This is a genomic window from Sorangium sp. So ce381 (assembly GCF_051473845.1).
In the GTDB taxonomy this organism is placed as follows: domain Bacteria; phylum Myxococcota_A; class Polyangia; order Polyangiales; family Polyangiaceae; genus Sorangium; species Sorangium atrum.
Map to the genome: position 1 here is coordinate 8230758 of NZ_CP150336.1, position 57141 is coordinate 8287898.

At 71.8% G+C, this 57141-nt stretch carries 44 protein-coding genes and 15 tRNA genes (1 of these 59 cut by a window edge); 27 read left to right on the forward strand and 32 right to left on the reverse strand.

Going from position 1 to position 57141, the window contains the following annotated elements; genetic code table 11:
• The first annotated feature begins 393 nt into the window (after positions 1 to 393).
• Positions 394 to 1590: a formylglycine-generating enzyme family protein gene (locus tag WMF29_RS30430; RefSeq protein WP_437323647.1), complete on the forward strand. Its 1197-nt coding sequence runs from the start codon at positions 394 to 396 to the stop codon at positions 1588 to 1590.
• Positions 1591 to 1599: 9 nt separating this feature from the next.
• On the opposite strand, the gene WMF29_RS30435 is transcribed toward WMF29_RS30430, so the two are convergent.
• Complete coding sequence (locus WMF29_RS30435) at positions 1600 to 1998, reverse strand: hypothetical protein (protein WP_437331183.1); 399 nt, start codon at positions 1996 to 1998, stop codon at positions 1600 to 1602.
• Positions 1999 to 2220: 222 nt separating this feature from the next.
• On the opposite strand from WMF29_RS30435, the gene WMF29_RS30440 reads away from it, so the two are divergent.
• From WMF29_RS30440 to WMF29_RS30455, 4 genes are all read left to right on the forward strand, one after another.
• On the forward strand, positions 2221 to 3813 hold the full coding sequence (locus WMF29_RS30440) for a DUF4215 domain-containing protein (RefSeq protein WP_437323648.1): 1593 nt from the start codon (positions 2221 to 2223) through the stop codon (positions 3811 to 3813).
• A gap of 36 nt (positions 3814 to 3849) precedes the next feature.
• The gene (locus WMF29_RS30445; RefSeq protein ID WP_437323649.1) at positions 3850 to 4923 is read left to right on the forward strand and encodes a hypothetical protein; all 1074 of its coding nucleotides are present in this window, start codon (positions 3850 to 3852) and stop codon (positions 4921 to 4923) included.
• Positions 4924 to 5603: 680 nt separating this feature from the next.
• Positions 5604 to 5975, forward strand: a complete 372-nt coding sequence (locus tag WMF29_RS30450; protein ID WP_437323650.1) for a hypothetical protein — start codon at positions 5604 to 5606, stop codon at positions 5973 to 5975.
• 11 nt (positions 5976 to 5986) lie between these two features.
• Entirely contained in the window at positions 5987 to 6562 is a 576-nt protein-coding gene (locus tag WMF29_RS30455) for an HPF/RaiA family ribosome-associated protein (protein ID WP_437323651.1), read from the forward strand.
• Positions 6563 to 6640: 78 nt separating this feature from the next.
• Here the strand turns inward: WMF29_RS30455 and WMF29_RS30460 are convergent, their stop codons facing one another.
• The 21 genes from WMF29_RS30460 to WMF29_RS30560 form a co-directional block, all read right to left on the reverse strand.
• Positions 6641 to 8854 (reverse strand): protein kinase domain-containing protein, encoded by a 2214-nt coding sequence (locus WMF29_RS30460; RefSeq protein WP_437323652.1) that lies wholly within the window; start codon positions 8852 to 8854, stop codon positions 6641 to 6643.
• Between the two features lie 113 nt (positions 8855 to 8967).
• Entirely contained in the window at positions 8968 to 9486 is a 519-nt protein-coding gene (locus WMF29_RS30465) for an HNH endonuclease (protein ID WP_437323653.1), read from the reverse strand.
• A gap of 60 nt (positions 9487 to 9546) precedes the next feature.
• A tRNA-Leu gene (locus tag WMF29_RS30470) sits at positions 9547 to 9619 on the reverse strand.
• A 4-nt stretch (positions 9620 to 9623) separates the two neighbouring features.
• Positions 9624 to 9705: transfer RNA gene (locus WMF29_RS30475), tRNA-Leu, on the reverse strand.
• A 15-nt stretch (positions 9706 to 9720) separates the two neighbouring features.
• Positions 9721 to 9794 (reverse strand) — tRNA-Pro (locus WMF29_RS30480).
• Between the two features lie 45 nt (positions 9795 to 9839).
• Positions 9840 to 9913: transfer RNA gene (locus WMF29_RS30485), tRNA-Pro, on the reverse strand.
• Between the two features lie 86 nt (positions 9914 to 9999).
• Positions 10000 to 10073 (reverse strand) — tRNA-Glu (locus WMF29_RS30490).
• Between the two features lie 81 nt (positions 10074 to 10154).
• Positions 10155 to 10228, reverse strand: a tRNA-Gly gene (locus tag WMF29_RS30495).
• Between the two features lie 182 nt (positions 10229 to 10410).
• A tRNA-Ala gene (locus WMF29_RS30500) sits at positions 10411 to 10482 on the reverse strand.
• A gap of 133 nt (positions 10483 to 10615) precedes the next feature.
• Positions 10616 to 10685, reverse strand: a tRNA-Trp gene (locus WMF29_RS30505).
• A 1-nt stretch (position 10686) separates the two neighbouring features.
• Positions 10687 to 10761, reverse strand: a tRNA-Asp gene (locus tag WMF29_RS30510).
• Positions 10762 to 10768: 7 nt separating this feature from the next.
• Positions 10769 to 10892: transfer RNA gene (locus WMF29_RS30515), tRNA-OTHER, on the reverse strand.
• A gap of 75 nt (positions 10893 to 10967) precedes the next feature.
• A tRNA-Arg gene (locus WMF29_RS30520) sits at positions 10968 to 11039 on the reverse strand.
• Positions 11040 to 11223: 184 nt separating this feature from the next.
• Entirely contained in the window at positions 11224 to 12903 is a 1680-nt protein-coding gene (locus tag WMF29_RS30525) for a TROVE domain-containing protein (protein ID WP_437323654.1), read from the reverse strand.
• A 98-nt stretch (positions 12904 to 13001) separates the two neighbouring features.
• Positions 13002 to 13076 (reverse strand) — tRNA-His (locus WMF29_RS30530).
• A 12-nt stretch (positions 13077 to 13088) separates the two neighbouring features.
• Positions 13089 to 13161 (reverse strand) — tRNA-Pro (locus WMF29_RS30535).
• Between the two features lie 99 nt (positions 13162 to 13260).
• Positions 13261 to 13332, reverse strand: a tRNA-Asn gene (locus WMF29_RS30540).
• A gap of 93 nt (positions 13333 to 13425) precedes the next feature.
• Positions 13426 to 13499, reverse strand: a tRNA-Lys gene (locus WMF29_RS30545).
• Between the two features lie 437 nt (positions 13500 to 13936).
• Entirely contained in the window at positions 13937 to 14113 is a 177-nt protein-coding gene (locus WMF29_RS30550) for a hypothetical protein (RefSeq protein ID WP_437323655.1), read from the reverse strand.
• A 295-nt stretch (positions 14114 to 14408) separates the two neighbouring features.
• Complete coding sequence (locus WMF29_RS30555) at positions 14409 to 15659, reverse strand: tetratricopeptide repeat protein (RefSeq protein ID WP_437323656.1); 1251 nt, start codon at positions 15657 to 15659, stop codon at positions 14409 to 14411.
• 92 nt (positions 15660 to 15751) lie between these two features.
• Entirely contained in the window at positions 15752 to 16819 is a 1068-nt protein-coding gene (locus tag WMF29_RS30560; RefSeq protein ID WP_437323657.1) for a protoporphyrinogen/coproporphyrinogen oxidase, read from the reverse strand.
• Between the two features lie 205 nt (positions 16820 to 17024).
• Here WMF29_RS30560 and WMF29_RS30565 point away from each other — a divergent pair, with 205 nt between their 5' ends.
• Positions 17025 to 18743, forward strand: coding sequence for an NAD-dependent malic enzyme (locus WMF29_RS30565; RefSeq protein WP_437331184.1), 1719 nt, complete (start codon positions 17025 to 17027; stop codon positions 18741 to 18743).
• Between the two features lie 49 nt (positions 18744 to 18792).
• On the opposite strand, the gene WMF29_RS30570 is transcribed toward WMF29_RS30565, so the two are convergent.
• From WMF29_RS30570 to WMF29_RS30580, 3 genes are all read right to left on the reverse strand, one after another.
• Entirely contained in the window at positions 18793 to 19206 is a 414-nt protein-coding gene (locus WMF29_RS30570) for a hypothetical protein (RefSeq protein WP_272094562.1), read from the reverse strand.
• A gap of 153 nt (positions 19207 to 19359) precedes the next feature.
• Positions 19360 to 20838 carry a hypothetical protein gene (locus WMF29_RS30575; RefSeq protein ID WP_437323658.1) on the reverse strand — a complete coding sequence of 493 codons (1479 nt, stop codon included), beginning with the start codon at positions 20836 to 20838 and terminating at the stop codon, positions 19360 to 19362.
• A 214-nt stretch (positions 20839 to 21052) separates the two neighbouring features.
• Entirely contained in the window at positions 21053 to 22714 is a 1662-nt protein-coding gene (locus tag WMF29_RS30580; protein WP_437323659.1) for a Ppx/GppA phosphatase family protein, read from the reverse strand.
• Between the two features lie 50 nt (positions 22715 to 22764).
• Here WMF29_RS30580 and WMF29_RS30585 point away from each other — a divergent pair, with 50 nt between their 5' ends.
• The 8 genes from WMF29_RS30585 to WMF29_RS30620 all read left to right on the forward strand — a co-directional run bounded on the left by WMF29_RS30585 (position 22765) and on the right by WMF29_RS30620 (position 31730).
• Positions 22765 to 23385, forward strand: coding sequence for a hypothetical protein (locus tag WMF29_RS30585; RefSeq protein WP_437323660.1), 621 nt, complete (start codon positions 22765 to 22767; stop codon positions 23383 to 23385).
• On the forward strand, positions 23382 to 23648 hold the full coding sequence (locus tag WMF29_RS30590; protein WP_437323661.1) for a hypothetical protein: 267 nt from the start codon (positions 23382 to 23384) through the stop codon (positions 23646 to 23648). Before WMF29_RS30585 ends, WMF29_RS30590 begins: the two co-directional genes overlap by 4 nt.
• A gap of 40 nt (positions 23649 to 23688) precedes the next feature.
• Positions 23689 to 23865, forward strand: a complete 177-nt coding sequence (locus WMF29_RS30595; protein ID WP_437323662.1) for a hypothetical protein — start codon at positions 23689 to 23691, stop codon at positions 23863 to 23865.
• A 445-nt stretch (positions 23866 to 24310) separates the two neighbouring features.
• Complete coding sequence (locus tag WMF29_RS30600; RefSeq protein ID WP_437323663.1) at positions 24311 to 26680, forward strand: hypothetical protein; 2370 nt, start codon at positions 24311 to 24313, stop codon at positions 26678 to 26680.
• A gap of 177 nt (positions 26681 to 26857) precedes the next feature.
• Positions 26858 to 28924 (forward strand): toxin-antitoxin system YwqK family antitoxin, encoded by a 2067-nt coding sequence (locus WMF29_RS30605; protein ID WP_437323664.1) that lies wholly within the window; start codon positions 26858 to 26860, stop codon positions 28922 to 28924.
• Positions 28925 to 29260: 336 nt separating this feature from the next.
• Positions 29261 to 30670 (forward strand): MBL fold metallo-hydrolase, encoded by a 1410-nt coding sequence (locus tag WMF29_RS30610; protein ID WP_437323665.1) that lies wholly within the window; start codon positions 29261 to 29263, stop codon positions 30668 to 30670.
• The gene (locus tag WMF29_RS30615) at positions 30667 to 31191 is read left to right on the forward strand and encodes a YeeE/YedE thiosulfate transporter family protein (protein ID WP_437323666.1); all 525 of its coding nucleotides are present in this window, start codon (positions 30667 to 30669) and stop codon (positions 31189 to 31191) included. The genes WMF29_RS30610 and WMF29_RS30615 overlap by 4 nt, the downstream gene beginning before the upstream one ends.
• A complete protein-coding gene (locus tag WMF29_RS30620; RefSeq protein WP_437323667.1) occupies positions 31188 to 31730 on the forward strand; it encodes a DUF6691 family protein in 543 nt (180 codons plus the stop codon). Before WMF29_RS30615 ends, WMF29_RS30620 begins: the two co-directional genes overlap by 4 nt.
• A gap of 60 nt (positions 31731 to 31790) precedes the next feature.
• Here WMF29_RS30620 and WMF29_RS30625 read toward each other — a convergent pair whose 3' ends face one another.
• Positions 31791 to 33011, reverse strand: coding sequence for a hypothetical protein (locus tag WMF29_RS30625; RefSeq protein WP_437323668.1), 1221 nt, complete (start codon positions 33009 to 33011; stop codon positions 31791 to 31793).
• Between the two features lie 66 nt (positions 33012 to 33077).
• On the reverse strand, positions 33078 to 34097 hold the full coding sequence (locus WMF29_RS30630) for a class I SAM-dependent methyltransferase (RefSeq protein WP_437323669.1): 1020 nt from the start codon (positions 34095 to 34097) through the stop codon (positions 33078 to 33080).
• Positions 34098 to 34250: 153 nt separating this feature from the next.
• Between WMF29_RS30630 and WMF29_RS30635 the strand changes: the two genes are divergently transcribed.
• From WMF29_RS30635 to WMF29_RS30645, 3 genes are all read left to right on the forward strand, one after another.
• The gene (locus WMF29_RS30635; protein WP_437323670.1) at positions 34251 to 35120 is read left to right on the forward strand and encodes a hypothetical protein; all 870 of its coding nucleotides are present in this window, start codon (positions 34251 to 34253) and stop codon (positions 35118 to 35120) included.
• A 272-nt stretch (positions 35121 to 35392) separates the two neighbouring features.
• A complete protein-coding gene (locus tag WMF29_RS30640; RefSeq protein WP_437323671.1) occupies positions 35393 to 35917 on the forward strand; it encodes an Lrp/AsnC family transcriptional regulator in 525 nt (174 codons plus the stop codon).
• Positions 35914 to 36930 carry an N-acetyltransferase family protein gene (locus WMF29_RS30645; protein WP_437323672.1) on the forward strand — a complete coding sequence of 339 codons (1017 nt, stop codon included), beginning with the start codon at positions 35914 to 35916 and terminating at the stop codon, positions 36928 to 36930. The genes WMF29_RS30640 and WMF29_RS30645 overlap by 4 nt, the downstream gene beginning before the upstream one ends.
• A gap of 105 nt (positions 36931 to 37035) precedes the next feature.
• Here the strand turns inward: WMF29_RS30645 and WMF29_RS30650 are convergent, their stop codons facing one another.
• A complete protein-coding gene (locus WMF29_RS30650; protein ID WP_437323673.1) occupies positions 37036 to 38655 on the reverse strand; it encodes an ABC-F family ATP-binding cassette domain-containing protein in 1620 nt (539 codons plus the stop codon).
• Between the two features lie 477 nt (positions 38656 to 39132).
• Between WMF29_RS30650 and WMF29_RS30655 the strand changes: the two genes are divergently transcribed.
• The 9 genes from WMF29_RS30655 to WMF29_RS30695 all read left to right on the forward strand — a co-directional run bounded on the left by WMF29_RS30655 (position 39133) and on the right by WMF29_RS30695 (position 52317).
• The gene (locus tag WMF29_RS30655; protein ID WP_437323674.1) at positions 39133 to 40710 is read left to right on the forward strand and encodes a protein kinase domain-containing protein; all 1578 of its coding nucleotides are present in this window, start codon (positions 39133 to 39135) and stop codon (positions 40708 to 40710) included.
• Between the two features lie 58 nt (positions 40711 to 40768).
• A complete protein-coding gene (locus tag WMF29_RS30660; protein ID WP_437323675.1) occupies positions 40769 to 41704 on the forward strand; it encodes a tetratricopeptide repeat protein in 936 nt (311 codons plus the stop codon).
• Positions 41705 to 41775: 71 nt separating this feature from the next.
• The gene (locus WMF29_RS30665; RefSeq protein WP_437323676.1) at positions 41776 to 43362 is read left to right on the forward strand and encodes a hypothetical protein; all 1587 of its coding nucleotides are present in this window, start codon (positions 41776 to 41778) and stop codon (positions 43360 to 43362) included.
• Between the two features lie 248 nt (positions 43363 to 43610).
• A complete protein-coding gene (locus WMF29_RS30670) occupies positions 43611 to 45275 on the forward strand; it encodes a hypothetical protein (protein WP_437323677.1) in 1665 nt (554 codons plus the stop codon).
• A 140-nt stretch (positions 45276 to 45415) separates the two neighbouring features.
• Entirely contained in the window at positions 45416 to 46192 is a 777-nt protein-coding gene (locus WMF29_RS30675; RefSeq protein WP_437323678.1) for a hypothetical protein, read from the forward strand.
• Between the two features lie 55 nt (positions 46193 to 46247).
• Complete coding sequence (locus WMF29_RS30680; RefSeq protein ID WP_437323679.1) at positions 46248 to 47915, forward strand: hypothetical protein; 1668 nt, start codon at positions 46248 to 46250, stop codon at positions 47913 to 47915.
• 72 nt (positions 47916 to 47987) lie between these two features.
• Complete coding sequence (locus WMF29_RS30685; RefSeq protein WP_437323680.1) at positions 47988 to 48602, forward strand: TetR/AcrR family transcriptional regulator; 615 nt, start codon at positions 47988 to 47990, stop codon at positions 48600 to 48602.
• On the forward strand, positions 48596 to 50329 hold the full coding sequence (locus tag WMF29_RS30690) for an ABC transporter ATP-binding protein (protein WP_437323681.1): 1734 nt from the start codon (positions 48596 to 48598) through the stop codon (positions 50327 to 50329). The genes WMF29_RS30685 and WMF29_RS30690 overlap by 7 nt, the downstream gene beginning before the upstream one ends.
• Positions 50326 to 52317: an ABC transporter ATP-binding protein gene (locus WMF29_RS30695; RefSeq protein WP_437323682.1), complete on the forward strand. Its 1992-nt coding sequence runs from the start codon at positions 50326 to 50328 to the stop codon at positions 52315 to 52317. Before WMF29_RS30690 ends, WMF29_RS30695 begins: the two co-directional genes overlap by 4 nt.
• 86 nt (positions 52318 to 52403) lie before the next feature.
• Here the strand turns inward: WMF29_RS30695 and WMF29_RS30700 are convergent, their stop codons facing one another.
• Together WMF29_RS30700 and WMF29_RS30705 are read right to left on the reverse strand one after the other, a co-directional pair.
• Positions 52404 to 52529 carry a hypothetical protein gene (locus tag WMF29_RS30700; RefSeq protein ID WP_437323683.1) on the reverse strand — a complete coding sequence of 42 codons (126 nt, stop codon included), beginning with the start codon at positions 52527 to 52529 and terminating at the stop codon, positions 52404 to 52406.
• Between the two features lie 53 nt (positions 52530 to 52582).
• Positions 52583 to 52990 carry a RidA family protein gene (locus WMF29_RS30705; RefSeq protein WP_437323684.1) on the reverse strand — a complete coding sequence of 136 codons (408 nt, stop codon included), beginning with the start codon at positions 52988 to 52990 and terminating at the stop codon, positions 52583 to 52585.
• Between the two features lie 134 nt (positions 52991 to 53124).
• Here WMF29_RS30705 and WMF29_RS30710 point away from each other — a divergent pair, with 134 nt between their 5' ends.
• Positions 53125 to 54066: a LysR family transcriptional regulator gene (locus WMF29_RS30710; RefSeq protein WP_437323685.1), complete on the forward strand. Its 942-nt coding sequence runs from the start codon at positions 53125 to 53127 to the stop codon at positions 54064 to 54066.
• Between the two features lie 33 nt (positions 54067 to 54099).
• Here the strand turns inward: WMF29_RS30710 and WMF29_RS30715 are convergent, their stop codons facing one another.
• Both WMF29_RS30715 and WMF29_RS30720 read right to left on the reverse strand, forming a co-directional pair.
• Complete coding sequence (locus WMF29_RS30715; protein WP_437323686.1) at positions 54100 to 55263, reverse strand: pyridoxal phosphate-dependent aminotransferase; 1164 nt, start codon at positions 55261 to 55263, stop codon at positions 54100 to 54102.
• 193 nt (positions 55264 to 55456) lie between these two features.
• On the reverse strand, positions 55457 to 57141 hold the 3' portion of the coding sequence (locus WMF29_RS30720) for a sodium-translocating pyrophosphatase (protein ID WP_437323687.1). 370 nt of this gene lie beyond the right edge of the window; 1685 of the gene's 2055 nt are visible here — the last part of the coding sequence; the start codon falls outside the window, past its right edge — the gene reads right to left on this strand; it ends in the stop codon at positions 55457 to 55459.

Sequence of the window (57141 nt, forward strand, 5' to 3'; positions counted from 1 at the left end):
CATGGAGAGAGGGTGCAGCCGAGGGCGTGGCGGAGCTCGACGACGAGATCGGGCGCACGCCGAACGAGACGCGGGTGCGATCCGCAAGCAGATCCGCGCCTGGTGGCAGGACGCCATGGATCCGCGCGGTCTGAACGGGATGAAACTGCGCACCGCCGAGGTTCGGCACATCGGCGCCAAATTCTGTCACAAATGTGAGAGATCCCTCAGCAGGGATGCTGCAGGTCGGCCGGAAGGGGCGGCCGTCGTCACGCCGACCCGCTCGTTCCAGAAGAGTGAAGAGCGTCGAGCGCGACCATACGGCTGGAGGCGGCGCAGCCGCGCGCGTCGCGGGGTAAGATCGCGGGCGCGCGCCGCGGTGGACAGCGCGGGGAGAGTGGCCAAAGAGGAGATATGAAGAGCAAGCGCACGCGTCGGTGGTGGTGGTGGGCGGCATCGGCCTTCATGGCAAGCGGCTGCACGGCGATACTGGGGCTGGACAAGGACTATCACCCGTTCGAAGGCGCAGGCGGCGACACCGTCTCCGGCGGAGGCGACGTAAGCTCGGGCGGCGGCGCCGGCAATGGCAGCGGCGGCGGCGCCGGAGAGTGCACGCGCGGCGACGCGCGGTGCTCGGACAACCGGCTGGAGCGGTGCAACGACCGCGGTCAGTGGGACGCCCCGGAGCCGTGTCCTGCGGAGGCGCCCGTGTGCAGCGGAGGGGCGTGCACGACGCCCCCGAGCTGCGAAGGGCTGCCATCGACGTGCGGGCCGGGTGAAAGCGAGAGCTGCTGCGCGAGCGCGGTGGTGCCCGGGGGGACCTTCGACCGCGGCAACGATGCTGCATATCCAGCGACGGTGAGCGACTTCCGGCTGGATCGCTTCGAGGTGACGGTGGGGAGGTTCCGGAAGTTCTTGGAGGCGTACCCCGGCAGCCAGCCCGCGGCCGACGCGGGAGCTCACCCGGGCATCCAGGGGAGCGGGTGGAACCCGGCCTGGAACAGCGAGCTGCCCCCGGACGCGGCGGCGCTGCGAGCAGCTGTGATGTGCAATCCGGACAACGCCGACATGCGGACGTGGACGGAGGAGGCGGGCGCCCAGGAGCACCTGCCGATGAACTGCGTGAGCTGGTATGTCGCCTTCGCGTTCTGCGCGTGGGACGGGGGCCGGTTCCCGACAGAAGCCGAGTGGAACTACGCGGCGGCCGGCGGGGACGAGCAGCGGCAGTATCCGTGGTCGAATCCGCCGGAGTCGACGACCGTCGACGCGAGCTACGCCTCCTACGATTGCAGGGAGAGCACGGCGCCCGGCTGCACATTCCAGAGCGACTTCAGCGACATCGTGCACGTCGGGTCCCGCTCGCCGAAGGGCGACGGGCGGTGGACGCAGGCGGATCTCGGCGGGAGCATGCGGGAGTGGATGATGGATGGGTACGGGACCTATCCGGCGGAATGCGTTGACTGCGCCAACCTGACGGACACCTCGAACCGGGTGGTCCGCGGCGGGAGCAGCTTCGGCACAGCGAGTTATCTGCTGACGTCCGAGCGGGTCAGCGTCGCGCCCTCGGCGCCCTATTACAGCCTCGGCGTGCGGTGCGCGAGGACGCCGTAGCGGCCACGCTCAGCCGAAGAAGTCGAACGCCGTCCCGGCGCCCCGTTCGCGCGCGGCGGCGTAGATGACGCGCGCCAGCGCGACGTCCTGGATCGCGAGCCCTGTCGAGTCGAACACGGTGATGACCGCTTCACCGCGCCCGCTCGACTTGCCCGCGACGACCTCGCCGAGCGTCCCCTGGATGTGCTCGCGGCGGAGGGCGCCCGCGTGCAGCGGCACGTTGACCTCACCGCTCTCCGTCGCCTGGTGCCAGTCGTCGATGATCACGCGCGCGTCCCGGAGGATGCCGGGATCGAGCTCCTGCTTGCCGGGCGCGTCGGCGCCCATCGCGTTGATGTGCGCCCCCGGACGGACCCACGCGCGCTGCACGACCGGCGCGCTGGCGGGCGTGGGCCAGTGGGCTCGCATGCTACGCACGCCGCCTCCGTGCGCTCTCTTTCCGCGAAACGGCCCGCTGTCCTGCGCGGATCGCGCATGACGAGCGCGGCAAACGCGGCGCGCCAACGAACACGGATGCCGTGAACCGGGGGTTGGCAGGCGAAGCCGTTGCACTGAAGATGGTCCGGCGCTGCGCCGTGGGGTGAAGTGCACCTCGCGTCTCGACAATCTCTCTTCTGGTGGAGCGGGTGGATGAACGTACGACTCGTTGCAGGTCTCTTTGTGCTCGCGCTCTCGACGACCGCTGGGTGCGGCGGCGATGACGGCGAACGTGGCGAAGGCGGCGCCGAGCCCACGGGCAGCGGCGCCGGTGCGTCGGACGCGACCGGCACGGGCGGCAGCGGTGGCGCCGAGCCTACGGGCACCGGCGGCAGCGGTGGCGCCCAGCCCACAGGCGCCGGCGGCGCCGAGCCCACGGGCACCGGCGGCGCGGGCGGCTCCGAGCCCACGGGCACCGGCGGCGCGGGTGGCTCCGAACCCACGGGCGCCGGCGGCTCCGGCGCAGGGAGCCCCGCGCCCTATGGAGCGGCGTGCACTCGCGATGCGGCCTGCCCCGAGGACTACTGCATCACCGAGCGCGAGTGGGGATGGCCGTCCGGGGCCTGTGCGGGCCAATGCGATCCCGCCGTGGGGGACTGTCCCAACGGCGGTCTCTGTGAAGATTTCGGCGAGGGCCTGGGGTTGTGCCTCCTTCGGTGCAGCGGGCCGGACGATTGTCGGGACGGCTACCGGTGCGGCGAGATCAGCGGCGAGCGCACCGCGTGCATCCCTGGGTGTACCGAGAACTCGCAGTGCGCGGCGCTCGGCGTGTGCGACACGCTCGACGGCCTCTGCAAGCTCGGCGAGACGGACTGCTCCGACGGCGAGGACGACGAGGGCGACGAGCGCGTCGACTGCGCGGACAGCGACTGCGCCGCGACTTGCCGCCCGCTCGTCGACGCCGCCTGCGCGGACGCGCCGCCGGCGACGACGACGACGATCGAGGGCGATACGTCGCTGGGCACGCGCGTGTTCGAAGGCACCTGCGGGGGCGTGGGGCCCGAGGAGGTCCACCTGTTCACGCCTCCCGCCGGGCAGTCGGGCACGCTCCGCGTCGTGCTCCAGTCGGGGAGGGATCACGTCCTCTACGCCCGCACGGCATGCGCGGACGGGTCCACCGAGCTCGCTTGCCAGGACAAGACCGCCCCCTCGGGTGCAGGGCCTGAAGAAGAGGTGATCGAGATCGTCGTGCGCAAGGACCAGGAGGTGCCGATCTTCGTCGACGCCGTCACGTCTGCTGGCGCGGGGCCGTACACGCTGGATCTCTTGTTCTCGCCGGCCATGTGCGGGGATGGCATCGTCAGCCCGCCCGAGGAGTGCGACGACGGCAACACCGTCAACGGCGACGGCTGCTCCGCCGAGTGTATCCTGGAGCTCGACGACATCTGCGCGGACGCGCCCGTGGCCGTCCTCGGCGAGAACCGGGGCGACACGGCGAGCGGGACGATGGTGTTCGAGGGCACCTGCACCAGGACCGGGATGCGGGAGGGGATCCACGCGTTCACGCCGCCGAGCGCCGGCAGGCTCAGGCTGGTGCTGTCCTCCGCGACCGACCAGGGCTTCTACGTGCGGACCGGCTGCACGGGCCGCCAGCTGACGTGCATCGAGGAGCAGATCGAAGGCCGCGACGAGAGGACCGATATCGCTGTCGACGGCGGCGTGCCGCTGTTCATCTTCGTCGAGCCGTACCGCTCGCGGGACGCCGGCCCCTACACGCTCAACCTCTCCTTCACGCCCGCCCGCTGAGCTCCCGCGCCTCGGAGCGTCCTCTCGCGGGGGCGGATGCGGTACGCTGCGCGCGTGCTCGCCGCCCCGCCTCCGCCTCAGCCACCTCGCCCCGCGCGCTGGCTCGCCGCCGCGTTGCTCGCCGTATGCGCGTGTCAGCCACCCTCGGCGCGGCCGGCCCGCGCCTCTCAGGACGCCGCCGCGCCGCCCCCTGGCGCTGCCGGCTCCGCGACGCCGGCGCCTCACGACGGCGCCCCGCCGCCGCAGCCCGCGCCGCCCCGCCGCGGCGGCAACGGGAAGCCGGCGCTGGTGGCCGCGGACGACGGCGCGGCGCTCGATAGCCGGTCTCCGGTGAGGCTCCCGCCGCCGCCGTTCGGCGCGGCGCTCTTCCGGCGCGCGCCTGCCGGAAGCTCCGCTGCGCCGCGCCTCGTGAAGGTCGCCGAGAAGAAGAACCAGATCACGGACGAGGCGGCATGGTTCACCACGAACGGCCTCGCGCTGCCCATGATCACGCCGGCGCCGAACGCGGACGCCGGCGGGGCGGGCGACACCTTCCCCTCCTTCGCTCCCGAGCGCTACCGCGATCAAGCGCTCGTCAAGGCGATCGGCCACGGGGACCACCTCGCGCTGTTCTACGGCCCGAACTTCGCCGAGGCGCGCTTCGTCGCGATCCTCGACGCGGCGCACACGATCGTCGCCTTCTTCGACTTCGAGAGCTTCCTCATGCCACCTGAGTTCGATCCCAAGGAAGCCGGCTTCGTGAAAGGCAGCATCGGCTGGGCCATGGTCGAGGACGGCGTGCTCTACATCTCGTCGGGGCACAGGACGTATGCAGCCTCGTCGAAGGGCAAAAACGCCTACCTGTCGGCCATCGAGCTCGCCTCGGGACAGCTCCTCTGGCAGAGCGCGCCGCTGGTCTGCAACGCCGAGAACTTCGCCTTGCATGGAGATCACCTCCTCTGCGGATACGGCTTCACGGCCGAGCCGGATTTCCTCTATGTCCTCGAGCGCGCCACCGGCAAGGTGGTCTCGAAGCTGCCGCTGAAGAGCGGCCCCGAGTTCCTTGTCGAGAAGGACGGCAAGCTCTTCGTCCGCACCTACGACACGGATTACGTCTTCGAGATCCGCTGAAGCAGCGCCCCGAGGCGCCGAGGAGCGAGCTCGAGACAAGGCCACGGCGAGCACGAGGGCGAGCTCGGCGCACGGCGCAGGGCGAGCCGAGCCGGAGGAGCGCGCGCCGGCGGCGCCGCGACGTTCGCGGCGTGAGCGCTCGCCCTCGTGCTCGCCGTCCTGTCGCTGCTCCTGCGCCGCACGACGACACAACGACGCACCGCGCGCACGTGCTCCCGAGCGGCACGGCGGGCGGGCCTTCGCGTCGCTCCGCGCTCCGGGAGGGGCCGTCGTGGCCGCCGCCCCTCGCGGCCCCCCCTGATGGCAGAGCTCGTCAGGAGCGGGCGGCATCGCTCCCGGACCCGACACGCGTGGAGCGCCGACGAGACCCGATGGAACGACGTGACGCGCGCCGCACGTCGCAAATTGCCCCAGGAAAGGACGCCCCGTCGCTTCGTGCCTCACCACCGCACCAGCCTGGAGATCCACGAGGGACGCAAGAAGTGGCTCCCTCCGCGCAGAGCCTGCGCCTCCGCGCACGCGCCTGGCGCGCTCGACCGTGAAGGAGCGCGCTGCACGGCCGTTGCGCGGCTGAGCGGCCGTGGCAGCGAACTTGCTACCTGATCACGCTGAGCACACGCGAAGTGTTCACGGTCCCAGGGCCAATCCCTCGGAGCCTGCGCCTCCGGCGAAGCAGACGCATGCCGACGATGCTACAGCGCGATTTGAAGCCGAGCCACGTGGGCGGGCAGGACATCGGGGGCGGGCCCTCCCCCCTGGATCCCGGCGTGAAGCGCGCGCCGGACATCGAGGAGCCGACGGGTCGGCTGCAGCGCTTCGCTTCGGCCGATCTCCGGGAGATCCCGGTCTTGCCTGAGGAGGCCCGGCTGCCGCACCACGCCATCGATCTAGCAGCCCTGGAGCGGCGCGTTCCGAACGACGGCGCAGAGAGCCACGAGGCGGGGGCGGCGCCCGGCGCCTGGACCGGAACTCCAAACCATGTGCTGGAATCAGCTGATGCGGATCAGCGACCCACAGCGACTGCAGTGACGCGTCCCCGCGACGCAGGATGAAAGGAGAGAGCATGCAAGTGGAGCTCACCTTCCGACACATCGGCAAAAGCCCCTCGCTCGAGGAGCTGATCCGGGAGCAAGCGAACAAGATCGAGCGCTTCAACGACCACATCAACAGCTGCGCGGTGGTGGTCGAGCGCGACCACGCGAGCATGGGCACGGGCGGAGAGTACCGCGTGCGCGTCGACCTCCACGTGGCCGGGAAGCACGAGATCGTGAGCGAGGAGCGGGCGGCGAGGAACCTGCTGCCGGCGGCGGTGCGCGACGTGTTCCAGCGCGCCGGTCGCCAGCTCAAGAAGCTCTCGGACGAGCAGCGCAGCGAGGTGAAGGCACACCCGGCGCAGGACACGGCCGGCGTCATCGCGAAGCTGTTCAACGACTACGGGTTCATCACGACGATCGATGGCCGGGAGATCTATTTCCACGAGCGAAGCATCGTATCGGCTCCGTTCTCCGATCTGAGGGTCGGCATGGGCGTCGCCTACACCGAGGAGGACGGCGACGAGGGGCCTCAGGCGAGCAGCGTGCGCGTCGTGGACGCCCGCGGCGGCAACCGTGGCCGCGAGGAGATACCTACGCTCAGCTAGCCGGAATGCGCAGGACGCGCGCGGGGCTCGCACACGCGGCGCGAGCCCCGCTTCCCCGGCTGTCCGCCGAGGCTGCGGCTATATCGTCGTATCGCGTCGCCACCGCCAGCGGGGCGCCGGCCGAGGCCTCGAGTCCACCGGGGGCTCGGCCGGCGGCGTCGCGATCTCCTCTCTCTCTTCCTTCGAAGGGGCCATGTCCCCGTCCGGAGGAGGCTCTGGCTGCGGCTGCGCCCTGGGCTGCCGCCGGGCGCACTCCTCGTTCTGCCTCTCCAGCGCGTCGATCTGCGCGGAGGCCTCGTCGAGCCTGCGCTCGAGCAAGCCCACGCGCGTGGACTCGCGCCTCAGCTCCGACAGGGCCGCCCTGAGCTCTTGCTCTCTCGATCGGAGGGCGGCCCTCACCCTCTCGCGCTCGTCCTCGGCCTGTCCGAGCCGCGCCGACAGGCGCTCGCGGTCGCCCTCGAGCCCGGCGATCTCGCGCTCCATGGCGCTCCTCGACTGCTCGTAGCGCTCGTCGGCCTCCGCCTTCGCGGCGGCCGCCGCCTGAGCCGCGCGCCTCGCGCGGAGCTCGGCGCTCTCGGCCAGGCGCTTCGCCTCGATCATCGACTCCCTGGCGGAATTGGCGCTCTTCGCGTCGTCGCTCGCCTTCATCGCGAGCGCGAGCGCCTCCTCGGTGGCGCGCTGCGCCTCGGTCATCTTCGCGAGGGCCTCCTGCGCGGAGCCGTTCGCGGCCGCCTCGAGGCGGCTGTGCTCCCGCGCGGCGCGCTCGGCGGCCTCGGCCGTCGCCCGCGCCCGCGTCGCGTGCACCCAGAACACCGTGGTCGTCGCGACCATGCCCATCAGGAAGACCACGCCGAGCGCAAGGAGCACCCTCGTGAGCCGCTCGCGTCGCGCCTCCGCGCCCAGGGCCGCGTCGAGGAAGCCGCGCTCCAGGCCCGAGAGGTCGTCTATGTCCCGGGCCCACGCGGACAGCTCGTGCAGCACCTTGCCGCGCGGCAGGAGCCTCGGGGCCCTGCCGCTCGCGACCCACCTCGAGAGCGCCTCGTCGAGCTCCTTCTTCGCCCGGCCGAGCCGGTGCAGCGCCGTCGCCACCTCCGCCATGCGCGGCCGCGCGTCGGGGTCGAACGACAGCACCCGGTGGACGAGGGCGACGAGATCGGGCGGCGTGGCGGCGCTCATCGGGGGCGGCCACGCGCCGCGCGGCGCGTCGGGCGTCTGCCCCTCGAGCAGCTCGTAGAGGATGACGCCGAGGGAGTAGACGTCCGCCTTGACGTCGACGCTCCCGGAGTGGCGCTCCTGCTCCGGCGCCATGTAGCTCCTCGTGCCGAGGCCCCACGCGCCTTCCTGCGTGAACGGCATCGTGGGCTGTCCCGCGCCCCCGCCGCTCGCGGGCCCGGCAGGCTCGACGGACACGCGCCCCGCTGCGGAGGAGACCACCCCGGGCGGGATCTCGACCGGCGCGGGGAGGACCTGGATCGCAGGCCTCTCGAGGCTCACGCGAGGAAGGCTCCGGAGCGCGTCGTCCTCGCGCGGGTCGCTCTCCTCTGGCGAGCGCCCTTCGTCCTCCCCTGTCGAGCGCGCGTCGCTCGCGGGACCGCTCGCGATCCCCGCCCAGCCGACGGCGCTCTCGGGGTCGGGCGCCATCCCCACCGTTGGCGCCGTCGGCGCCGAGAGCTCGGTGCGGAGCGCGGGCACGGACGCGGGCGCGAGGGAGCCGCTCGCCTCCAGCTCCAGCACCTCGGGGAGGCCGCCCCAGAGGACCTTCGCGATGCCGAAATCGAGGATCTTGACGCGGCTGCCCCCGGGGGCGAGCTCGTCGTCGATCACCATGATGTTCTCCGGCTTCAGATCGCGATGGACCACCTTGGACGCGTGGGCGGCGGCCATGGCCGACGCGATCTGGTAGCCGAGCCGCACGACCTGCCGCGGCCGATCCGCGGCCGGCACGGCCTGCACCCAGTCACGCAGCCCCCGCCCGTCCAGGTACTCCATCACGATGTAGGGCGAGCCGTCCTCGAGCTCGCCGGAGTCGAAGACACGGACGATGCCGGGGTGGTTGATGATGTTGACGGCGATCGCCTCCTGCCGGAAGCGAGCCACGACGTCCGGCCGGCGGGCGTAGTCCCCGAGCAGCACCTTGATCGCCGCCCGCGCCCGCGTCTTCGGGTGCCGCGCCCGGAAGACGCGCCCCATCCCGCCGCGGCCGAGCTCTCCCTCGATGAGCCAGCCCCGGAGGATCGCGGGGAACGGCGCGTGCTCGTCCTCCGCGCGGCCTTCGGCCTGCCGCGTCTCCATGCCTGGTCATCCTGCACCCGCGCGGCCGCCGGCGGAAGCCCCGACGCGCGCCGGCGCGCCCGACCCGCCGTCTGCACGACGGGCCGTGGACGCGCCGGCGCGAGGGGGTCAGCTCACCCCGAGCTCGCGCAGTAGCCTGCCCACAGCTCCGGGATGCGCCGCTCGCTCAGGCCCATGACGGGCGCCGGCGGCAGCCACTTCGGCTTCACCGGGGCGCGGAGCAGCTTCATGCCGGCCTGCTCCGGCGTACGCCCCCGCTTCGCCGAGTTGCACGCATAGCAGGAAGCGACGATGTTGTCCCAGACGGTCTTGCCACCCTGCACACGCGGGATGACGTGATCGTAGTTGAGCTCACGGGCCACCTTCTGCACGCCGCAGTACTGGCAGCGGAAGCCGTCGCGCAGGAGGACGTTGATCCTCGAGAACTTCACGCCGCGCTTCATCCCCAGCGTCGGCCGCTTCAGCCGCACCACAGCAGGCGCCTTGATGGAGAGCGACGGCGACCGGATGACGTCGTCGTACACCTCGATGACCTCCACCTTGCCCAGGAAGCTCATCGTGACGGCGGTCTGCCACGGGATGACCTTATGGGGCACCATCCATGGCGTCAAAAGCAGCGTCTGCGCGGTCATGGCCCACCTCTCTATCGTCTCTTTCTCTTCATGACGTCACTCCAGGTTAGACGCAATCGGTGCCCGGGGAGGGAGTCGAACCCCCAGATGGCTGGGTCTAAGCCAGCAGCGTTTGCCGTTTCGCCACCCGGGCAGGGTGTCACCGGTGGGACTCGAACCCACATACCCCGAAGGGCGCAGGATCTCAGCCTGCCACGTATGCCGTTCCGTCACGGTGACGTCTGCGCGACGCGGTCTGAGTGGGAGGATTCGAACCTCCACCCCCCGGCTCCCCGAGCCGGTGCTCTACCAGGTTGAGCCACACCCAGAGGGTCTTCGTCGCGCGTCGCGGCGGAGCTCTCGCCCCTCCGCGGTCTGGGTGGGGGGATTCGAACCCCCAGTCCCCGGCTCCCGAAGCCGGTGCTCTACCAGGTTGAGCCACACCCAGAAATCTATCATCAAGATGGAATTGGCAGGCTCGCTCGCTCGGGCGCGGGCTCCCGAAGGCGCACGCTGGCGAGCGGAGCGGCCCGGTGTCCCCAGCGGGATTCGAACCCGCGCCTCCGGAGCGAAAATCCGGCCGCCTGAGCCTCTAGCGAGATGGGGACAGGGTCACATGATGAGGAGAGCCGACCTGCGGCGGCCCCGGCGCCGCGATGTCGCGAGCGCCGAGCCCCGCGAGCCCTGACTGGAGCGGTGGAGGAGAATCGAACTCCCGTCGCGAGCCTGGCACGCTCGCACTCTACCGTTGAGCTACCACCGCGGGTTCATCGAAAAAAAAAGGAGGCGGGCCGCCGGGCGCCGCGCGCCCGCACATCGTGTATGGCCGCCGGACGGCGGCCCGCCTCGGCAACGAGACGAACGAACAGGCAAAGAGCGCCGTGGGGAGGCCCCAAGGGGGAAATGCCAAGCGGCATGGTAACCCACGAGCATTGGCCCGTCCGGTGGAGCGACGAGGGGTCGAACCTCGATCCCTGCCGTGCGAAGGCAGTGTTCTCCCGGTTGAACTATCACCCCGAGCCAGCGGTCCTGGCGTCAGATCTTCATCATCGAACATCCATCCCCTTGTCTCCCCACATCCTTTACCTCCTTGCCTATTGGACGATCACTCATCGATCTTCTTGGGATCATCGCGCTCCTTTCTTTGCAGCGGGGTGTGAAGGAATCGAACCTTCTCGCAGGAGTTTTGGAGGCTCCGCCGTCTCCATGACGCACACCCCGTGGCGCCCCCGAGGAGGATCGAACTCCCCTCACCTGATCGACAATCAGGCTGCCTCACCAGATGCATACGAGGGCAAACCAGCGCCGCCGACGGGATTCGAACCCGCGTCATCCAGATTAACGGTAACCGTCCTCCTTCGGCCCGGATCGGGCAAACGGGTGGAGAGCGGAATGTCAGGTGCTCTACCAGGCTGAGCTACGGCGGCAAGGTCGGGATCCGAGAACCGTCGTCCTTCGGCCCGGATCGGGCGAGAGAGCGGGCGACGGAGAGGGGATCCCGGCGCCCCCGGCGGGACTCGAACCCGCATCGACCGGCTTCGTAGGCCGGCCCCTATCCATTCGGGCTCGGGGGCTGTTGCTGAGAGCGGGACGCTGGAGTCGAACCACGAGAACTGTCCCTCTGAGGCCCGGGGGATCCCGGGCAAAGGGTGAAGGACAGGCGCCATCCATTCTGGCGGCGTCCCGCAAAAGGAGGGCGCTCGTGACGCGTCCTCGTCGGACGGACGGGCCGGCGGAGCCCGTCCGTCACGCTGCCTGTCACGAGACACCCCGGGTGAAATCCGCCATCACCTGGGGGGCCGCCCCGTCGAACCCCACGACATCGAGCATGCCTGGGTCCGTCGGATCGGCGATCGAGAAGCCGGTCGACGTCATTCCGACGACGATCAGCCGAGCCGGTCGGCCCATCGCCTGCCGGTATTCCCTGAGCGCCTGGAACGGGTGAACGCCGCCCGCCCAGGTCTCGTTGTCCGTGTAGACGACGAACGAGTCGACCTCTACCCGGTTCCGCTTCGCCCAGACCATCGGCAACGCGCAGTCGGTGCCGCCGAAGGGGAGGCCACCCACCGCGCGCAGCACGTCGTCGAGGCGCTGCTCCGGCGATATCGACAGCGGCGTGAGGCCGGAGACGCCCCCGCCCCACTTGCCGCCGTACCCGCCCGACGCCGCCGAGAAGCCGGCCACGCCGTACTCGCGCTCGATCCTCGCCGTCGCCATGGCCATGGCCGCGCTCGCCACGCGCGGCGTCAAGCCAGGGACGCCGGCGATGGATCCGCTGGTCATGGACCCGGAGATGTCGAGCGCCAGGAGGTGCTTCTTCCCCGTCGGCTCGACCGCCCGGAACGCGAGGTAGAACGCCTCGTTCAGCGCGTCGACGACCTCGCGGACCGGGGTCCACGAGAGCGCGTTGGCGCGCCGGCGAGCGCGCTCGCCGTGGCCCTGCTCATAGACCTTGAGGGCCGAGAGCACGGCGATGGGGTGGACCCGGGCCGCGCGCAGCCGCCCTGCGTCGGTGAGCTGTTGCGCCACCCTGCGGGACGCGTCGCTCATCGGCGAGAGCAGGCCGATCGCGGTCATCTTCCCCAGGTTCCGGAGCAGCGCTGTCTGAGGCATGTGCTCGAGCAGCGCCTCCCAGACCGCGGGGTCGTTCTTCCACTCGGTCAGGAGCATCTCGTGCGTGAAGCGATGCTGCCTGATCAGCGCGGTGACCTGCTTCCGGTTCGTCGCGGCGCGGAGCGACTCGAACGCGCGCACCGCGTCCGGCAGATCGGTCATGGGCAGCGACTTGCCGCGCGCCGATTCCTTGCCGAGCGCCTCGATGCCGCCGACGATCCAGCGGTAAAGGGCGTCGTGCTGCGGGCTCGGCGCGACCGGGTGCGCGAGCCGCAGGAGATCGCGGTGGCTGAAGCCGTCGCGCTGCTGGTACTTCATCGCCTGGTACGCGACCCTGTCGACGGGCTTGTCGTTGTACCAGGCGGCGACGGCGGACCGGAGGCCGCGCCCCCACTTGCGGAACCCCTGCACATCGCGGGCGAAGTGGAAGAGATCCGTCCCCGTGCGGCACACCTCGGGCAAGGCCGCGAGGGCGGCCTGCCGGGTCTCGAGCTTCGCGTCGGCGGCGGCGATCGCGAGCGCGAAGATCGCGGGCGCGTTCTTCGGCGCTCGTCCCGAGCCGCTGATGTCGACGATGCGCTGCACGGCGCGGGGCCCGTCCGCGGCGAGGCACGCCTCGACGGCGCGGGCGTTCTCCACCGTGAGCTTCCGCTCGGTCGCGTAGTAGGTTCCCCCCTCGGCGCCGAGGATCAGCCAGCGGTCGAGCCTCGCCCACTCGTCGAGGGCGAAGGCGAAGCCGCCGGCGCTGTTCTTCACCTGATCGGCACGGGCCTTCTGCCGCTGCGGGGTGACCAGCGCGGCGAAGTGCTTCAGATAATTGGCCATCACACCACCTCCGGCCCGGGCCCCGGGCAAAAGAGGACGGATAAAAGAGCGTGCTCGGGTTTATCTCCCAAAGATAACCGAGCACGTTCGACCCGTCCTGGGTGGGCGTACGGGGATCGAACCCGCCTCCGCAGGGTCACAACCTGCCCTCTTCACCAGAAGAGAAACACCCACGCAAACCATCGTCGGGATGGCCGGAATCGAACCGGCGGATCTCCTCACCCCAGATGAGGCGCCTTTCCACTAGGCTACATCCCGCAGCGCCTGCTCGAACGAGGCGCCGACGCGCCCCCGGCCGGCGGCGAGCCGGCGCCTCGCGTGAGCGAGGCGGGCCTGCCTCCCGCGATGGGGGCGCGGCTCCGGCGGGAGGAATCGAACCTCCAACCACCCGCTTAACAGGCGGGCGCTCTACCATTGAGCTACACCGGAACATGGAGGCGCAGCGCGCCTCCATCTACATCATCCTGGATTGTCACAGATCAGGTGCCCCGACGCCTGCGCTGCTGCGCTGGCGAGGACAGGTGGACCCGAGAGGAATCGAACCTCCAGCCGTCCGCTTAAGAGGCGGCTGCTCTATCCATTTGAGCTACGGGTCCGCGCGGAGGGCACACCTCCGCATGGCCTGCTGTGTCAGCAAGCCAATGCACGTCGGCCACTCCGCGAAACCATCACCCGGCGCCGTGAACGCGCCGCGGCTCTCATTGTCGAATAGAATGCTCCCAACGCATTCTCTGGCGCGCCCCCTTTCTCCAGGCGCAACTCCCCCTCCGCAGCGCGCGACGAGGCCGCGCGCTGCGCAAGACAACTCATTGCCTCGACTCGTCGGCAGCCGGCAATCCACAGCAGGCCGACAGCCCACAGTAGATCTCCAGCCCACCAACAGGCCGACAGCCCACAGCAGATCTACCGCCCACGAGCGGGCCGATAGCCGCGACGAGCTGACAGCTCACAAGCCCCCAGAACGCCGAAGGCCGCCTGGGTTTCCCGAGGCGGCCTTCGCGAACGTCGTCGATCGACGCGTGCTTAGCTGCCTCTAGGCGCTATTCTCCGGGTTACCGAGCTTCCGCGACGGGCGGAGGCTGCAAGGGTAGCCTGGATTATGCGCCAAATGTTCGCCACCCAGCAGGCGATCCCATGCCACGGCCGCATCGGGCGTTCCCGACTTGGACAGGATGGTGACGAGCTGCAGTTTGTCGCGGCGGCTGAACATGGCGAATCCTCGTGTTCCGACTAAGTACCCCTCTTGGAGGGGCTGCGCAACAGAAAAGTTCCTCGAGTCGATTCTTTTTTCGGTGCCTTCAACGCCTTCTACATTGGCGCTCCCCGGTCCGGGCGCAGTCGGGGCAATCGTCGGAGCAATCGAGCAATCACGCCATCTTCCCTTTGCCGGCGCCCGCCTTGGACCTGGATATGCCACGGGCATCAGGCGCGACCCGCGACGGCGCTCAGGCCCCCTGAGCCGGGAGCGACGGCAGGAGGCGCCCACACGCAGCGCACCTCGTGGCCTATTTCGTGCTGACGTTGGTGCCGGCGCCGGCGCCGACGTCGAGCCGGAATCGCTCGTCGCAACCGCCGCCCGAGACGACCAGCTGACCGCCCTGCACCTTCACGTTGGCCTCGCTCCCGGCCGGCCAGCGCAGCGCGACCATCGCCCGGCCGGTGCGCGCGTCATAGAACGTCCGCTCCCGGTAGCTCGCGCCGTCCCGGCAGCGCATCTCATCGTTGACCTCTCCGTCGAAGACCGCGCCCGCGCCGTCGAAGGTGCCCTCGACCACGAGCAACCCCCCCTCGACCGAGCCGCTCACGCTGCGTATCCCCTGGCAGTGCGCGGGCCAGCCCCCCGAATGACCGCCGTTCACGACCAGGAACCCGTCCGGCGTGCGGGGGAAGACCACATGGTTGCTGTGGTGCACGTACATCATGTAGTCGCGAGGGAAGACCCACGGCGGATCGCCGGCGCACGGGCTGTCCGCCCACCTCGAGTCGGGCTTGCACAGGCGCTCTCGCGCCGCGGCCTCGCTCGTCGCCTCACCGGGCATCTCCTCGGCGGTGCCGATCCGCGCGAGGAGCTCGCTCCACTCCTTCACGAGCTCGGCGCCCTCCAGGTCGGCCTTGCGGACCTCCACGGTGCACGTCGATCTGCCGGCGAGCTTGCCGCGCGTCGCCGCCGAGGGCTTGAGCAGGTGCGCGTTGGCGTAAGCGACCCGGGCGGCCTCGGCGTCGCCCGCCCCGTCGCGCAGCAGCCCGAGGTTGAACCATATCTGGGAACGGAGCTCGGGATCGCCCGCCCCCGCGAGCGCCGCGTTGAAATCGCCATCCGCCGCGTCGCGGTCGCCCGCGGTCAGGTGCGCGAAGCCTCGCTCCGCGAGCGCCCGCGCGTCGCTCGGGTCCGCGGCGATTGCCTCGGAGAACGCCTGGATGGCCGCCTTGAAGTCCTGCTTCTTGGTCGCGAGCCGGCCTCTCGCCAGCGCGGCCTTGTACGTGGCGAGGGCCTGCTTCTCCTTCTCGGTAAGCGGGCGCGCGCTCGGCGCGGGCAGAGCCGGCGACGCGGGCAACGCCGACGGCGCCGGCGGCGCAGCGCCGCTCGCCGACGGGACGGCGGCAGGTGAGCTCGCCGCGACGGGCGGCGCGCCCTCGGCGGTCGGCCGCGGCGGCTGGTCACGGCAGCCCGCGGCGACGCACGCCGCGATGAAGCCGAGCGCAAGGCGCCCCCCGACGTCGAGCGCGCAGCGATGGCTGGTGATTTCCGTGGTCATGGTGCGCATCCTCGCCCGTCCGGGTCGAGCCTGTCACCGCAGATCGATGCCGGCAGGCCGCGCTGCTCGCAGCGCCGGAGCGCGACGGCGCGCTACAGGGCCCCGACGCGCTCCGCGGCCGCCTCGGCGGAGCGCACGGCGGCGTCGATCCCGGAGCCGTGGAACGCGGAGCCGGCAAGGAGCACGCCGCTGCCCGCGAGCGCCTGCTCGGCCTCCCGGACCCGCGCCGCGTGCGCGGGGGTGGAGACCGGGAGGGCGCGCGACCAGCGCGAGACCCATGCGCGCTCCGAGGGCCCGCGCACGCGCAGCACGCGCGCGAGCGAGGCCTCGGCGCGCGCCGTCCAGGCCTCGTCGCCCATCTGCTCGAGGTCCGCCGGATCGGGGCGGAAGAAGAGGCGAAGCGTGACGTGGCCGGCGGGGGCGCGCTCGGCGAACTTCGAGGTCGTGAACGTGCACGCGCGGAAGCCGTGCGCCTGGTGCCCCGCGGCGACGACGAAGCCGGTGCCGTCGAGCGGGTGCTCGATCGCCGCGCGCGGGTACGCCAGCGAGACGGTCACGCTGGAGAGCGTCTCTGCGTCGCGGAGCGCCCGCCCCGCCTCGCCGAGCAGCGCGGCCGCGCCGGCGGCGTGGGTGGCGAGGACGACCGCGTCGGCGTCGATCTCGGCCCCTCCAGCGAGCGCGAGGCGGAAGCCGCCGGCCACCGGCGCGAGCGAGGCGACCGCTGCGGAGGTGCGCACGTCGACGCGCCCGGCGATCGCGAGCGCGAGCGTCTCGGTCAGCTGCGCCATCCCGAGGCGGAAGGTCCGGATCCCCTTGCCGAGCTCGTCGCGCGGCACCTGGAAGCCGAGGAACTCCGCCGCCTCGCCCGGCGCGAGCTCCCGCAGCGCGGCGCCGTCGAAGCCGAACGACCGGTGCGTCTCCTGGCCGACGAGATCGCCGGCGATGCCGAGCGCGCTCGCCAGCCCAGGGACGGCCTCGCTCCGCGCGATGAACCCCTCGGCGCCGAGCTCGATGACGAAGCCAGAGGCCCGCTCCGTCCAGAGCTGCCCGCCGATCCGCGGAGCCGCCTCGACGAGCGTCACCTGGTCGCCCGCCATAGCTCGCCGGAACGCAACGATACACCCGGCCAGACCGCCTCCAATGATGGCAATGCGTCGCATCGCGCCTCTATACCACGAGGCGATAGCAATGTGAGAAACACTGCATCCGGCGAGCAGGGTCCGCCCGGGCTCGCCCGCCGGCGATAACACTGTGAGAAACACTCCATTCACCGAGCGGGAACCACCCGAGCTCGCCCGCTTACGCGCTCAAGCGCTCAAGGAAGGCTCGCCGGCGCGCGCCCATCGGTCTAGGATGCCTCCCATGGTGAGGATATCAAAGTATTTCGACGTCAAGAAAGACGCCTATGGCCGCGAGTACATGGAGGTATACTTCGATGGAATCGCCCTCCTCAGGCTCGTCATGACCAACAAGGGGACGGCCTTCACGCCGGAAGAGCGCGTGAACCTCGGGCTCGACGGGCTGCTCCCGCCGCAGGTCAACACCATGGATCAGCAGCTCGCCCGCGTCTATGGTGGGTTTCGCCGCGAGCCGACGCCGATCGCCAAGTATCAGTATCTGCGGGCGCTCCAGGAGCGCAACGAGATCCTCTACTATGCGCTGCTCAATCGCCACCTCGGCGAGATGCTGCCCATCGTCTACACGCCGACCGTGGGCGAGGCCGTGCAGCAGTTCAACTTCCTCTATCAGAGCGCGCGCGGCGTCTCGTTCTCTCCCGCGAACATCGATCGCGCCCAGCGCGTGCTCGCGAGCTTCCCGTGGGAGGACGTGCGCATGATCGTGGCGACCGACTCCTCCGCGATCCTCGGCATCGGCGACCAGGGTTATGGCGGGCTCGCCATCCCGATCGGCAAGCTCGCGCTCTACACCGCGGGCGGCGGCGTGAGCCCGTTCCACACGATGCCCGTGGTCCTCGACGTGGGGACCGACCGGGCCGATCTCATCGAGGACCCGTTCTACCTCGGTGTTCGCCAGCGCCGCCTGCGCGGCGACGCGTACTTCGACTTCTTCGACAGGTTCGTCGACGCCGTGAAGAGCAGCTGCCCCCGCGCCGTCATCCAGTGGGAGGACCTCTCCAAGGAGGCCGCCTTCTCCGTGCTGGACCGGTACCGGAAGGTGATCCCCTCCTTCAACGACGATATCCAGGGGACAGGGGCAGTCACCCTCGCGGGCGTGGTCGCCGCGTGCAGGCTTCGCGGCGAGCGGCTCAGGGATCAATCGGTGGTGATCCACGGCGCAGGCGCTGGCGGCGTCGGCGTCGCCTGGGCCATCTGCCAGGGGATGCTCCGCGAGGGGCTCACCGAGGACGAGGCGCTCGCCCGCATCTTCGTCCTCGACTCCAAGGGCCTCCTCGCGAAGGACCGCCCGATGGAGGAGTACAAGCGCAAGTTCGCGCAGGATCCGGGGAAGATCGCCGCGTGGAAGAAGGCCGGGGCCGTGCCGACGCTGCTCGAGACCCTCGAGAACACGCGCGCGACCGTGCTCCTCGGGCTGTCCGGGCAGCCCCGCTCATTCAGCGAGCCCGTGATCAAGGCGATGGCCGGCAACACCCCGCGGCCGGTCATCTTCGCCCTCTCCAACCCGACGAGCGCCTGCGAGGCGCTCCCCGAGGAGATCCTCGCCCTGACCGAGGGCCGCGCGCTCGTCGCGACCGGCAGCCCGTTCCCGCCCGTGGAGCTCGACGGCAAGACCATCCCCATCGGCCAGGGCAACAACGCCTTCATCTTCCCGGGGCTCGGGTTCGGATCCATTCTGTCCGACGCGCGCGAGATCACGGACGGCATGGTGCTCGCGGCGGCCTACGCGCTCGTCGACTACACGGCGGAGAAGCACCTCGATAAGGGGCTCATCTACCCGCCCGTGGAGGAGCTCCAGGAGGTCTCCACGCGCGTCGCCGTCGCGGTCATCCGGGCGGCGTTCGAGGACGGCGTCGCGAGGAGCAAGAAGGTCGACCCCGGGAACGTCGAAGCCTATGTGAAGGCGCGGTTCTGGCAGCCGAAGTACCTGCCGTTCGTGCGCGGCTAGGGCCTGCCCCGGAGCGCGCCCCCGCGCGGCGCGGGCGGTGCGCTCCGCCTCAGCCGAGCTGCGACAGGAACTTCCGGAGCTGCTGCGCCTCCACCATCGTCATCACCGGGACGAGCCAGGCCTCGAGCGAGGTCGTGTCGCGAAACGCCTTTCGGCTCGAGTTGTGCGCGTCCCGGATGAGCCGCTCGACCTGGAGCCCCAGGATCGCGTTCGACACCGGCAGCAGGTAGGCCGTCCGGTGCACCGTGGCGTTCTGGACCCGCATCATCTCCAGGAATTTCTCCGCGCTCTCGGGCGCGAGCACGTCGACCTGGAGCAGCTCGATGCAGACGACAGCGCCGTGCCGGTTCTGGGTCACGATGCCCTGGATCCGGGCGATGCACGCGTCGACCTCGCCAGTCGGGAGCGGTGATGCAAGCCTCACCTCGATGAGACGACCGGCCCTGTTGTCAACGGAGTACATGCGCGAAATTCACCCTACCGTAGACGTCCAGACCAGAGCGCGTCAATGAACGGCGTTTCCGCGCGGCACGGCGCCGTACGCGCGCACACGCCATCGACGGTTTTTGTCAGCGCCCTCATCAAGCACCACAGAAAAAACCGTCTGCGACGGCGCTCATGCGTCGGACGAGAAGATCACCTTCCCGGCGCGCGCCTCTTCCTCGGAGGCCGCCTCCCGCTCGGCTTCGAGGGCCTTGGCCTCGGTCTCCAGATCGGGAAAGCGGTACCGGATCCCCTCGCCTGCCTCGAGGTCGACGTCGCCCCCGAGGGCGACCACCTCGCGGGTGATCTCCTCTGACCGCGGCGGCTCCCCCGCCGCCTCCTGCCACGCCCGCTGGAGCACCGCCTCCGTGATCGGCTCCCGGCTGTGCTGCGCGCCGACGCGGGTAAGGATCGCACGTAGCATGGCCCGCCGGCCGTTCCGCCGGGCGAGCCTCCGCTGCTTCAGCGGGCGCAGGAGCGCCCGGCCGAGCGGCAGCGCGAAGAGCGCGAGCGAGAAGACGAGCGGCACCACCCCGAGCGCGACCGCCGTCCCCGTGGCGGGCAGCTCCGTCATCGGGACGCCCCGCGCCAGGAGCCCGAGGTTGTCCAAAGTAAGGTGGGCCCCGAGCGCGTAGAGGCTCATCAGCAGGTTGAACCCGTTGAGCGCCACGATGAGCGCGTTCATCCCCGGCCCGTTCCCGGTCAGCGGAGGCAGCTCCTCGCGCTTCGCCCAGACCGGCGCGGGCGCCCTCACGGGCGCCTCCGCCGCCGTCCGCCGGATCGCCTCGAACCGGTAGACGATGCCCCCCTCCTCCGACACGTCGACCGCGCCGTCGTAGTCGAGCATCAGCCGCGCCATCAGCGGATCCGCCTCGTCGCGCGAGAGCCCCGTCACGCGCATCACGTCGGCGAGCCCGATCCGGCCCCGCTGCGCGCGGATCTCGGCCAGGATGAGCTTCTCGGCCTCGAGCGGATCGCGCGGCGCGGGCGTCGGGCCGAAGAAGAACCGGTTCACCTTCTCGTAGAAGGGCGTCTCGTCGCGCCGCTGCCCGAACGCCCCGCGGCGTCCATACGACGAGGACCACGCCGGCTCGGCCGTCCACACGAACGGCGAGAACGGGTGGAACGTCCAGAAGATCGCGTCGAGGACCAGACGAAAGAGGAAGTAGCCCGCGAACGATCCGGAGAAGTCGTCGTGGTCGCGCGAGTCGCTGTTCGAGCGGGCGAACAGCCGGGCGATCAGGATCCCGACGAAGATCACGACGTACGCGATCAGTACGATCGCGATCCACGCCCGCACGACGAAGCGGGCCACGCCGGCGGCGGCCCGGAGGACGGCCTGGAGCGCGCGCGTGAGGCGCGTGCGGGTCTCCCACGGCTTGGTGAAGCCGTACGGGAAGCGGAAGAGCAGCTCCCCTTCGGACGTCGCCTTGAGGTGCCCGCGGTGCTCGCTGACGAGCAGGTGCAGGCCGCTCTCCGCGTCGCGCAGCGGCAGGCCGCTCTTCGCCGACGCGTCGGCGAGCGTCAGATCGCCCGTGTGCCCGCGCAGGGCGGACCTCAGGATGCCGGCGGCGCGGCGGGCCTCCATCAGCTTCGGAGATTTCAGCGTCAACGGTCGCTCGCCCTTGTTCTACGGCGGCGCAGCCGCGCCCGTCGGTACGGCATCGCCGCGCTCGTCCACGGGGGCAGAACCTCCCCCGTGCCGAGGTTCATGGTGGCCCGCACGGCTCCACGCAAAGGCCACGGCGACTTTTTCGGGCGTCGACCCCGCCCGCGCTCGCAGCGGCGCCTCGCGTCAGCCGCCGCGAGCGCGGTGGTGCCTCGCATCAGCCTCCCGCGTTCGCGGCCGAAGGCGGGCGCGATCTCGGCGTGGCGTCGACCATCCGCACCTCCAGGCCGAGCGCGTCGCGCAGCATCCCCGCCTTCGCGACGACCGTCCACTCCTCGAGCGCCCGATCCTCCGCGCCCTGCACCTCGATCACCAGCGTGTCGCCCTCGATGCGGCCGGTCACCTCCGCGACCTTGGCCCGGTGCTCGCGATCGAGCGCGTCGGCGATGCGGAGGATCGACGCCATCGACTTCACCTTGGCGCGCGCGTCCCGCGAGAGCGCGCGGAAGTTGTCGTGATCCATGCTGGGCGGCGACTTCCTGTGGTAGCGCGCGATGTTCGCGACGATCGCGCGCTCCTCCGGGGTCAGGCCCATGAGGTCGCTGTGGACGATGACGTAATAGCTGTGCTTGTGGTGCCCCTCGTAGCGGACGAAGTCGCCGATGTCGTGGAGCAGGGCCGCCGCGCGCAAGAGGATCCGGTCGCGCTGGCCGAGGCGGTGGCGCGGCGCGAGGTCGTCGAACAGCCGCTCGGCGAAGCGGGCCACGAGCGCGCCGTGCTTCTCGTCGAAGTGGTAGCGGCGGCCGAGCCGGACGCAGGCGTCGCTGACCGCGGCGGCCTCGCCGCGGAAGTCGGGCCCGAGGAAGTGGGCGTGGGCGAGATCGACGAGCACGCCCTCCTTGAGCCCGACCCCGGGAGCGACGATGACCCGCTGCGCGAACGCCCGGGCGATTCGGCCCAGGATCGTCGCCGCGGGGACGATGGTGTCGGCGCGGTCCGGGCGCAGGCCGTAGATCTGCGCGCGTTCCTCGGGCGTCTTGGACGCCATCTCGTCGAGCAGGCGGGACATCGCGGGCACGTCGATCGCCCGCCCCTCCGGGGGCGCGCCCGGCGCGGGGCAGAGATCCGCCAGCGTCTCGATGTTGCCGCCCGTGCCGACGAGCAGATCGATCCCCGAGCCCGACCCCTCGCCGAGCAGCTCCACGATCTCGCGCGTGGCCTCGACCATGACGCGATCGACGTACTCCTCGACGAGCCGCCGGTGCCCCGCGTCGACCGGGCGGCGATCCTCGAGGAAGGCCTCGACCATCCGCACCGTCCCCACGGGGAGCGAGCGCGAGAAGACGGCACCGCGGCCGCGGAGCAGCGTGAGCTCGGTGGAGCCGCCGCCGATGTCGACGAGGAGCGCGGTCCGCTCGCCGAGCGCGACGCGCTCACGGACGGCGAGCTGGACCAGGCGCGCCTCCTCGACCCCCTCGATGACCTCGATATGGACGCCGGCCTCGCGCGCGGCGCGCTCGACGAAGAGGTCGCCGTTCTGGGCCTCGCGCGCGGCGCTCGTCGCCACCGCGCGGTAGCGGTCGACCTTGGCCGCATCCATCGCCGTGCGGAAGCGCCGGAGCGCCTCGCAGGCGGCGCCGATGACCCCCGACTCGAGCCGGCCCTTCGTGAACACGTCGTGCCCGAGACGCACCGACGCGCGATCCGCATGGACATCGCGGAACGGGTGGAAGCGCGGCGCGTCGGGCGCGCCGGTCGCGGCCCCGGCGAGCGCCGGATCCCAGCCGGCCCCGAACGCCCCGAGCGCCGGAGGATCGACGTCGACGATGCGAAGTCGGATGGCGTTGGATCCGATGTCGATCGCAGCGAGCCGCGCCATGTCGGGAGAAGTAGCGAAGCTCTGGGCGGTTGGCTACTCTCATGCCGCTCATGTCGAGGAAGCTTCATCAAGGCTCGGGGGCTCGCCATCTCGGCCCCCTTCAGCATCGGTCTTCAGCGCGCGAGCTCGCGCCCGGGCAGGCTCGGGACGCGCGCCGTCTCCTCGGCGGCGCGCGAGGGGCGGCGCGCCTCGCGCTGGGGATCGCGGCCGCGGCGCTCGCGCTGGCGGCGTGCAGCGGCGGCGAGGCGCGCGCGCCGAACCCGATGCGCGCCCTCGACGAGCGCAGAGCGATCGAGGTGATCCGCCGGGCGATGGCGCACGAGGGCGCGCAGCCGGCGCGCGGGCGCGAGGTCGAGCTGACCAGCGGGAAGAAGGTGCGCGTCGATGTCGGCGTGCAGAGCCGCTCGTACGGCGTCGTCTACGTGACCGAGGAGGACGCCCAGGCGCTCGGCGCCGCGATCCCGCCGCCGAACGGCCGGGACGAGAAGCTGCGCATCGTCCGCGGCGGGGCGGACGGGGCCATCCGCCTGGTGCTCCTCTATCAGCAGAACTACCTCTACGACGACCTCGTCGGCGAGTCGCACGAGCGCACGACGATCACCGCCGAGCGCGAGCTGACGCGCGACGTGCAGGACTTCATCACCTACGCGCGGACGCAGAAGTTCCAGTGAGCGGGCTCGAGGAGGGCGGGGCGGCGCGAAGTCGGGGGCGCCGGAGAGAGCGAGACGCCGAGGAGCGCGCGCGACGCGCGCTCGGCGGCGGGGGGTTGCTCCTCGTGGCCGGGCTCGCGCTGGTCGGCGTCGGGCCGTCGGACGCGGGCATGGCGCTCACGGTGCTCGCGCTCGTGGTGCTCATCTACGGGATCCACAGCTTCGGCCGGCTGGGGACGGAGCAGGACGGGCAGAGCGAGCAGGCGCGGGCTCCGTCGCGTTGAGGCTTGCAGAGCGGGGCGCGTTCGACCAGCATCCGCCGCCATGAATCGCCCTACGCGCCAGCACCAGCACCTCACCCTCAAGGTCACCCAGAAGCAGGAGAGGAGCGCCCAGAGCTCCCGGAAGCCCGGCCGCAAGCACAAGCGCTGGAGCAAGTTCCTCACCCAGTACGCGCCGCTCGTCGCTGGCGCCGAGACGGCCGCCTCCGCCGAGAGCTGAGCTCCCGCCGCCGGCCGAGGACGCCCTGGCGCCCGGCCTTCACAATTCCTTCCTACACGTAATTTTGCGATAGCATCGCACATCAGAGCACGCCGCCTCCGCATCCGACGAGGCGGCGGCGCCTCCGCCCGCGATGGAGGCTGCGCTGCCCGTGTCGTGACGGCAGGGCCTCCGCCCTCGATGGCGGGTGTGCCGCCCATGCCGCGACGGCGGCTGTGCCGCCACTGTGCGACGCCCCCGCAGCGCCGCGCTCTCTCCATGGTTCGTGGATTTTCGTGATGGGGTCGCGCTCATCTCGCCACGTAGCCAAGAGAACACCCCCTCTCGGCGTCTGATACGCGATCGCCAGGCAGCCTGTCACCCACTCCGCGCGAGACGGGCTCGCCGGCTCCGCGCGCATGGCGCGCGAAAGGGCCCACTCCATCTCTCGCGCAAGGAAGGATCCATGTCCGCTCGTCCTCCGTCCCGTGCTGCCCGCGCGGCAGCGTCGCTTTTGTGCTCCCTCGTCGTCGGCGGCACATCGCTCCTCCCGGGGTGCCTGAGCCGCCCGATAGCCCATCAGGACACGCGCACGACTGGCACCGTCGTCGAGCGGCTCCCGCGGCGCGTCGACAAGATCGATCTCCTCCTGACCATCGACAACTCGTCGTCGATGAAGGACAAGCAGGACATCCTCGCGCTGGCCGTCCCCGACCTCGTGAGGCGCCTGGTCGACCCCCGGTGCATCGATCCGCTGAACCCTCTGGAGTCGTCCCCGCCGGAGGAAAACGGCCGCTGCCCGAGCGGCAAAGAGCGCGAGTTCGAGCCCGTCGTCGACATCCACATCGGGATCCTCAGCACGAGCCTCGGCAGCCATGGCGCGGACTCGTGCCCCGACGGACCGCTCGTCTTCAACAACGACAAGGGACACCTCATCGCCCGGAGCGACAGGAACGACCACAACGACGCGGACAACGACCCGCCGACCTACCAGAACATGGGGTTCCTCGCCTGGGATCCAGAGCAGAAGCTCAGCCCCGCGGGCGAGCCGATCCTCGACGACGGCGCGGGGCGCGGCCTGGTGCCGACGCTGACGAACATGGTCCGGGGGGTGGCCGACAACGGCTGCGGCTTCGAGTCCCAGCTGGAGAGCTGGTACCGCTTCCTCGTGGACCCCGCGCCCTACGAGACCCTCGAGGTGGTGAACGGCAAGGCGGAGCGGCGCGGCTTGGACAAGAAGCTCCTGGATCAGCGCAAGGCGTTCCTGCGGCCGGACTCGCTCCTCGCGATCGTCATGCTGTCGGACGAGAACGACTGTTCCATCAAGGAGGGAGGGAACGCCTTCTGGGTCGCGAGGCAGAAGGACGACAACGACAACCTTTTTCGGATGTTCGCGCCGCGCAGGGAGTGCGCGGAGAAGGGCCTGGACGACCCGTGCTGCAAGTCCTGCGGGGCGCCGAGGGGCGAGTGCCCGCTGGACGAGGAGACCTGCGGCCCGGATGGACAGCCCAAGACGCTCCTCCCGAACGAGGACCCGCACAACCTGCGCTGCTTCGACCAGAAGCGCCGGTTCGGCATCGATCTGCTCTACCCGATCGACCGCTACACGGACGCGCTCACGCAGGCGCGGATCCAGGATCACCAGGGCAACGTCGTCGACAACCCGATCTTCTCGGATCTCGACCCGGACGACGAGAACAGCGCGGTCCGCCCGCCGGAGTACGTGTTCTTCGCGGGCCTCGTGGGCGTCCCGTGGCACGACATCGCGCGCCAGGACGACGCGGGTCAGCCCGATCTCCTGGAAGGCAGGGACCAGGACGGCAACCGCGTCGGCGGCTTCAAGAGCGCCAAGGAGCTGAGCGCTCCGAACGCGGGATTCGCGAGCACCTGGGACATCATCCTCGGAGACCCGAAGTCGCGCCGGAGCCCCGGCGATCCCCACATGATCGAGTCGCCGCTCCCCCGCGAGGGCGAGAACCCGATCACCGGGACGCGCATCGCCAGCCCGGACTCGCCGGACGACGCCAACATCATCAACGGCCATGAATGGAACCCCAACCCGGGTTTCGGCGACCTCCAGTACGCTTGCACGTTCCCGTTGCTCGAGGCCGTGAGGGGCGATGACTGCAAGGGCAATGAGGACCGAGACAGCCCTCTGTGCAAGGACAACCCCGACGGCACCGACAGCGACCTCCAGGTCAGCGCGAAGGCCTATCCGGGCCTGCGGCAGCTCGAGCTCATCCGGAACCTCGGAGAGCAGGGCATCGTCGGCTCCGTGTGCCCGGCGCAGCTCAAGCACCCTGAAGAGGATCGGCTCGACTTCGGCTATCGGCCGGCGATCGGCGCGATCGTCGATCGCCTGAAGACGAAGCTCGGCGGGCAGTGCCTGCCCCGCGCGCTCCAGCCGAACGAGAGCGGACAGGTCAGCTGCCTCGTCCTCGAGGCGCGGAGCACGGCCCAGGGGAAGTGCGGCTGCGACGGGCTCACGGCGCGGCGGGAGGTGCTCCACGAGAACCTCGCCGCAAAGCGGAGGGTGCTCGAGGATCCCGTGGCGGCGGCGAACGGCTGGAACTGCGTCTGCGAGGTCGAGCAGCTCCACGAGCCGGACGAGCTCGCGGCGTGCCAGAACACGGTGCCTCCTGCGCCGGTCGAGGTCGGCGGCGAGAAGGTGCACGGGTGGTGTTATGTCGACCCGCGGCTCGGCTTCGGCCGGGAAGAGGTCGTCGCCCAGTGCCCGTCGACAGAGCGCCGCCAGATCCGGTTCACCGGCGACGGCGCAGCCCTGGACGGCGCGACGCAGTTCGTCATCTGCTCCGGCGACACCGCCAAACAGTAGCGTGGCGCGCGCTCCAGCGCTCCGCTGCGCTGGACGCGGCATTGGAGGTGGTCGAGCTTCGGTCCTTCGGAGCGGCGCTCGGGCAGGCGCCGCTCGTCCCCAACCTGCGCTTCGTGGATCTTTGCAATCAGCGCGAAGGGCCGCCTCCTCGGCGTGAAAGCCGATAGACTGCGACGCGTGGACTCCACGGCACACCACGGCGCGGAGCGGCCTCCGTCGGTTCCGCCTTCAGCCAGGTACGACCCCGAGCACGGCACGTTCGAGCTCGTGGTGACCGACGCCGACGGCCGTCGTTCGGGCGAGTGCCACGTGTACCGCGCGAGCGACGGCTCGTTGCTCTCGCGCTGCTGCTACGCGGGCGGGGTGAAGGACGGGCCGTTCACCTTGTTCCACCCGAACGGTCAACCCGCGCAGCGCGGGCGCTACCGGGGCGGCGAGCTCGACGGCGAGGTGGTTGTGTACGGCAGCGACGCCCCGACGGAGCTCAGGCTACGACCGTGCTGTGTGCCGCCTGGCGCCTGGGAGCTGCGAACGCGCTACCGGCAAGGGAGCATCGTACGCCAGGTCTTTCACGACCGCGACGGGCACCCGATCTCCGCGGACGGCTCCCGCTGGCCCGACAGACCCGCCGGCGTCGCCGGAGAGGCCGACTACGACCACGGCTCGCAACGATGGCTGGTCCGCGAGGAGGACGAAGCCTCGGCGTCGCTCATCGACCGTTACTTCACGTGCGAGGGCAAGCCCTCTCAGGAGATCGAGATCCGCGCTGGCGCGCGTTATCGCGAGCTCCGGTACGACGCGCTGGGCCGCCCTTCCGAGGAGCGGCACCTCGATCCCCAGGGACGCTTCCACGGCCCGTCCGTCCGCTGGTTTCCCGATCCGGACACGAGCCCTTACCTCGACCGGCGCGTGCGCGAGGAGCGCGGCCAGTACACGCACGGTCACCCGGTCGGCGCGTTCACCGCGCTCGACGCGGACGGGGCGCTGGTGGTGCGACGCGAGCTCGGCGCGGCGCTCGACGAGGCGAGCCTCGGCGCGTCGCCCGCGCTCGCCGAAGACCTCGCGGCGTGGGACGCCGAGCGCGTCTGGGCCCTCGCGCGAGAGCTCTTGCAGGATGGCCGCGCGCGCGAAGCCTGCTGCGCCGCGGCCCGCGCGGCGGCCTGCGGGGGCGAGCGAGAGAGGCTCGTCGAGTTCCTGCGCGCAGCGACGCTGCAGCCGAAACCCGAGGTCGTGGAGCAACGCGGGCGAGCGCTGCTCGAGGCGTCCGACGCGACCGCGCTCGGCGTCCTGGACGAGCTGCTGCTCGGCGCCGAGCCGAGCGCGGCTTACCGCACGCTCGCCGCGGTCTTCCGGGGCTCGCGCCGCGTGGCGCTCTCGCTCGTCGAGGCGGCGCTGCTGCTCGTGCCCGACCGCCGCTCGACCTGCATCACGCGCGCGCTCCTGCGGCTCGAGCTCGGCGACACGCGCGGGGTGCTCGAGGACGCCGACCGCATCGAGGCCGATGCCCCCGCCGTGGCCGAGCACCTCAGGACCTTCGTGCGGCTGCTGTACCCGGAGTTTGCTTTCTGGCCGGCGCGCCAGGCCATCGATCCGGTGCCCGGCGACGCGTCGGTCACTGTCGAGCTCGACCAGCCGATCGAGCAGGTTCGGCAGAAGATCCAGCTCTACGCCACCCGCTTGCTCCGCCTGCGCGAGGCCGTGCAGCGCAGCCTGCCGGGCACGGAGCCCTGTCCGTGGCTCCCGCCCGACCTGTCGCACCTCTTGCCGGACGGGCCGGTGGAGCTCGCGCGGACGGAGGCGACCTTGACCGAGGAGACCGAGAATGGCGTCGAGACGGTCGAGCTCACCGTGGACGAGACGCTCGACCCAGGAGCCCTGCCGGTCTCTCTCCTGATGCGGAGGGCCCGAGCCGAGTGGGCCGCCCTCTGCTGGCTTTGCTGGTCGGCCGGCCTCGACCACGTCGCATTGCCGGATCGCATCGCGCACCGGCCCGACTTCACCGCGGCGGTCAACATGTCGCTCACCCGCTGGTTCCGCGCGCGCGACCAGCTGCAGAGCGGCGGGCTCGTCAGCCGGGCGCGCGGCGTGCCGGGCTTCGCCTGGGAAGGGCACGACATCGGCGAGCTCGACCCCACGCTCGCGGCCATCGCGGCCGACGAATACTTCGAGATGCGCTGTCTCTTCGTGTGGCTCATGTTTCCGGAGAACGTCTCCCCGTTCCAGAGCGACATCCGCGCGGCGTGAGCGCCGATTCAGGGCGGTCGATGCCCGGGCTCGCAAGGCGATCTGCCTGATGGCTTTGCGCTCCGCGCGGGACCACGAGCCAAAGTCGATGATCACGGCGACGCCCGCTCCGAGCAGATCCTCTGCACGACGAAGCATAAGCCCCTGGAGGAGGAAACGAGACGGGTAGTCGACCAAGCTCCTCGTGGCGCACCATCTCGCCACAGGGGACAGGTCGAGGTGTGGCGGTCCTGCGCGCGACAGGTGACCCCTTGAGCTCGCGCGTCCAGCCGATCGGCCGCAGCCGTCGGTCTGGCGCCTCGCTTGCATCCGCTCCCGCGCATGCATCTACACCGGATGAAGACTCCGGGTCTCGCTCACATCGCCTACCTGCTCGGCAACAAGGGCGAGGCGATCGTGGTCGACCCGCGGAGGGACATCGACGAGGTCCTCGCGGCGGCCAGAGAGAGGGACCTCGTGATCAAGTTCATCCTCGAGACGCACCGCCACGAGGACTTCGTCATCGGGTCTGGCGCCCTCGCGAAGGCGACGGGCGCGAAGATCGTGAGCGGAGATCATCCGCTCTTCGGACAGAGCGACATCCGGATGCGGGACGGCGAGGAGCTCGACCTGATCGGGCTGCGCGTCCGAGCGCTCCATACGCCGGGGCACACGCCGGAGAGCACCTGTTACGCCGTGTTCCTCCCGGACGCGCCTGGGCGCGCCTTCGGCGTCTTCACCGGCGATACGCTGTTCATCGGGGAGACTGGCCGGACCGACCTGCCCGACCGCGAGAAGACCAGCGACAATGCGCGCCTCCTCTTCGCGTCGGTGCACGAGAAGCTCGTCCCGCTCGGCGATCAGGCCCTCCTCTGGCCCGCCCACGGCTCCGGCTCGGCCTGCGGGGGCAACATCGCGGAGCGCGATGACTCCACGCTCGGCCTCGAGCGGGCCTACAATCCCGTCTTCGTGAGGTCGGTCGACGACTTCGTCCGTGCCAAGGTCGCGGAGCGCATCCCGCGCCCACCCTATTTCAGTTTGATGGAGAAGCTGAACCTCGAAGGGGGCAAGCCGCTCGCCGCGAAGCCCGGCGACGTCCCTTCCCTGCCGCCGAAGAAGTTCGCGTCAGACTCGAAGCAGGGGCTGGTGCTCGACGCGCGTGACCCCGAGGCGTTCGCGTCGGGGCACCTGCCCGGCTCGTTCAACCTCTGGCTCGCTGGGCTCCCGGTGTTCGGCGGGTGGATCGCGGACGAGACGACGCGGGTCTACCTCGTCCTCCCGCGCGCCACGGACGTGGAGGCGGCGTTCCTGCACCTCGCGCGCGTCGGCGTCGATCGCGTCTCCGGCGTGCTCGCCGGAGGGTTCGACGCATGGCGAGACGCGGGCATGCCCATCGAGAAGACGGGCACGATGACCCCGCGCGAGCTCCACGACGCGAGCGACGCCTTCACCGTGCTCGACGTCCGCGATGATCAGGAGTTCGAGACGGAGGGGCACATCGAAGGCGCGCGGCACATGTACGTTGGATATCTCGATGAGCACTTCGAGAAGATCCAGCCCGCGCTGCCGCGTCATGGCCGCATCGCGCTCGTCTGCAGCGTCGGGCACCGCGCTGGCCTCGCGACGAGCATCCTCCGCCGCCGCGGCTTCACCGAGGTCACCAACGTCCTCGGCGGGATGACGGCGTGGGAGAAGCTCGGGTTGCCGAGGAGGCAGGGCCCCGAACGCACGGTGACCACCGTGGATATCGAAGGAGCGCGACGATGAGCTCGCAGGGAGGCACGCGCTGGGCACCGGAGATCGCCGGACTCGCGATCGGAGCGCTGGAGACGTTCGCGATGGGGACCGCGAAGCGGCCTCTCGGCGTGACGTCCGCGTTCGAGACGGCGGCGAGCACGCTGGCGCGCCGGCTCGCGCCGCAGGCCAGCCGAGTGAACGAGTTCGTGGCCAAGCGTGAGACGACGCCGAAGATCGACTGGGAGGTGCTGCTCGCCCCGGGCATCGTTCTTGGCGCGTTCCTCGCCTCGCGCGCCTCGGGCACGCGAGGATCCACGCTGCCGGACGCATGGCGGGCGCGGTTCGGGGAGAGCCGCGGAAAGCGCTACGCTGCCGCGTTTTGCGGTGGCGCCCTGATGATGTTCGGCGCGCGGCTCGGCAAAGGATGCACCAGCGGGCACGGCATCAGCGGCACGATGCAGCTCGCCGCGGCGAGCCTCGCGTTCGACGTCGCGATGGGCGTGAGCGCCGCCTTGACGGCGAAGCTCCTGTTTCGAGGAGGTGCGCGATGAAGCGGGATCCGCTCGGAAAACTGGCGCTCGGCCTCGCGACCGGGACCGCGTTCGGCGCCTTTCTCCAGCGAGGAGGGGCCTCGGACGCCGACCTCATCATCAGCCAGCTCCTGCTGCGCGACGGCGCCGTTGCGCGGATCATGTCGACGGCGGCGGCTGCCGGCTCGATCGGGACGCACACCTTGCGCGCAGCCGGCGCGACCGAGCTCGACGTGAAGCCGTTCCAGGTTCGCTCGGTGATCCTGGGCGGTGTGGCGTTCGGCGCCGGGATGGCGGTCCTCGGTTATTGCCCCGGCACGACCCTCGCCGCGGTCGGCGAAGGCCGACGCGACGCGATGTTCGGGCTGCTCGGGATGGTCGCGGGAGCGCTCGCCTTCATCCGCGTGTACCCGCACATCAAGGAGGTGGTCGAAGCGACGGACCTGGGCAAGGTCACCGTCCCTTCGGCGACGAAGACGTCCCCTTGGCCCTGGGTGGCTGGCCTCGCCGGGCTCGCCGCCGCAGCGGCGCTCGTCAGCCGCGTGCGGGCAGCGCGATGAGGCGGTCGAGGCGCCTCCTCGCCAGCCGAGACGCTCGGATTTGAACGCAACGAGGACGCTTCAGTCGAGGGCCATCACCGCGGTCTCGCCCCCGATGTCCAGGCGTGAGAGAAGCGATTCTACGGCCTCCATGGACAGGGGGGCCCCCCTCACCATCAACGCGGATTCACGCACCCTGGTGAGCGCTGGGAGCCAGTCGAAGCCCGTGAGCTCACCCGAGCTCACGAGACGGAGCTCACCCACCTCCGCCAGGGCGTCGAACCCGTCGAGGCCCGGGCCTTCCAGCAGATGCATCTGAAAATTCGCGCCGACGCGGCGCAGGTTGCGCAGCGCGGTGAAGTCGTCGGTGTGGTTGCGGAAGAGCGTGAGCGAGCCGTCGATGTGGACGAGGGCGGAGAGCGGCTCCAAGGCGCCCGGCGACGTATCGCTCAGGTGGATCGAGCCCCGGAAGCGGGTGCATCCGGCCACGCTCGTGTAGGGCTCGATCAGCAGATCGCCCGGCTGGCCACACACGACCGCCTCGGCATCGGGGTCCGGCGGCTCCCTGGGAACGGCGTTCGTGAGGGACACCAGCGCGCCGCTGCGCACGTGCGACGTCGCGAAGGACTCCAATGCTTCAGCGGTCAGATTCGCGTTGCGCCGAGCGATCATGGAGGCGCCGATCTCCGCGAGAGCAGGAAGCCACGAGAAGTCGGCAAAGCCGCTCTGGTAGAGCCACAGCCCGGAGACGTACTGGATCGACTCCAGGCCACGCAAGGCCTCCGGCGCCGTCACGACCAGCAACCGACCTTCGATCCGCGTCAGGTTGGACAGAGGTCCGAGATCCTCAGGAGGCGAATAGAGCAGCAAGGATCCCTCTATTTCCCTGAGATCCGTGAGCGCGTCGATCGCCTCGGGTCCGTCCAGGCCCAGCAGATGAAGCGTGCCGAGGAAGCGCGTACAGCCACGCAAGCGCTCCAGCTCGGGCGCAGGCCCGGTCGTGTCTTGAAGGAGGTTCGCGCCCACCGCGATCACCTCTCCCGCCGTCCCGCAGTCACGCCCCTCGGGAGATCCCCCTTGCCCGCCCCCGGATGGCTCGGCGGCCCCGGAGCCGCCGCTGCCAGCTGTCGCGCCTCCGCCGCCGCCCGCGCCGGCGCTCGAAGCTCCCGTGGAAGCGCCGCCTGCCGCTCCGCTCGGGCCGTCGGGGGTGGTGCCACAGGCCGCAGCACCGAGGAGCAGCAACCCCGCCGCGCCGCTCAGCCCGCGCCGCAGCATGTGCCTTTCCCCTCTTTCCCCGCGCATGGTCGCTCGATCCTAACAGAGCTCTCAAGCGCGAGGCACGACGGACTGAAGCGGCCGGCGGGCGGGCTAGTTGCCTGCCGTGTGGGCGATCGCGAAGATGAGGTTGCGCTCGAGCCGGATGCCCTGCGGCGTGCGGAGCGCCTCGAGCTCCTTCGCGAGCCGCTCGCGCACCTCGCGCTTCTCCTCGGCGGTCAGGTGCGAGAGGTGGTTGCCGAACGAGCTCGAGCCGCTGTGCTTCAAGATCTCGTCGATGTCGGCGGCGTGGTCGACGAAGGTGAGGATCTCCACCGTGTCGGCGATGAAGCCGGCGCGCTCGAGCAACACCCGGACCTCGTCGACCGTCAGCTTGTACGGGCGATTGCCCTGCGCGTCTCTCCCGAGCTCGGCCAGCACCTTGCGCTGGATCGGCTCGAGCTGATGCGGCTTCTCCCGCGATCCCGTGCTGAATCCGAGCTTGCCGCCCGGCTTCAACACGCGCGCCGCCTCGGCGATGGCGCGCTCCTTCTGAGCGTCGTTCAGCCAGTGAAGGACGCTGTTCAGGTACACGACGTCAAAGCTCTTCGTGGCGAAGGCGGAGAGGTCCTCTGCGCGGCCGACCGCTGTCGCGAGGTTCACGCGGGCCTTCTGCCGGGCGATGTCGACGCGGAGCGGCAGGGGATCGATGGCGGTCACGCTGCCCTCGGGGCCGACGATCTCTGCCACGTGAGCGGCGAGCCGGCCGGTGCCCGCGCCGACGTCGAGCACACGCTGGCCGCGCCGCACGCCGAGCGTTTCGATGAGGAGCTTGCCGTGGTTGAACTGCCGGTCGCTGCCGTGCTCGTAGGCCCGGGCGAGCTCAGGGGTGTCGAGAGAAAGGCTGATGGTGGTCATCCCGGCCGCCCGAGCAGGGCCCGTGCCGGCGCCCGGCGCCGCGCCGGCAGGGCCCGCGCGCCGGGGCGCCGCGCGGGCGGCGAGGACCCGCGCGCAGCAGATCACGATCGCCGCTGCTCGCGGGACAGCAACGATGCTGCTCTGCTGCTGCGCCGCGAGCAGCGTGGCCGCACGGGGAAGGCGGCGGGCAGGGACGGCGCTCGCCAGGACGCTCACCGCTCGTCGATGCGCCGCCGAAATCACCAGCTCACACGTGCAGGCCAGAGCGGCTTGCAGGACTCAATCCTGCAGCGAGCAGGCGGGCTCGATGTCGAGCGCCGCTCGATGCGGCGCAGCGCAAGAGCGGGGCTTCAGGCTAGGATGCGCGTCATGGGTACGGCGCTGACGGTGGAGCGCTACGCGGAGATGCGCGCGCAGATGGAAGCCGGAAGGCTCCGCGACGAGGTGCTCGCGCGCGCCGGGCTCACGGCGGACGAGTGGACGGCCGCGCAGCGCGAATGGCTCGAGCGGATGGGCGCGGAGCTCGAGCGCGGCAGTTCGGAGCTGACCAACCGCTACACACGAGCCTTCCTCGAGCACCTGCGGGCGTTCGTCGCGGCCTCGCCGCCGGTGAGGGCGCCGTCCGGTCGAGCGCCGGCCGCACCGCGGCTCGCCGCGCCAGCGCCGCGCACCACGGCGCCGGCCGCACCCGCGGCGCCGGCTGCGCCCGCGGCGCTGGCCGCGCCCGCGGCGCTGGCCGCGCCCGCCGGCACAGCCCCTCTCCCAGACATGCCGGCGCTCGTCGCCGCTCTGCCCTTCGTGCCGAACGCGCCGCCCGGTCGAGCGCCCGCCCCACCGCGGCTCGCCGCGCCAGCGCCGCGCCCCGCGGCGCCCGCCGCCACCCCCGCGGCGTTGGCCGCACCCGCCGGCACAGCCCCGCTCCCAGACATGCCCGCGCTCGTCGCCGCCCTGCCCTTCGTCCCGGCGTCGGAAAAGCGGGGTGCCCCCGCGCCCCCGCCGAGCGCCGCGGCCCCCACCGCGCCCGCCCTCTCGCTGGAGCAGTACGCCGCGCTCTGCGCGGAGCTCTCGCTGCACCCGCGGAGCGCCGCGGCGATCTACCCGCGCTACGGCCTCCGCGACGCGGCCGCGTGGCAGGCGACGGACGCCGCGTGGCAGGCCCGGATGCGCGGCGACTCCGCCCTCGAGGCGCGCTGGCAGCAGCTCATCGCCCATTACCGAGCCCACTACAGGGCTCGCTGAGCCGACCCGCTCGCCGAGCCCACGCGCGGCGACCCCGCAGCTCTCCCTGCTCCGCTGCTGACCTGCCGCGCCGTCCCCCACCGTCGAGACCGGCTCCGCCACCCGACCGAAGAGACCGAAGACGCGAAGACCAGCGAGGCGTGCCTCACGGCCCAGGGCGGCAGCGCTCCACGGGCCGTTTCGCCGCCTCGGCGGCGCGACGCTTCGTTGCGCCTGGCTTGCAAATCGAAAAATTTCATTCGATCATGCATTCACTTCGAATGACAACGACCATGGATGCCATCGATCTGAAAGCGATCCACCTCCTCGCCCGCGACGCCCGCCGGTCGTGGGCGGACCTCGGCGAGGCGGTCGGCCTCTCCGCGCCCGCCGCGGCCGAGCGGGTGCGGCGGCTCGAGGAGCGCGGCGTCATCACGGGGTGGGAGGCGCGCCTGGACGCCCGGGCCGTGGGCGCCGGGCTCACGGCCTTCATCTCCGTCTCGATCGCGAACCGCCGCGGTCGGGGCGAGTTCCTGCGCGCCGTCGAGCGCGCGCCCGAGATCCAGGAGTGCCACCACGTCGCGGGCGACGAGGACTACCTGCTCAAGGTGCGCTGCCGCGACACCGAGGCGCTCGAGCGCCTGCTCACCCAGGAGCTCAAGGCCCACGACGGCGTGGTGCGCACGCGCACGACGGTCGTCCTGTCCACCGCCAAGGAGACCGCGCTCCCGCCCCTGCCGTCCGAAGAGGCGCGCGACGGCGAAGCGCGCCCCCGCAAGGCGCCCGGCCGCGGGGCCTCCCGGAAGGAGGCGCCGTGAGCGGCGGCGACGGACTGCCGCCCTTCGCAGAGCGAAGTGATCCCGGCGATCGCCGCGACCGCGGCGCTCGCACGCTCGACGAGCGCGACCTCGCGGCGCTCGCGGCCGCCATCGAGGACGCCGCGATCGCGCAGCGCGATTTCTCGCACGCGCGCCACCTGCTCCTCGCCCTGCACTACGTGCGCTCCCACGGGCCCGAGGGGGCGCTCGCGCGCATGCGCTCCGCGCTGCAGGCCTTCAACGCCCGGCATCCGCCGACCTACGGTTATCACGAGACGATCACGGCCGCCTGGCTCACGCTCGTCGCCGGCCACGCCGCCGAGCACGGAGGCGCCGCCGTCCACGACCTCGCGGAGGGCCTCCTCGACCGCTACCGCAGCAGCAAGGCGCTCTTCGCCCATTACTCTCGCGCGCGGCTGCTCTCGGACGACGCCCGCGCCGCGTTCGTCGCGCCCGACCTCGCGCCGCTCCCGGCTCCAGGCGACGGCGTGCGCATCCGCCTGGCGACCGAGGCCGATCTCGTGGCGATCGAGGAGATCTACGCGTTCTACGTCGAGCGCTCGACCTGCACCTTCGCCACCACCGTCCCGACCCCGGCGGAGCGGCGCGCCTGGCTCGCGGCGCACGGCCCCCTGCACCCCGCCACCGTGGCCGTCGAGGGCGACGGGGCCGGAGCCGTGGTCGGCTGGGGCTCGCTCTCCCAGTGGAACCCGCGCGAGGCCTACGCCCGCTCCGTCGAGAACTCGGTCTACGTGCGCGACGGCCTCCAGCGGCGGGGGCTCGGGCGCCGCATCCTCGCCGATCTCGTGAGCCGCGCGATCTCGCTCGGCCACCGCACGATCATCGCGCAGATCGCCGGCGACCAGGCGGCGAGCGTCGCGCTGCACCGCGCGCTCGGGTTCGAGGACGCCGGGTTGCTCCGCGACGTCGGGCACAAGTTCGACCGCTGGCTCGACGTGATCCTGATGCAGCGTGCGATTCCGTACTCTGCGAGCGATGGCCAGGCGCCGTGATGAACCTCACGCGCCCGCAATCACGACGAACGGCTCCGCGCGGGCCCTGGAGCGCGCTTTCGAGCACGCCCCGGGGCTGGCGCGCCCAGGGCGCAGGCGGGCGCGCTACGAGGCCTTGGCGTTCTTCAGCGCTTCCGGGTTCCCCGGCCCCTCGAGGTACTCGTCGTACGTGCCGTTGAAGACGCGCGGATCCTTCGCCGACAGATCGAGCACGCGGGTGCCGAGCTTGCCCACGAAGTGCCGGTCGTGGCTCGTCACGACGACCGTCCCCTTGTACTCGACGAGCGCCTGGAGGAGCGCGTCGATGCTCTCGACGTCGAGGTGGTTCGTCGGCTCGTCGAGCACGACGATGTTGTTCTTCACGAGGATGAGCTTCGCGAGGAACAGGCGCGCCGCCTCGCCGCCGGAGAGGTTCTCCGTCTTCTTGAGCCCGGCCTCGCCGCTGAAGAGCAGCTTTCCGAGCACCGAGCGCACGTGCTCCTTCGGGGCGGTCGGGTCGAAGCGGTACAGCCAGTCGTAGGCCGTGAACCCCGCCTCGATCGCCTCGTGGTGATCCTGCGCGAAGTAGCCGACGTTCGTGTCGTGGCCCCACGTGACGGCCCCGGCGTCCGGCGTGTACTCGCCGACGAGGAGCTTGAGCAGCGTCGACTTGCCGATGCCGCTCGGCCCGATGACCGCGAGCTTGTCGCCGCGGTTCAGGTTGAAATCGAGCTTCTGGATCACGCGCCGATCGCCGAAGCCCTTGGAGAGGCCCTCGACGCGCAGCACGTCGCGGCCGGAGGGCTTCTCGATCTCGAACTTGATGTACGGGCGCACGACGCTCGAGCGCCGCACCTGGATGCCCGCCTCGAGCTTCTCGATCTCCTTCACGCGCGACTGCGCCTGGCTCGACCGGCTCGCGCTCGCGCCGAAGCGGGCCACGAAGTCCTTGAGCTCGGCGATCTTCTTCTTCTTCTGCGCGGCGTCGGCCTCCGACTGGCGCTTGCCGGTCGTCTTCTGCTCGATGAAGTCGTCGTAGTCGCCCGTGTAGAGCGTGACCGTCTGGTAGTCGACGTCGGCGACGTGCGTCGCGATCGCGTTCATGAAGTGCCGGTCGTGGCTGACGACGAGGAGCGTGCCGCGGAAGGTGTCGGTCAGGTACGACTCGAGCCAGCGGATCGAGTCGAGGTCGAGGTGGTTCGTCGGCTCGTCGAGGAGCAGGACGTCCGCGCCCCCGAAGAGCGTCTGGGCGATGAGGACGCGGAGCTTGTACCCGCCCGCGAGCGTGCTCACCGCGCTCGTGTGCCGGGCGGTCGCGATCCCGAGCCCCTCGAGGATCTCGGCGGCGCGCGACTCGGCGGTGTAGCCGTCCTCCTCGCCGATCGTGCCCTCGAGCTCGGCCAGCCGCATGCCGACCTCGTCGGTCATCTCGACCTCGTACAGCCGATCGCGCTCCTGCATCGCGTCCCAGAGCGCCCGGTTGCCCATCAGGACCGTGTCGATGATCCGGCAGGACTCGTAGGCGAAATGATCCTGCTTGAGCACCCCGACGCGGAGCTGCTTCGGGATCTCGACCGAGCCCTGATCCGACTCCTCCTCGCCGGAGATGACCTTGAGGAGCGTCGATTTCCCCGCTCCGTTCGCGCCGACGAGCACGTAGCGCTTGCCGGGGTCGAAGCGCATCGTGACGTTCTCGAAGAGAATTTTGGGACCGTACCGCTTGGTGAGCTTTTCGAGCGTGATCATCTCAGCGGCGCCGGGCGTAGCACGTGTGCGCCTGCGGTTCCGGTGAATTCCGGAGGCAGCGCGCCCCCCGGGCGCCGGCGCGTCGCCTCGGCGCGCCGGGCGGCGGGCCGGCGACGCGCCGGGGCTTCCTGGTCGTGTTGCGCATGCTCGCTCGATTCCCTGTGAGGCCCCTGGGAGGCCCCTGGGAGGCCGGCGAAGCGTCCCCGTTCGCGTGCGACGTCAAGGTCGTCGGGCGCGAACGGGGACGCTTCGCCGCTGCCCGGCGACGCCCGGGATCCGCCCGTTCCGGCGAGCGCGCGGGCGTACCTTGGACGGTTTCACGCACCGCGGCGGCAGACCGGGGTAACATGCGCCCGTCATGCCTCGCGCGCCCGTCAGCCGTCCCCGTCGCCAAAGCCGCGCCGGCCTCGCTGGCTCCGCTGGCCTCGCGGGCGAGGCGACGACCCACGTCGCCCGGGCCGGGGGTGATCCTCGCCGATGACCCGGGTCCCTGAAGGCTTCCGGCCCGAGGCGCTCGTAGGCCAGGTCCTGCGCGGCAAGTGGCGGCTGGAGCGCCTGCTGGGCTTCGGCGGGATGGCCATGGTCTACGCCGCCACGCACCGCAACGGGATGCGCGGCGCGGTGAAGATCCTCCGCCGCGAGCTGTCCGAGGACGAGGAGGCGCGCTCGCGCTTCCTGCGCGAGGGCTACGTCGCCAACCGCGTGGAGCACCCGGGCATCGTCCGGGTGCTCGACGACGACGTCACCGAGGACGGCTCCGTGTTCCTGGTGATGGAGCTGCTCGAGGGCGAGACCGTGGAGGCGCGCCGCGCGCGCGAGCCGGGCGGCGTGCTCGGCGTGAGCGACGTGCTCGGCATCGCCGACGACCTGCTCGACGTGCTCGCCGTCGCGCACGAGCGCGGGATCGTGCACCGCGACCTCAAGCCGGACAACCTGTTCCTCACGCGCCACGGGCAGCTGAAGGTGCTCGACTTCGGCATCGCGCGGCTTCGCGAGCTCTCCTCGCCGGCGAACGCCTCCACGCGCGCCGGCACCCTGATGGGGACGCCGCAGTTCATGCCGCCGGAGCAGGCGAGGGGGCAGTGGGACAGGGTCGACCCGCGCAGTGATCTGTGGGCCGTCGGGAGCACGATGTACCAGCTCCTCTCGGGGCGGTACGTGCACGAGGCCGAGACGCTCCCGCTGCTGCTCCTCGCGGCGATGACGCAGCCGGCGCCGCCCGTGGGCAGCGTCCTGCCGGCCCTGCCCCCGCCGATCGCCGGCGTGATGGACGTGGCGCTCGCGTTCGACCCCGACCGCCGCTGGCCGAACGCCCGCGCGATGCAGCGCGCGCTCCGCCAGGCGCGCGGCGGCGCGGCGCTCGATCCGGCCCCGGGCGCGCCCCCTGCCGGACGCGCGCCCCTGCACTCGGAGCACGGGCGCGCGCTCCTGCACTCGGATCCTCCAGGACGCCCGTCGGCGCAGGCGCGAGGTCCCGGGAGCGGGCCGCGCGGCACGGAGTTCGCCGCGGCGGGCACGGCCAGCGGCGTCGCGGCGGGCGGCGGCGCGGCCAGCACCGGCACGGTCTCGCCGGTCGTGGAGCGCTCGGCCAGCGGGGAGCGCTCCGCGCCGCGCGCGGCGGCCGCGGGCGCGCTCCTCGCCGGCGCGCTGGCCGTGGGCGCCCTGGTCGCGCTCGTGTGGTGGCAGCGCGCTGGCGCCAGGGGCGCGGAGGATCCGTCGCACGGCTCCACGGTGGAGGCCGAGCCGCGCCTCACCGCGGGCGCCGGGGCCACGACGGCGCCGCCCGACAGCGCAGGCTCGCCCGGGGCCGGCGTGCAGCCGGCGCCGTCCGGCGATGCGGTCCCCGCGATCGCGCCGTCCGCGCCCGCGACCACGCCGGAGCCCGAGGCCGCGCCCACGACGGCCGCGGCGCCGGCGAGCGCGAGCGCGGCCGCGCCGCGGCCCGCCGCCGGGGGCAGGGCGCGATCCCCCGCGACCGCGACGAAGGCGCCCGCAACGCCGACGCCGGCCCCCGCGCCGACGCCGGCGGAGGACCCGTACAACCGGAGACGTTGAGGCCGCACGGATGCGTAGATCGAGCTCGCGTAGACGATTCCCGGCGGAGGTGCTGGCCATGGGAGGAGCCGTGCTCCTCGCCTGCCCCGACGCTTCCGCGCAGGGGCGCGATCCTGCGGCCGCGGAGGCGCTGTTCGACGCCGGCAGGGCGGCGCTGCAAGCGAAGGACTACGACGCCGCGTGCCCGAAATTCCGGGAGAGCTACGAGCTCGATCCGGCGCCCGGGGCCCTGCTGAACCTCGGCGATTGCGAGGAGAAGCGCGGCAGGGTCGCGACCGCGTGGTCGATCTTCCGGCAGCTCGCGCGCGATCTGCCCGCGAACGACGACCGCCGCCCCATCGCCCAGTCGCGCGCGGCGGCGCTCGATGCCCGCGTCCCGAGGCTCACGATCCGGCTCGCGCCGGGGGCGCCCGCGGACACGGCGGTGCAGCGCGCGGGGGTCCCGGTCGGCGCGGGCTCGCTGGGCTCGCCGTTGCCGGTGGATCCTGGGGAGGTCCACGTGACGGCGGCGGCGCCGGGCCGGAAGCAGAAGACCTTCACGGTGCAGCTCGCCGAGGGCGCGCAGATCGAGGTGCTCGTGGCGCCGGAGGAGCCTGCGGCCGCCGCGAGCGCGGGGCCTGCGCTCCCGCCGAAGACGGCGCCGCAGGAGGCGGGGGGCTCGCCCCGGCGGACGGCCGGCTGGATCAGCGCCGGCGTCGGCGTGGTCGGGATCGGCGTCGGCGCCGTGTTCGGCGCGCGGGCGATCGGGAAGAAGGGCGACGCGGAGGCGTACTGCGACGAGGACAACGTCTGCCTGGACCAGGGGATCAAGCTGCAGAAGCAGGGCGTGACCGCGGGGACGATCTCGACGGTCGCATTCCTCGTCGGGGCGGCGGCGCTGGGCACGGGCGCGGTGCTCGTCTTCACGGCGCCCTCCTCGGGGCAAGGGTCGCCCGCGCCCCGAGCCACGATCGGCGTGGTGCCGGGAGGTGCGGTGGCGACGGTGGTCTTTTGACGGCAGCTGCGCGGCGTCGCCGCGAGGGAGGGGCCCGGGTGGTGAAGCGCGATCAGAGGAGCGTCCGAGCCTTGTTCTCCGCCGTCCTGCTCGTCGCGGCGGGCGTGGGAGGCTGCAACGCGCTCATCGGCCTCGAGGTCGGCCAGCTGGACGCATCGACGGGCGGCACGGGCGGCGCGAGCGCGGGCGGAGGAGCCGAGGGCGGCGGCGGCAGCGACAGCGGCGACGCTGGCGCGGGCGGCAGCGGCGGAGGCGACGGCGGCGGCGCTGGCACGGGCGGCAGCGCCGGGGGCGGCGGCGAGGCGCCGTTCTGCAGCGGGGATCGCGAGGGCGCGATCCGCGGGCCGCAGGCGCGCTGGGGCACGACCCTCGGGCTCGACGTCGCCGACGTCGCGGCGCACGGCGACGGGGTGACGGCCATCGTCAACGAGAAGGGCACGATCTCCGTCGCGCGGTGGGCGCGCGGCGGCGCCCGCGACGCCGGGTATGGGCTCACGGCGACCGATCTGCTGGAAGGCGACATCAAGGCCACGCACCTCTCCATCGGCCAGGGGCTCGCCTATGTGGCCGGGTGGTCGGGCAGCGGCCCCCAGCTGCCCAGCGCGTCGTCCACGGGATGCGTCACCACCGCGCGCGCTCTCTCTCACCCGAGCTTCCTCGCTGCGCTCGACGCGAAGGGCCAGTGCCGGTGGGCGTGGTCGCCGGACGGCGGCGCCACCTCCACCCCGCTCGGCCTCGCGGCGGCGCCCGGCGCGGTGGTGATCGCCGCCTCGGTGAAGGGGCCGGGCGTGAACGACGGCACGTGCACCCTCGCGATGGGCGGCGCGGAGACGTCCGTGGGGCTGGCCGCGCTCGATCCGGCGGCGGGCGGTTGCCTGTGGGGGATGCCCATCGGCCCGTCGCCGGCCGTGACCGTCGGAGAGCTCCTCGTCGACGAGGCGCGCGGCGAGGTGCTGGCGGTCGGCCGCTACGAGGGGGAGGAGGGCTACGTCGTCGGGGGAGCGCTGCTCCCCCCCTCGCAGGATCGCGATGTGTTCGTTGCGCGCTTCGCGCTGACCGGGGGGTCGCTCAAGGGCATCGACGCGTTCCCCCTGCCCGGGCGTCAGGACGTGGACCAGCGCGGGGCCGCGCTGCTCCCGGGCGGCGACGTCGTGATCGTCGGCTCCTACGACGGCTCGCTCGACTTCGGCGAGGGCTGCCCGCCGGCGCCCGCCGAGGACGCGCCGAACATGGAGAACTTCTTCGTCATGCGCGTCTCCGGCCCCTCCGTGGTCTGGGGCCGCGGGTTCGGCGACGCGGGGCATCGGCAGTGGGTCACCAGCGTGGCGGCGGACCCCGATGGCCTGATCTACGTGACGGGGAACTACCAGGGCGAGATCGACCTCGGGAACGGCGGGAAGCTCGTCGCTCCGGCGACGGACGCCGATCCGATGGTCGGGTTTCTGATCGTGCTCGACGCCCGCGGCAACGTCGTCTCCGCCTCCGAGCTGAAGGGGACGGGCGACGCTTACGTGTGGGCGGCCGCGCCCGGCCCGGCCCCTGGCGACGCCCTCTATCTCGGCGGGGAGCTGGGCAGCACCCTCGATATCGGGCGCGACCCGCCGCTCACCGACGCGATGGGGCACGGGTTCATCGCCGAGCTCCCGGGCGCGCGGTGATCCCCGCTGTCCGGCGCGCCGGGCCGTGAGCGCTCGACGCCCCGCCCCCCGCGTCGGCCGCCGCGATCGGATCGCCGCGGCGCGCGCTCCGGCCGATGGCTGACGGCGGAGAGCGCGCCTTTCGGTGGGGGATGCGCCGGAACCCTCTCGACTCCTGGAGCGACGCTCGCCATGAAGTCGATGGTGGCGAGCGAGGCGAGAGCTGCCGCTGACGGCCGCGGCGGCGCCGCGCCACCAGGAGACGGGAGATGAAGCGCGATCTCAGGAGCACTCGACCCATGTTCTGCGCCGGGCTGCTCATCACCGCGGCCGCGGGGGGCTGCAACGCGATCATCGGGCTCGAGGTCGGCGAGCTCGACTCCTCGACGGGCGGCGCGGGCGCGACCGCTTCGAGCGTGTCGGCCGGCGGCGCAGGAGGCGAAGGCGGTCGCGGCGAGGGCGGCTCCGGCGACGGCGGCTCAGGCGAGGGCGGCTCCGGCGAGGGCGGCTCCGGCGAGGGCGGCGCCGGCGAGGGCGGCTCGGGCGGCGGGAACGAGGCGTTGTGCAGCTACACCCGCGAGGGAGCCGTCCGGGCACCCTCGGGAGAGTGGGGCAAGCTGTCCGGCCTGTCGGTCGTCGGCCTCGCGGCGCGAGACGGCGAGGTGACGGCCCTGATCAAGGAGAGCCGGGAGCTCGCCAGCGAGCCCACCAAGATCATGACGGGGTTCTCGGTCGCGAGGTGGAGCGCGTCCGGGGTCCGCGATAGCGCGTACGGGACGACGACCGGCGACATGCTCGGCAGCGTCTCGGCCGAGCACCTGGCCGTCGTCTCGGACCTCGCCTATGTGGCCGCCTGGTCGGAAGCTCCCCTCACCTTGCTCGCGTCCGGCGGCAGGTGCACCGCCAGCGCGGGCGCGGACACCGGCCGCAAGCCGAGCTTCCTGCTGGCGCTCGACGCGCTGGGCAAGTGCAGGTGGGCCTGGAGCGTGGAGGCCGAGTCCAACGCCTACCCGCTCGGGCTCGCGGCGACGACCGACCGCGTCGCCTTCGCCGTCTCGCGATCACGGGCGACGAGCGCGACCACGGACGATTGCGTCCTCGGGGCCGCCGACCAGCGCGGGGTCACGGATCTCGTGACCTTCAACGCAGGCGGCAAGTGCCGGTGGAGCCGCGCGCTCGGATCCTCCGCGGCCGTGCACGTCGCGGAGGTCATCGCCGCGCCGGAGACCGGCGAGGTGCTCGTCGTCGGCGACTACGATGCGCCGGACGGGCCGCTCGCCATCCAGGGGAGAACGCTGCCCCGCGCGCCGGATCGCGACCTGTTCGTCGCGCGCTTCCGGCTCGATGACGGCGCCCTGACGGGCCTCATCCCGCTCACGGCCGCCGGGAGCCAGGCGGCGGCGCGGCACGGGTCCGCGCTGCTCCCGGGCGGCGACGTCGTGGTCGCCGGGACCTACACCGGGCCGTCCTTCAGCTTCGAGGACGACTGCCCGCTCCTTCCTCCCACGGGAGACACGGAGAACTCGTTCGTCGCGCGCGTCTCGAAGGAGGGAGTGGTCTGGAGCCGCGGGTTCGGCGACGAGAAGCGAGATCAGATGGTCGTCAGTCTTGCGGTGGACGGAGCAGGCGCGATCTACATCGCCGGGACGCTCGAGGGCGAGATCGCCCTGGGGAACGGCGAGAGCCTCACGGCCGGGGCGGACGAGCTGCAGAGCTTTCTGATCGTGCTCAATCCCGGCGGCAACGTCCTCTCCGCGACCGCGTTCGCGGGGACAGGCACCGTGGGCGTGTGGGCGGTCGCGCCGGGCGCGACGATCCGCGATCCCTTCACCATCGGCGGTGAGCTGACGGAGACGTTCTCTCTCGTCCCCAGCGACCATTCCAGCCCTGCGTCGGGCGAAGGGTTCATCGCCCGGGTGAAGGGGTTGCCGTGAGCGCCATGCGCGGACGCCAGCGCACCACACGAGCAGTCCATGACATTTCCGCACGACGACACGGAGCCTGCGACCGGACCGCAGCGGCGCGCATTCCGGCCCGGGTTGACGAAGGGGGGACTGGCAGCTTCCATGAGAGGATGCGCTCGCTTCACCGCCTCTTCCTGTTCTGCCTGGCCCTCCCTGCCGGACTCAGCTGTGGATTCCCCGACGCCACCTTCACGGAACGCTCCAGCACCGGCACGGGCGGCGGGAGCGGCGCCACGGAATCGGCGAGCACCGCCGCCGCGTCCTCGGGCGCGGCGGGCCCCGGTGGCGACGCCGAGACCTCCAGCGCCGGCGGGAACGGCGAGGGCTCGACGGGCGCCGGCGGCGGCGCGCCGGGCGCCGGCGGCAGCTCCGCGGGCTCGGGCGGCGGCTCGGCGACCTCCAGCGCGAGCGCCGGCCCGGCGACCTCCGGCTCGGGCGGCGGCTCGGCGACCTCCAGCGCGAGCGCCGGCCCGGCGACCTCCGGCGCCGGCGGCGGCGCGACGACCTCCAGCACGAGCGCTGGCCCGGCGACCTCCAGCTCCAGCGGCGGCACCGTCGACTGCGACGCCGACGGGGATGGCTATCTGTCGACCGCGTGCGAGGGCGGCGACGATTGCAACGACGACAACCCCTCGGTCCACCCGAACCAGCCGAGCACCTTCTATGACACGCCGATCCCTCCGGGACGCAGCTTCGATTACGACTGCAGCGGCGTGGAGGAGACGGAGTTCGACGCGGTCAAATGCACTGGCCTGCTCGTCTGTACCGCGAAGAACAACGTGTTCCTGAGCGACGTCGCGTGTGGAAGCCGGGGCCCGTTCGGCTCCTGCGACCTCACCTGCAAGTCGACCATCACTTTTCCCAATTACGTCAGGGAATGCCATTGAGCCCGCGCTGCCTCGGTGGCGGATCGAGGATGCCACGCAACGGAGAGCCGACCCGATGAGACCCGAACCGCGCGCCATCCGGTCCGTCGTGTCGTGCGCCTGCCTGCTCGCCGCGGCGGCGGGAGGCTGCAACGCGCTCATCGGGCTGGAGGTCGGCGAGCTGGCTCCGTCGGAGTCCAGCGCGGACGCCGCCTCGGCCTCCTCCTCGGGGGGCCCTGGCACGGGAGGCTCGGGCGCCGGTGGTACGGGCGCCGGTGATGCGGGCACCGGGGGAGCAGGCGGCGACAGCGGCGGAGGTGGCAGCGGCGGCGGAGGCAGCAGCGGCGATGGCGGGGGCGGCGGCGGGGGCAGCGGCGGCGGGGGTCCGCTGTGCAGCGACGCCGAGGGCACCCTCGTCGAGCCGTCGGCCAGCTGGGGAGAGACGCTCGGCTTCGACGTCGGCGATCTCGCGGCGTCGGATGGCGCGTTGACGGCGGTCGTCACGGAGGTCCTCGACAGCGGGGCGTTTCGCTTCTCGGTCGCGAAGTGGACCTCCGGCGGGACCAACGATTCCCGGTACGGGCTGTCGGCGAACGATGTCTGGGGCTTGCACCTGGCCGCGGGCGGCGGCGCCACCTACGTGGCCGGGGAGGCCGCGGGGGCCACAAATCTCCCCGGTGGGCTCCTCGACGCGTGCCGCGTCGGCCCGCCGCTGGTCGCCACCAGCTACACGACGAGCTTCGTCGCGGCGCTCGACGCGAACGGCCGTTGCGGGTGGGCGTGGAGCCTCGACGCGCAGCACAACACCACGGCGCGCGCCATGGCGGCGAGCTCCGAGGCGGTCGTCTTCGCCGTCGACGTGTCGGACGCCGGCCGGAGCTTCGGCCCGTGCGAGCTGAAGAGCGTCCCGGCGGAGTCGGCGCTGCTCGCCGCGCTCTACCCGGCGGACGGCGCGTGCAAGTGGCAACACCGCCTCGGGCCGCGGGCGGCCGTGACCGTCAAGGCGCTCCCCGTCAACCCGAAGGCGAGCGGCAACCTCGTGACGGTCGTGGGCGACTACGAGTCGCTCGACGGAGCGGTCACGTTCGGTGGGGACACCCCCTTCGCCGCGGAGCAGCGCGACGTCTTCGTCGCGCGCTACGCTGCGATCAGCGGCGCTCTCGTGGACGTGATCACGCTGAGCCTCGAGGGGGATCAGCAGGTGGCGCAGCACGGCGCCGCGCTGCTCCCGGGCGGCGACGTCGTGATCGCCGGCTCGTACCGGGGGGTCGTCGACTTCGGCGGCGGCTGCCCGGCGTTGCCCGACGCGGGGGACACGGAGAGCTTCTTCGTCGCGCGCGTCTCGAGGAAGGGCGTCGTGTGGAGCCGCGGGTTCGGCGACGGCAAGGAGAGCCAGGTCGCGGCCGGCGTGGCGGTGGACGGCGCGGGCGCGATCTACGTCACGGGGGAGTTCACGGGCGAGATCCCGCTGGGGAGCGCCGGGAGCCTCACGACGTCGCAGAAGCGGGCGGGGTTTTTGATGCGGCTCGACGCGCAGGGCAACCTGATCTCCGCGGCCAAGGTCGAAGGAGCCGGCACCGTCGCCCTCCGCGTCGTCGCTGTGGACGGGGCGCTCGGCGGGCCCGTCTACGTCGCCGGCACCGTGACGGGCGCGCTCCACCTCGACGGGCTCGACGCGCCGCTCGGGAGCGAGAGCGACAGCGAGTCGCGCGGGTTCATCGCGAGGCTCTCCGGGGCGCGCTGATCCGGGGCCTACGGTTGAATGAGTGAGCGCTCACTCTTGACGAGTGAGCGCTCACTCCGGTACACGGGACGCATGGCACCACCTAGCCGGCGAGCTCCTCCCCTGCGTCCGGAGGAGCGTCGCGCGAGCATCATCGCGGCGACGATCCCGCTGCTGCGCTTGTACGGCCGCAACGTGACGACGGCGCAGATCGCGATGGCCGCCGGTACCGCGGAGGGGACGTTGTTCCGCGTGTTCCCCGACAAGGAGTCGCTGATCCAGGCCGCGATCGCGACCCTGTTCGATCCGACGCCGACGCTGCGAGAGCTGGAGCGCATCGATCTCGCGGCGCCGCTGCGCGATCGCTCGATCCAGGCGGTCGAGATCCTGCAGCGCCGCGTCGAGGGCATCTGGCAGCTCATATCGATGCTCGGCATGACGATGCCGCCCCCCATACGCCCCGAATCCGGGTGCGCTCAGACGCCGCGCCAGGATGAGCAGGTTCACGTGCAGCTCGAGCGCCTGTTCGAGGCGTCGCGCGACGAGCTGCGCTGCGATCCGGCGTATGCAGCGCGGCTGCTGCGCATGATGACGTTCGCGGGCACCCACCCGCGGATCACCGACGGCATGCCCCTGACCGCCGCGGAGGTCGTGGCGATCCTGCTCGATGGTATCCGCCGCCGCCCCGAAGAGGAGGAGCCTTGCTGAGGCAGCTATTGGGCCGTTTCCTGCGCCCGCAGGCGCGCTTGCTCGCGCTCGTCGTCGCGCTCCAGCTCGTGGCGACGCTCGCCTCGCTGTACCTGCCGAGCCTGAACGCCGACATCATCGATCAGGGCATCGCGCTCGGTGATACGTCGCGGATCCTGGAGCTCGGCGCGATCATGCTCGCGATCACCGGCGTCCAGATCGTCTGCTCGGTCGCCGCGAACTACGCCGGCGCGCGCGCCGCGATGAGCTTCGGTCGCGACCTGCGCGCGGCGGTGTTCCACCGCGTCGGCGAGTTCTCCGCGCGCGAGCTGTCGCGGTTCGGCGCCCCGTCGCTCATCACGCGCACGACCAACGACGTCCAGCAGGTGCAGACGGTGGTGATGATGGGCTGTACGATGCTCGTCCTCTCGCCGATCATGTGCGTCGGCGGCATCGTGATGGCGCTGCGCGAGGACGAGTCGCTCGCCTGGCTGCTCGCGATCGCGGTGCCGCTGCTCGCCGGCGCCGTCGTCGCGATCATGTCGCGGATGGTGCCGCAGTTCCGGCGGATGCAGCCCCTCATCGACACGGTGAACCGCGTGCTGCGCGAGCAGATCACCGGCGTGCGCGTGATCCGCGCCTTCGTGCGCGAGCGCGCCGAGGCGGCGCGCTTCGAGCACGCGAACGGCGACCTCACCGAGACCGCGCTGCGCATCGGACGCCTGCAAGCGCTGATGTTCCCGACCGTGATGTTCGTATTCAACGCTTCGAGCGTCGCCGTCCTGTGGTTCGGCGCGCACCGGATCGCGGACGGCACGCTCGCGATCGGCTCGATGACCGCTTTCCTCGCCTACCTGGTGCAGATCCTGATGGCCGTGATGATGGTGACGTTCGTGGCCGTCATGCTGCCGCGCGCGGCCGCGTGCTCCGAGCGCATCGTCGAGGTGCTGGACACCGAGCCGTCCGTGCACGCCCCCGACCAGCCTGTCACGCTCGTCGAGCCGGCCGGCCTCGTCGAGCTGCGAGACGTCGAGTACCGCTATCCGGGCGCCGAGCTGCCCGTCCTTCGCGGCATCTCGTTCGTGGCGCGCCCCGGGCAGGTCACCGCGATCATCGGCAGCACCGGCTCGGGCAAGACCACGCTGCTCGACCTGATCGCGCGGCTCATCGATCCGACGAGGGGCGAGGTCCGGCTCGACGGCGTCGACGCGCGCATGCTCTCCCTCGATGCGGTGTGGTCGTGCATCGGGCTCGTGCCGCAGCGACCCTTCCTGTTCTCCGGCACGGTGGCCTCGAACCTGCGCTACGGCGACCCCGAGGCGACCGACGAGCAGCTCTGGGCGGCGCTCGCCGCCGCGCAAGCGCGCGACTTCGTCGAGGCGATGCCGCGAAGGCTCGACTCGCCGATCGGGCAGGGCGGCACGAACGTCTCCGGCGGCCAGCGCCAGCGGCTGTCGATCGCCCGCGCCCTGCTGCGCCGGCCGCGCGTGTTCCTGTTCGACGACGCCTTCTCCGCGCTCGACGTCGCGACCGAGGCCCGGCTGCGGGCCGCGCTCGCCGAGCGCACGCGCGCCGCCACGGTGATCATCGTCGCGCAGCGCGTGTCGAGCATCGTCGACGCGGACCAGATCCTCGTGCTCGACAACGGCGAGATCGTCGGCCAGGGCAAGCACGCCGAGCTGCTCGCGTCGTGCCCGACGTACGCCGAGATCGTGGCCTCGCAGCGCGAGACGGCGGTGGCCGCATGAGCGCGCGTCACGCTGGTCCCCCGCCCGCCGCCCCCGCGGGGGCGCGCTCCCCGATCCTGCCGCGCGGCCCCTTTGGCATGGGGGCCGCGCCGCCGCAGAAGGCGAAGCAGTTCGCGCCTTCCGCGCGGCGCCTCCTCGGCCGCCTCGCCCCCGAGCGCGTGCGCCTCGCGGTCGTGCTCGCCTGCTCGCTGCTCAGCGTGGGGCTCGGCCTGACCGGTCCGAAGCTGCTCGGCCACGCGACGGACATCATCTTCTCCGGCGTGATCGGCGCTCGCCTCCCGGCGGCCGCCACGAAGGCCGAGGCCATCGCCGAGCTCCAGCGCTCCGGCCAGGCGCGGCTCGCCGAGCTCGTGGGCCACATGGACGTCGTACCCGGCCGCGGCATCCAGCTCCGCGAGCTCGCCCAGCTGCTCCTGCTCGTGATGGTGCTCTACGCCGGCGCGTCGCTGTTCGCCTGGCTGCAGGGCTACCTGCTCAACAGGGTCGTGCAGAGCACCGTGCGGCAGCTCCGCGCCGAGGCGCAGGACAAGCTCGCCATCTTGCCGCTCGCCTACTTCGACGGCCGCCCGCACGGCGAGCTCTTGAGCCGCGTCACGAACGACATCGACAACGTCGCGCAGGGCCTCCAGCAGACGCTGACGCAGATCATGAACGGCGCGCTGACGCTCGTCGGCATCGTCATCATGCTCGTCGTGATCTCGCCGGTGCTCGCGGTGATCACGCTCTTCACCGTGCCGCTCTCGGTGCTCACCACCGCGGCGGTCGCGAAGCGCGCGCAGGCGAAATTCGTCGCGCAGTGGGCGCAGGTCGGCGTGCTCAACGGCCAGATCGAGGAGGCGTTCACCGGCCACTCGCTCGTCAACGTGCTCGGGCGACGCCGCGACGTCGAGGCGCGCTTCCAGTCCACGAACCAGGAGCTGTTCGAGACCAGCTTCCGCGCGCAGTTCATGTCCAGCATCATCATGCCGGCGGTCAATTTCGTCGGGAACCTGACCTACGTCGCGATCGCCGTCGTCGGCGGCCTGCGCGTCGCGTCGGGCGCGATGCTGCTCGGCAGCGTGCAAGCGTTCATCCAGTACTCGCGTCAGTTCTCTCAGCAGCTCGGCCAGCTCGCGTCGGTCACGAACGTCCTGCAATCGGGCGTTGCCTCCGCAGAGCGGGTGTTCGAGCTGCTCGACGAACAAGGCCAGTCCCCCGACGCCACCCCGCCCGCGGCCCTGCCGAAGGTCAGCGGCGAGGTCCGGTTCGAGCACGTCACGTTCCGCTACAAGCCCGACGAGCCCCTGATCGAGGACCTCGACCTCACCATCATGCCGGGCCAGACGGTCGCGATCGTCGGCCCGACCGGCGCCGGCAAGACCACGCTCGTGAACCTCTTGATGCGGTTTTACGAGCTCGACGGCGGTCGGATCCTGATCGACGGCATCGACATCGCGCGCCTGCCTCGCCGCGAGCTGCGCGCGAAGCTCGGTATCGTGCTGCAGGATACATGGCTGTTCTCTGGCACGATCCGCGACAATATCGCGTTCGGCAACGCGGCCGCGACCGAGGCCGACATCCAGGAGGCCGCGCGCGCGGCGCACGTCGACCGCTTCGTGCGCGCCCTGCCCGCCGGTTACGATACGGTCATCAACGAGGACTCGGGCAACCTGAGCGCCGGCGAGAAGCAGCTCATCACGATCGCCCGCGCGTTCCTCGCGAACCCGGCGATCCTGATCCTCGACGAGGCGACCTCCTCGGTCGACACCCGGACCGAGGTGCTCGTCCAGCGCGCGATGGCCGCCTTGCGCGCCCAGCGCACGAGCTTCGTCATCGCGCATCGCCTTTCGACGATCCGCGACGCCGACATGCTCCTCGTGATGAACGCAGGGCGCATCGTCGAGCGCGGCACGCATGCGGAGCTCCTCGCCGCAGGGGGCCACTACCACGCGTTGTACCAGACCCAGCTCGCCGGCAACGGCGGAAGCGGCGCGCAACTCGCGGGCTAGAGCGCCGCCGGCCCGAGGTCACTTGACCAAGCGTCGCGCCGCGTTCTCCCACATTCGAACGTTTACGTGGTCGTCGTCGTGGTCGTTTACGTGGTCGTGGTCGTGGTCGTGGTCGTCAACGATAGGCCGTGAACGACCACGACCACGACCACGACCACGACCACGACCACGACCACGTAAACGTTCACGTAAACGACCACGTAAACGTTCACGTTGGGGCCCGATGGTGGGGTGGAGCGGGGCGGGGCTCCGCTCCTCGCCGCGCTCAGTCGATGACCGCGGTGGCCTCGACTTCAACCAGGTGCTCGGGGTCGGAGAGCGCGCTGACCCCCAGCAGCGTGCCTGGCGGCACCGGGGTGACTCCCAGCTTCGCGGCCGCCCGAGCGATCCCCTCCAGCAGCAGGGGCATCTTGTCGGGAGTCCAGCCGACGGCATAGATGGTCAGCTTCGCCACGTCGTTGAAGGAGCCGCCAACCCCGGCCAGGGCGGTGGCGACGTTGAGATAACACTGCTCGACCTGAGCGGCGAAGTCGCCCCTGCCGATCGTCCTCGCGTCGGCATCCCAGGCGACCTGGCCTGCGATGAACACGAGCTTCGACCCGGTGGCGACCGCCACCTGTCGATACGCCTCGATCTTCGGTAACCCGCTGGGGTTGACCAGGGTGATGGCCATGCTGCCTCCTTCGTCCTCTCCCTGCGCGCAGGGCGGCATGCCCCGCCGCGCGCTGGTTAGATGTACCCGCCCCGCCGCGACCGGTAGACCCACGGCGCCAAACGAGCCGATAAGCGCTGCTATACAATCGCGCCATGAACCGCGCGACGGACCGCTTCGAGGGTCTGACCGTCTTCCTCACCGTGGCGAGGCACCGCAGCTTCCGCGCCGCCGCCGCGGAGCTCGGCGTGACCACGGGCGCCGTGAGCCAGGCGATCCGCGCGCTCGAACGCCGCGTCGGCCTCCCGCTCTTCTCGCGCACGACGCGCCGCGTGGGGCTCACCGAGGCCGGCGAGCGGCTGCACGAGCGCCTCGCGCCCGCGGCCGGGGAGATCAGCGCCGCGCTCGAGGCGCTCGACGAGCTCCGCGGCCAGCCCGCGGGGCTGCTCCGCCTCACCGTCCCTCGGACGGCCGTGCCCTTCGTGATCGAGCCGGTGCTCCCGCGCTTCCGCCACGCTTACCCCGACGTGGCCGTCGAGATCTCGGTGGACGACGCCTTGGTCGATCTCGCCGAGAGCGGCTTCGACGCCGGCGTCCGGCTCGGCGAGGACCTCGCCCAGGACATGACCGCCGTGCGCCTGACGCCGGATCTCCGCTGGCTCGTCGTCGGCGCACCGTCGTACTTCGCCGCCCACGGCCGCCCGGAGGAACCCGAAGATCTGCTCGCCCACACGTGCATCCGGTACCGATTCCAGAGCTCCGCGCTCTATCGCTGGGAGTTCGTGCGCGATCACCGCGAGATCACCGTGCAAGCTCCTGGCACGCTCACGGTGAACGATGCCAATCTGGCGGTGTCCCTCGCGCGCGACGGGCTCGGGCTCGCGTACATGTTCGATCTGGCCGTCGCCGAGGATCTGGCGAGCGGGGCGCTCGCGACGGCGCTCGAGCGCCATGCGCCGACGGGGCCCGGCTTCTTCCTCTACTTCCCCGCCCGCGCGCAGGCGCAGGCGAAGCTGCGCGCGTTCATCGACACGGCCCGCGCCGTGCTCATGCCAGAGGGCCGGCGGAAGCCGAAGGAGACACGCGCCGCCTCGTGAGCTCCCCGGGCGCCTCCAGAGACCCCCCGTCGGTCACCGCGCGCGCTGCCAGGCGACGATCCGCGTCACCGCCTCGTCGACCTGCTCGACCGGGGCCGCGAAGGACAGCCGGACGTACCGCGCGCCGCCGATGCCGTCGAAGTCCGTGCCCGGCGTGAGCGCCACGCCCGTGTCGGCGAGCAGCCGCTCGCACCACGCCACCGAGTCGTCCGTGCCGACGTCGGCATAGAGGTAGAAGGCGCCGTCAGGCGGGGCGACCTTCCAGCCGAGCTCGGGCAGCCGCCGCAGCAGCAGGTCGCGCGCGGCCGCGTAGCCCTCCACCAGCCGGTCCGCCTCGGCGTACGCCTCCGGGGTCAGGGCCGCGAGCGCCGCGTGCTGCGCCAGGGCGGGCGGGCACAGCGCGAGGTTCCCCGCCAGCGCGTCGACCGTCGGGACGAGCTCGGGCGGCAGGACGAGCCACCCCAGGCGCCAGCCCGTCATGGCCCAGTACTTCGAGAAGCTCGAGACGACGACGGCGCCCGCGTCGACGTGGCGCGCCGCCGTCGCCTGGCGCCCGGCCCACGGGCCGTACGTGAGGCCGTGGTAGATCTCGTCGCTCACAAGCCGGACGCCGTGCTCCGCGCACCAGCGCGCCATCGCGTCGAGCTCCGCGGCGTCGACCATCGTGCCCGTCGGGTTCGCCGGGCTCGCCAGGATGACGCCGTCGAGCTTTCCACCGTCGCGCGCGGCCATGAGCTGCGACGTCGTCAGCTGGAACCGGCTCTCCGGGCCGCACGGCAGCTCGACCACCTCCACCCCGAGGGAGCGAAGGATGTTCCGGTACGCCGGGTAGCCCGGGCGAGCGAGCGCCACGCGGTCGCCCGCCTCGAACGCCGCGAGGAACGCGAGCAGGAACCCGCCCGACGACCCGGTGGTGAGCGCGACGCGCGACGGGTCGAGATCCACGCCGTACCAGCGGCCGTAGTGCTCCGCGAGCGCGCGGCGCAGCGCCGGGATGCCGAGCGCCTCGGTGTACCCGAGGTCGCCCTCCGCCAGGAGCGCGGCCGCCCGCGCGCGCACGGCCGCGGGCGCCCCGGAGCCCGGCTGGCCCGCGCACAGGCTGATGACCGGCTCACCGGCCGCGCGCCGCGCGTTGGCGGCGGCGAGCACCTCCATGACAGCGAACGGCGGCACCTGCGAGCGGCGGCTGATCCTCACCCGACCATCCTTCTCCCCCGCCGGAGATAGGCCATTTACAGCACGGAAGCTCCGCTGTCAGCAGAGGAACTTCGATGGCTGAGGCAGGACATCAGCCTCCGTCGCCCGCGAGCGCGCGCGAGGCCACAAAAGCGAGAACGCGGCCGGTAGGGGCCGCGTTCTCCATCGTCGCTCGCCGCGACGACGCTTCCGCTCAGGCGATGAGCGGGGCGATGAGGAGCGACACGACGCCCATCACCTTGATGAGGATCGAGATGCCGGGGCCCGAGGTGTCCTTGAAGGGATCGCCGACGGTGTCGCCGACGACCGCGGCCTTGTGGGCGTCGGAGCCCTTCGCGTGGCCGTCGAGGCCGCCCTTCTCGATGTGCTTCTTGGCGTTGTCCCAGGCGCCGCCGCCGTTCGCCATCATCAGCGAGAGCACCGCGCCGACGACGAGGGCGCCGGCCAGCGTGCCCGCGAGGACCTCGGGGCCGGCCACGAAGCCGACGACGACCGGCGCGAGCACCGCGATGGCGCCGGGCGCGATCATCTCGCGGATGGCGGCCGACGTGGCGATGTCGACGATGACCTTCGGCTGCGGGTCGACGCCGGGCTTGCCCTCGAGCAGGCCGGGGATCTCGCGGAACTGACGGCGGATCTCCTCGACGATCGCGCCGGCCGCGCGGCCGACGGCGGTCATCGTGAGCGCGCCGACGAGGCACGGGAGGAGCGCGCCGAAGAGGAGCCCCATGAGGACCTTCGCGTCCGTCAGGTAGAGCACGAGCTCCGGCAGGCCCTTCGCGCGGCGGACCGCGTCGACCTCCATGTTGAAGGCGGCGAACAGCGCGACGACGGTGAGCACCGCCGAGCCGATCGCGAAGCCCTTGCCGACGGCCGCCGTGGTGTTGCCGACCGCGTCGAGCTCGTCGGTGATCGCGCGGACCTCCTTGCCGAGGCCGGCCATCTCGGAGATGCCGCCGCCGTTGTCGGCGATCGGGCCGTACGCGTCGACGGTCATGACGATCGCGGTGCCCGCGAGCATGCCGACCGCGGCGAGCGCGATGCCGTAGAGGCCGAGGTAGTGGTTCGAGATCCAGCCCACGGCGACGAGGGTCATGAGGGGGATCGCGACGCTCTCCAGGCCGACCGCGATGCCGCGGATGACGTTGGTGCCGGGGCCGGTGAGCGAGCTCTGGGCCACCTTGTGGATGGGGCCCATCGACGTGTAGTAGTCGGTCACGAGGCCGACGATGGCCCCGCCCGCCGCGCCGGCCGCGAGGGTGATGACGGTGCCGGAGCTGAAGCCGAGCCCCGGGAGGATGCCGGCCGCCGCGAACACGACGAGGAACGGCGGGACGATGAGCGCGAGGCGCAGCACCCGGGCCGGCGGCAGGTTCTTGAGCGCGCGCGTGATGAAGATGCCGACGACCGAGACCGCGAGGCCGATCGTCGCGAGGAGCAGCGGCAGCGACACGGCCATCGCGCGGAGCTCCTGCTCGCTCACCGACGGGGCGAGCTGCTGCAGCTTGGCGATCGGCAGCGTGAGGCCGAGCGCGATCGCGGCGACGACCGCGGCCACGTAGCTCTCGTAGATGTCGGCGCCCATGCCCGCGATGTCGCCGACGTTGTCGCCCACGTTGTCGGCGATGACGCCCGGGTTGCGGGGGTCGTCCTCGGGGATGTTCGCCTCGACCTTGCCGACGATGTCGGCGCCGACGTCGGCGGCCTTCGTGTAGATGCCGCCGCCGATGCGGGCGAAGAGCGCGATCGAGCTCGCGCCGACGGCGAACGAGTGGACGATCGTCGCGAGGTGCTCGTGGCTGCGGAACAGGGCATAGATGCCGCCCAGGCCGATGAGGCCGAGCCCCGCGACGCAGAGGCCCATGACGGCGCCGCCGT

Bases quoted from the DNA above. Each gene is read 5' to 3' on its own strand.
- WMF29_RS30430 (WP_437323647.1), top strand. From the start codon at position 394: ATGAAGAGCAAGCGCACGCGTCGGTGGTGGTGGTGGGCGGCATCGGCC.
- WMF29_RS30435 (WP_437331183.1), bottom strand. From the start codon at position 1,998: ATGCGAGCCCACTGGCCCACGCCCGCCAGCGCGCCGGTCGTGCAGCGC.
- WMF29_RS30440 (WP_437323648.1), top strand. From the start codon at position 2,221: ATGAACGTACGACTCGTTGCAGGTCTCTTTGTGCTCGCGCTCTCGACG.
- WMF29_RS30445 (WP_437323649.1), top strand. From the start codon at position 3,850: ATGCGGTACGCTGCGCGCGTGCTCGCCGCCCCGCCTCCGCCTCAGCCA.
- WMF29_RS30450 (WP_437323650.1), top strand. From the start codon at position 5,604: ATGCCGACGATGCTACAGCGCGATTTGAAGCCGAGCCACGTGGGCGGG.
- WMF29_RS30455 (WP_437323651.1), top strand. From the start codon at position 5,987: ATGCAAGTGGAGCTCACCTTCCGACACATCGGCAAAAGCCCCTCGCTC.
- WMF29_RS30460 (WP_437323652.1), bottom strand. From the start codon at position 8,854: ATGGAGACGCGGCAGGCCGAAGGCCGCGCGGAGGACGAGCACGCGCCG.
- WMF29_RS30465 (WP_437323653.1), bottom strand. From the start codon at position 9,486: ATGACCGCGCAGACGCTGCTTTTGACGCCATGGATGGTGCCCCATAAG.
- WMF29_RS30525 (WP_437323654.1), bottom strand. From the start codon at position 12,903: ATGGCCAATTATCTGAAGCACTTCGCCGCGCTGGTCACCCCGCAGCGG.
- WMF29_RS30550 (WP_437323655.1), bottom strand. From the start codon at position 14,113: ATGTTCAGCCGCCGCGACAAACTGCAGCTCGTCACCATCCTGTCCAAG.
- WMF29_RS30555 (WP_437323656.1), bottom strand. From the start codon at position 15,659: ATGACCACGGAAATCACCAGCCATCGCTGCGCGCTCGACGTCGGGGGG.
- WMF29_RS30560 (WP_437323657.1), bottom strand. From the start codon at position 16,819: ATGCGACGCATTGCCATCATTGGAGGCGGTCTGGCCGGGTGTATCGTT.
- WMF29_RS30570 (WP_272094562.1), bottom strand. From the start codon at position 19,206: ATGTACTCCGTTGACAACAGGGCCGGTCGTCTCATCGAGGTGAGGCTT.
- WMF29_RS30580 (WP_437323659.1), bottom strand. From the start codon at position 22,714: ATGGCGCGGCTCGCTGCGATCGACATCGGATCCAACGCCATCCGACTT.
- WMF29_RS30585 (WP_437323660.1), top strand. From the start codon at position 22,765: ATGTCGAGGAAGCTTCATCAAGGCTCGGGGGCTCGCCATCTCGGCCCC.
- WMF29_RS30595 (WP_437323662.1), top strand. From the start codon at position 23,689: ATGAATCGCCCTACGCGCCAGCACCAGCACCTCACCCTCAAGGTCACC.
- WMF29_RS30600 (WP_437323663.1), top strand. From the start codon at position 24,311: ATGTCCGCTCGTCCTCCGTCCCGTGCTGCCCGCGCGGCAGCGTCGCTT.
- WMF29_RS30610 (WP_437323665.1), top strand. From the start codon at position 29,261: ATGAAGACTCCGGGTCTCGCTCACATCGCCTACCTGCTCGGCAACAAG.
- WMF29_RS30615 (WP_437323666.1), top strand. From the start codon at position 30,667: ATGAGCTCGCAGGGAGGCACGCGCTGGGCACCGGAGATCGCCGGACTC.
- WMF29_RS30620 (WP_437323667.1), top strand. From the start codon at position 31,188: ATGAAGCGGGATCCGCTCGGAAAACTGGCGCTCGGCCTCGCGACCGGG.
- WMF29_RS30625 (WP_437323668.1), bottom strand. From the start codon at position 33,011: ATGCGCGGGGAAAGAGGGGAAAGGCACATGCTGCGGCGCGGGCTGAGC.
- WMF29_RS30635 (WP_437323670.1), top strand. From the start codon at position 34,251: ATGGGTACGGCGCTGACGGTGGAGCGCTACGCGGAGATGCGCGCGCAG.
- WMF29_RS30640 (WP_437323671.1), top strand. From the start codon at position 35,393: ATGGATGCCATCGATCTGAAAGCGATCCACCTCCTCGCCCGCGACGCC.
- WMF29_RS30650 (WP_437323673.1), bottom strand. From the start codon at position 38,655: ATGATCACGCTCGAAAAGCTCACCAAGCGGTACGGTCCCAAAATTCTC.
- WMF29_RS30655 (WP_437323674.1), top strand. From the start codon at position 39,133: ATGACCCGGGTCCCTGAAGGCTTCCGGCCCGAGGCGCTCGTAGGCCAG.
- WMF29_RS30660 (WP_437323675.1), top strand. From the start codon at position 40,769: ATGGGAGGAGCCGTGCTCCTCGCCTGCCCCGACGCTTCCGCGCAGGGG.
- WMF29_RS30670 (WP_437323677.1), top strand. From the start codon at position 43,611: ATGAAGCGCGATCTCAGGAGCACTCGACCCATGTTCTGCGCCGGGCTG.
- WMF29_RS30675 (WP_437323678.1), top strand. From the start codon at position 45,416: ATGCGCTCGCTTCACCGCCTCTTCCTGTTCTGCCTGGCCCTCCCTGCC.
- WMF29_RS30680 (WP_437323679.1), top strand. From the start codon at position 46,248: ATGAGACCCGAACCGCGCGCCATCCGGTCCGTCGTGTCGTGCGCCTGC.
- WMF29_RS30685 (WP_437323680.1), top strand. From the start codon at position 47,988: ATGGCACCACCTAGCCGGCGAGCTCCTCCCCTGCGTCCGGAGGAGCGT.
- WMF29_RS30695 (WP_437323682.1), top strand. From the start codon at position 50,326: ATGAGCGCGCGTCACGCTGGTCCCCCGCCCGCCGCCCCCGCGGGGGCG.
- WMF29_RS30705 (WP_437323684.1), bottom strand. From the start codon at position 52,990: ATGGCCATCACCCTGGTCAACCCCAGCGGGTTACCGAAGATCGAGGCG.
- WMF29_RS30710 (WP_437323685.1), top strand. From the start codon at position 53,125: ATGAACCGCGCGACGGACCGCTTCGAGGGTCTGACCGTCTTCCTCACC.